We start from the raw sequence: 57,671 nt of genomic DNA on the forward strand, positions 1-57,671 counted from the left end.
TGGCGTTGATCAAGCGGGCGCGGGCGATCGGCGGCGGTCGCTGGTCCTATGTCGCGCTGCTGGCGCCGATCGTCGCGGCCGGGACCTTCGTCATCTTCGTGGTGTTCTCCAACCTCACGTTGCGTTCCTTCGTCGAGGCGTCGCAGATGAAGTCGGCGCTGGGCCCGTCGATGCATTGGTACAACGAGATCAATCGGTACTCGTCGTTGTTCGCGTTCTCCGCCGACGGCTCGATCCCCCGCCGGTTCGCGGTACTCACGATGATCCTGTCGCTGGTGGTGTCCGCGGCGATGCTGATCCGTCGGTCCCGCATCCCGGGCACGGCGTTGGGTCCGTCGCGGCGCATCGTCGGCATCACCTTCGCGTCGCTGGTGTTCCTCATGTTCACACCCACCAAGTGGACGCATCACTTCGGTGTGTTCGCCGGTCTGGCTGCCGCGCTGGCCGCGCTCGCCGCGATTGCTGCCGGTCATCAGGCGATGCATTCACGGCGCAATCGAACTCTCTTCGCCTCGCTGGTGCTGTTCGTCGCGGCGATGGCCTTCACGGCGCCGAACTCCTTCTATTACTCCTCGGCGTGGGGCATGCCGTGGGGGGTGACCCAGGTGAGTTTCGGCGTCAACCTCGCCAGCGTGCTCCTGTACTCGGCCCTGCTGTTGCTGCTGCTCGCCCTGTGGTTCCACTTCCGTGAACCGTTCACCGGTGCGGATCCGGCCGACGACGACCGCTCCGACGGTCGAGCACCGTGGTACCGGCGCGCATGGTCGGTGCTCGCGTCGGCGCCGTTGGCGTTCGTGTCCGCCGCGGTGGTCGTGTTCGCTCTGGTCACCGCCGCGTTCGCGGGTATCCAGCAGAGTTCGTCGTATTCGGTTCCGCGGTCGAACCTGGAGGCTCTCGCCGGCCACGAATGCGGCATGGCGGACAAGGTGTGGGTCGAATCGGATCCCAGTCGCTTCCTCCTCGAACCGGTCGACGGGTCGATCACCGATCCGCTGGCGGGTCCGGCGACCGCGCCAGAGGGCGCCACCCGCCCGACCACCTCCGGCTTCACCGCCAACGGGGTGCCGGTGGAGTTGGAGAGCACTGCCAGCGAGGGGTCCCTCGGTGTGCTGGCCCGCAGCGCCGCCGACTCCCCGGATGTGCTGACCGCCAACACCGGCGGCACCGGCGGTGGCGTGGCGTCGCAGGCGGGAGTGAACGGCAGCTTCGCCGAACTGCCGTTCTTCCTGGACGCGGCGCGCACACCGGTGATGGGCAGCTACTCGAGTTCGGATCAGATGCCGGCCCGCCTGACCTCGGCGTGGTACGCACTGCCCACCGATTTCGCGGACCGCCCGCTGGTGACGTTCTCCGTCGCCGGTCTCTACGACAACCCGAATCTGCTGTTGGAGTACACGACCGACCCGATCGATCCCGGCACCGCCGACGACGAGCTGGAGGCCGCGGGCGAGACCGAACTGATCGACCCGGGACCGCGTCCGTCTTGGCGCAACGTCCGCGTCACCACCGACTCGCTACCGGCGGACACCACCGCGGTACGGATCGTCGCCACAGACGACAACCTGTCGTCGGACCGCTTCATCGTCGTCACGCCGCCGCGGCTGCCCGAGATGCAGACGCTGCAAGAGGTCGTCGGCCGTGAGGACCCGGTGCACGTGGACTGGACGTCCGGCCTCGTCTTCCCCTGCCAGCGGCCGTTCACCCATGCCAACGGGGTGGCGGAGATCCCGCAGTGGCGGATCAAGCCGGGCGCCGACCTGGCCGCAGCGGTGTCGGCGTGGCAGAACTCCTACGGCGGTGGACCATTGGGCTGGCTCGAGGTGTCGCAGGAACCCCAGGCGGTCGCCACCTACCTGCAGGGAGACATCGGACGTGACTGGGGTTCGCTCGAGCGGTACACCCCGTACGGCGATGTCACCACCCTCGCCGACGTCGACACCGCCACCGCCACCCGGGGCGGCCTCTGGAGTCCGGCACCGATCCGGTACTGATGTCGCCCGGTGGCCACCCTCCGGTGGTCGAGTAGCCGACGAGCCACCCCACCACCCGTTGGTCGAGTAGCCGACGAGCCACCCCACCGTTGGTCGAGTAGCCGACGAGCCACCCCACCGTTGGTCGAGTAGCCGACGAGCCGCCCCTCCGGTGGTCGAGTAGCCGACGAGCCGCTAGGCGAGGAGGCGTATCGAGACCTCTTGTGCCGCAGCGTGAGACGGATCTCGATACGGTTCTCGCCTAGCGGCTCGAACCTACTCGATCAGCGGTTGGGGAACCCGATCAGCGGTGGGGGCGTCGCGGCTCAGTTCCGGATCGCCCGCATCGGACCCGGCGTCCACATCCCGCCGTGAACCTCCTCGCTGATGACGAGTTCGGCATCGACCTGGGGCTGCAGCGGGGTGAGGCGTTGCAGGCTGCCCCAGTCCTTGGCCCAGCTGTTGCGCAGGTAGGACGGCAACACCGTGGGCCGCAACTCGTTCTCGACGATGCCGAGCGGGCCGCCGTAGTCACCGGCCATCCAGCGTCGTGAGTTCACTCGTTCGCCCTCGGCGTCCGGGGTGACGCGCCATTGCGGCGTCTCGAACACCCCGTTCACGACGGTCGCCGGCCGCTGGCACGGGAAGGCGAGGGCCACCTCCCAGTCGAGCAGCACCGGATCGTCGCTGCCCACCAGGGAATTCAGGGTCACCAGCGGCGTCACGCGCGGTGGCGTCACGGCCAGCCATTGCGCCGGGTTGCCGGAGGTGTCGTCGGCGACGATCCGAACCACCGACGCGCGCGGCGGTGCCTGATCGATCGGGAAGCGGAGGTTGCGCCACTCGGGGTCGTTGCCGATGTCGAGCGGCACCATCGATGCCACGGTGGTGACCGCGCCGTCGGGCTCGACGCGCCCGAACTCGAGGCGAAGTCGCTGTCCCGGGTGGGTGACGGCGAGTTCGTCGACGTACTCGATGGTTCCCGCGACCGACATGGTGACCAGCGGGGCATCCTCGGACCGCTCCGGCATCTGATACCAGTCGGACGTGAGATGTCCACGCCCACTAGGTGTTCCGTAGGTGCCGAGCACCGGGACCTGCTGCTGGTCGAGGCCGAAGGGCAGACGCACCGAGGACCCGTTCACGCCGCGGGTGTCGGTGGTGCCGCCGCCGGTGTCGGCCGACCCGGCCGTTCCGCTCGGCTCCTCCTGCGGCTCCGACGGATCGGTCTGCGTGCGGTCGATGCCGGTCGATTCGGGGTCGGCGTCGGCCTGGCTCTCCAGGTTGTTCGAGACGCCGTTCGGGTCGAAGCCCTCCATGTCGGAGCCGGCCAGCGCGTCGCCCGGCGACGGATTGCTCTGTCCGGCAACCTGTGCGGGCGCCAGCAGTCCGTCATTCGGGTTCGCCTCGACCAGGACCGCGTCGGCGAGCGCGCACGGTTCACCGCGCATCGCGTTCAGGTTGGAACTCGTCCATGACCACGAATCACGCTGCGTCTGAAATGCTTTCGCGAACGAGACGACATTGAAGAGCAGGACGATCGCGCAGATGATCGCCAGCGAATACGTCGGCATCCGCTGGATGAGGCCCGGCGCACCGGGTGTACCCGGCAGTGCACCGCGTTCGGCGAGCCGGTCGTCGCGGTAGTACTGCCAGGCACCGATCGCGGTGAGCACCACCGCGATCAGGAGGATGGGGGTGAACAGCTCGATGCCTGCGACGTTGGGGGTGTCGTCGGACCAGGGAATCCCGTAGCTGCCCACGTACCACCAACTATTGCGTCCGGCGAACGCGACCGCGAGCGCATAGGCCGCGGCCGCGGCGACGAATGTCCGGTTGCACCGGCGTCGCATGACCTCGGGACGGAGGAACACGGTGGCCGCGGCGGCGAGAACTCCGGTGAGGCAGGCGAACGCACCCATCTGATGGGTTGCCTTGGTGGGCACGAAGGCCAGCACGGCGACCGCGCCTCCGGCGACCGCGAGCAGACGCCACAGCGGTGCCGACGCGACGCCGGGCACGCGGCGCTTGCTCAGCAGGGTGAGCGCGATGATGGCTGCGGCAAGGAAGGTGACGAAGATCCCGACCCGTCGCGCGATCGAGCCGTCCGGGGTGGGGTTGAGCAGGATGTAGTAGCGCATCGCCTCGGTCCACCATTCGTTGGTGGGTCCGACGATGCCCTGCACCTCGATGCCCTCCATGATCGTCGCCAGCGTCTGGTCGACGAAGATCAGGAACATCACGGCCAGCCCGGCGGCGAGCACCGGGATCAGCAGGGGCAGCAGACCGTCCCGGCGGCGGCGTTGACGCAGACGCCGCAGCAGTGGCCGTAACGCAGCCAGCAGCGGCAGGATGGCGATGGCGCCGGCAGGGTGGATCGTCAGGGTCAACCAAGCCGACACCACGGCGAGGGTCAGCGGGAAGAATCGTCCGGTGGCGATGGACCGCTCGACGAGCACCCAGGTGATCAGGATGCCCACGCTCAGTGCCGGTTCCACGCGTAGCCCGTTGTTGAACGGGAGCCACACCGCCAGGAAACCCAGCCCGGCCGCCCAGTACGCGGCGCGCGAGGTGCGTACGGCGGGCCCGAGTCGCGGCAGCGCGAACCGGCTGATCAGGAACCATCCGGCGAGGGCGAACAGCAACGGCAGCAACCGAAGCCACGGTGTTGCGGTGCTGACTTCCATCCACAGCGCCAGATAGCGGTAGTGCCACCCGAACGGGTCCTGCGGCGCGCCGAAGTAGCGGTAGTAGTTGTCGAGGTACCCGGCGTCGGGTGCGACCCGGCCGACGGTGACCTGGTAGCCGTCGTCGGCGGTGTTACCGCCCACGAACAGCCACACCAGCAGAGCCCCGGTGACCACCGCGTCCAACGGCTTGGGCCGCCACCACCGTTTCGGCAACCCGAGGCCGAAGCGGCGGCCGTCGCGCGAATCCAGCACGGCGAGTGCGACGATCGATGCGATCGTCATCAGCACACCGACGATCAGAACCAGCGCCTTCAGCAGCGTCGGGCTGGTGCTGAAGCGGGTGTCGACGGTCGAGGTGTACGACAGACCCTCGGTCGGCACGTCCGGGGGCAGATCGGTGTAGACGCCGATGATCTGCGGACGCATGTTCGGGTCGGCGATGTCGAAGGTGGCCGGTTCACCGCCGGCGGGGACGAATCCCTCGACGGCACCGCGGGTTCCGCTGGTATCGGCCGCGATGACGATCCGGCAGTCCGCGGCCTGCTGCGCGTCATCACGGGACACGTTGAGCAGCACGGCATTGCGCTGGGTCACCAGCAGCCGGTCGGCGGTGGCCCGGACGAACAGGCCGACCGTGCTGGCCTCGGCACCGTTCTCCGGCACGGTCGAGAGCAGCACACCGCCGTCGGCAGGCAGTTCGGCGGCCAGCGAACACGGCACCGAGATGTCCATCGACACCGGCACATACGCGACGTTGGGCGCCGCGATGTTCTCCACCGCGCCGGTCGTGGGCTGCGGCCACTGCAGTTCGGCCTTGGTGTAGCTCACCGGCAGGAACGGTGCGACGACGGCCAGCAGCACACCGATCGCGCCGGCGACGATCGCGACGATCTTCGCGACGCGCACCGTGCGGTCCGTCGCCGGACCCGAGACATCCTTGCGGTCAGTCATCCTGTGGTACCACCCTGATCGGTCCGGGGCGGGTCCATCCCCATGTGGTCGACGTGTCCGTGGTGATCGGCGCCGGCCTCGCCTCCGTGGCGATCGGCGTCAACCGTCGCAGCCCTCCCCAGTCGCGGTACCAGTCCCCGTCGAGGTAGGTGGCCATCGTGTCCTCACGGGTCAGCGCCTCGGGCGTGGTGAGGATGCCACCGTTGATCGCGGCCTGCCACGTCTTCGATTTCGAGTTGGTGGTCGTCTGGTCCGGCACGATTCGCCATTCGGGGATCTCCGCCACGCCGTGGCGGGTGCCCATCGAATGTTGGCACGGGAACTGGCTGCCCACCGAGAGGTCCAGCAGCACCGGCGTCTCGGTGCCGACCACCTCCTGCAAGGTCTGCAGCTCCGGCGCACGAGGCGGGGTGATCGCCAGCCACTGGTCGGGGCTCACGTTGTTGTCGACGGCGACGATCCGCATGGCCGTGGCGTTCTCCGGGACCGCGGACATCGGCACACGCAGGTTGCGCCACGGCCGGTTCTGCCGTTCGGGCCCCGGATCGATCGGCACGTAGGGTTCCCCGATCTGCCGGAAATCGTCGGGGCCATCGCCCGCGACGCCGAACTGCACTCGCAGCGACCGACCCGGGCGGCCCACGCCGTCCTCGTCGATCGAGAACACCGGACCGGCGGCGGTGATCACCAACAGTGGTGACGCCGACCGATCCGGCAACCGGTAGGGCATCGACGTCAGTTCGGCGATCCCGTTGTCGTGCCCGTAGGTGCCGAGAACGGGTGTCGTGTCCGGTTCCAGACCGAAAGGCAGCGCGGCGGTGCTGCCGTTGACACCTTCCGGGCCACGTCCACCGGTGGTGCCGGGCGGTCCGCCGCTGACGATGAACGGCCGCGACAGATCGCCCGAGGTGTTGATGGTGCCCGCCCCCAGCGCGGTGGGGTCGGGCATCAGGTCGTCGGCCACCCCGTCAGGGGCGAACCCGGTGGACTCACCGGCGAGCGCGCGGGAGATGTCGGTGGTTCCGATGGGTTGCAGCGCACCGCGATTCGGGTCGTCCTCGACGAGGACGTCGTCGGCCATGCCGCAGGTGTCGCCGGTCAGCGCCCGCATGTTGGCACTGAACGTCGTGTACGTGTCCGACCGCGCGACCGCGGCCTTCGCGAACAGCAGTAGTTCGACGATCACGACCAGGGTGGCGATCACCAGCATCGGCGCCGACGACACCGCGACCTGGGTGCGCGAGACCGCCCGGCGGTCGTCGCGGATCACGCCCTTGTCGGCGTCGATGTCGATACGCAGGTGGAACCAGATGGCCACCGCGAGCGCGAGTCCGGTCAGCACCAGGAAGATCGTCGACAACGGGGTGCCCGCGATGGACGGCGCCTTGTCGAACCAGGAGATGCCGAAGTCGTACGCCCACCCCCACGCGTTCTCACCGGCTGCGGCGAGGGCGCAGGCGAACAACAGGACCGCGATGTACATGCACAGATTGCGCGGTGAGCGTCGCGCGGACTGCGCCACGGCAACCGTGGCGACCGCGGCCATCGCAGCGCCCACGCCGGCGTAGATGCCGAACTGCACCGTCCACTTCGTCGGGGTGAACGACAACAGCAGCACGGTCAGCAGGATCGCGCCGATCACCCGCCACACCGGGGCCGGGTCGACGCCACGGATGTGCTTGCGCCGCAACATGACCGCGAGCGTCACGAACACCGCGGCGAGCAGCAACAGCATCGGCACCCGTCGCACCAGGGAGCCGTCCTGGGTGGTCAGCGTCAGGTAGTAGAACCGCAGGAACTCCTGGTACCAGACGAGCGTGGGTCCGACGGTGTAGCGGACGCGTACCGCCTCGGCGACCGTGGCCAGCGTCTGGTCGCGGAACACCACGATCACGACGAACGCGGCCGCCGCCGCGACCGGCGCCAGCAGTGGTAGCAGGCCGTTCTCGGTGCGGCGGCGACGCACGGTCCGCAGCATCGGTCGGGACCCCGCGATCAGCAAGGCGACGGCGATCAGGCCGTGCGGGGCGACGGCGAGCGTCAGGCCTGCCGCGAGGGCCGCGCCCGCAGCGGGCAGCATCCGGCGCGTCGCGACGGCCTGCTCCACCCCCCACCAGGTGAGCAGTGATCCGAGGACGATGATGCCTTCGCTGCGCAACCCGCTGGCCAGGGGCATCCAGAACGCCACGAAAACCGCGGCGGCGGTGAACATCGCCCACTGCGAGCGCCGCACCGCACCGCCCAGCCGCGGCAACAGAATCCGGCTCAGGATGAACCAGCTCGCGAGGCCGGCGAAGAGAGCCGGCAGGCGCATCCACACCCCGGCCGACGAGACGGTCTCCCAGTGGGACAGGAACGCGTAGTACCAGTCGAACGGCGCCTCGGGGATGCCGAAGAACCGGTAATAGTTGGCGAGGTATCCCGCGTCGGAGGCGTTGCGGCCCATCGACAGGATGTAGCCGTCGTCGGAGGAGCCGGCCCCGAGGAAGTGCCAGACGACCAGCGTGGCGGTGACCGCGAGGTCGGTGATGCGCGGCCGGAACAGTCGGCGCAGGTCCGGGCGGCCGACGCGACGGTGATAGCCGCCCGCGACGTCGAGCGCGGCGATCGCGACGAACGTGACGATCACCGCGAGCACACCCAGGATCATCACGAGGAGTTTGATCAGCGACGGAGACGACTCGAACCGGTTGTCGACGTCGATGCGGACCGCGAGGTCGCCGGCGTCGGCGGCGCGCGCGGCTTCCTCGGGGCCGAGGTCGGTGAAGATGCCGGACACCTGGGGGCGCTGGCCCGGGTCGGCGGTGGCCGACTGGCCGGCACCCACCAGCCGCGCCTCGACGCCGTCGAACGAGGCCCGGATGCGGAGCCGCTCGCATCCGTTCAGCTCCGACCTCGGGACGCGCAACAGGTCCTGGCCGCGCAGCATGACGTCCATTCCGGCGGCGTTCGCGGTCACGAACAGCGCCTTGGTGGACGCATCGGTACCCGCCGGCGGCATCGTCGACAACACGAGGGTGGACCTATCGGCATCGGCCGCGTCGGCGAGGACGGGGCAGCCGATGGTGAGGTCGAGGCCTGCGGGGGTCTGCGCCACGAGCGGCGCGGTCACCGAGGCACTCGACGCGGTCGCGATGTCCCGATCGGGCCAGTCGATCGACGCCGAGCGCTGATCCACCGGCAGCAGCGGCGTCAGGATCGCGGCGACGATCGCCACGAGTCCGGCCACGGTGGCGACCACAGCCCACGTCCGAGCCGACACCTGTCGGGATTTGTCACTCATCAGACGGTGACCCTAATCGAAAGAACTGAGTGCGCCGTGAGCCGCACCAACTAGGTCATCACCGCGAAGTCGCTTAGCATCAGACATCGTGCCTGTGACAGCCCCGAACGCTGCGCCCGATGCCGCGCGGCCGACCGCCAGGGTGTCCGCGGGCACCGCGCGCATGGTCGCCATCGTGGCCGGCGTCATCGGGGCCGTCCTCTGCGCGATCACCCCGTTCCTGCCCGTCGACGCCACCGACGCGTCGTTCGACTGGCCGCAGGGTCAGCAGTTGTCCGCCGACTCGTCGTCGGTCGTCGCCCCGCTGATCGCCCAGACGCCGCAGACCCTCGACGCACGTATTCCGTGCAGCCTGCTCGACGCGCTGCCAGCCGACGGCGCGACCGTGCTGACCACGATGCCCACCGACGCGCCGCAGAGCAGGTCGTCGGCGCTTTATGTCACTGCGAACCGCGATGCCGTGTCGGTGACGTTCCGCAACGCGCTCGCGGCCAGCGCGCCGCGCGATCAGCTGGCGCGATGCGACGAACTGCACATCTGGTCGCAGCCCGCGGGGCCGGGCGCCCAGTTCGTCGGGATCGGCGAGCGCACGGTCCTGCCCCCCGACCGACGGCCACAGGTAGACGGCATCTTCTCCGAACTGCCGACCGCCGACGTCACCGCCGCCGCGCAGGACGGGCTGCGGGTACAGGTCGAGATCGACAACCGGTACGTCAGCTCCCCGACCCTGCTGAAGCTGATCGTCATGGTGCTCGCCGTGATCGCGGTCGTGGTGGCGCTGTTCGCGCTCGCCCAGCTCGACCGCGTGCACGGCTATCACCGGCGGATCGGTGTCCGCGCCCGATCGATGTGGCGGACGGCCATCCCGGGTCCGACCGACATCGTCGTCACCGGCGTCCTGCTGGTCTGGACGGTGCTCGGTGCGGGCACCGCCGACGACGGCTACATCCTGAACATGGGTCGCACCGCCGACGCGTCGGGCTACCTCGCCAACTACTACCGGTGGTACGGAATTCCGGAGGCGCCGTTCGACTGGTATTACAGCCTCCTCGCCCAGTGGTCGTCGGTCTCCACGTCGCTGCTGTGGATGCACATCCCGCCGCTGCTCGCCGGCCTTGCCTCGTGGTTCGTGCTGAGCCGTGTGCTGTTGCCGCGACTCGGCGCCGCGGTGCGCCGCAGCGGCTGGGCCGTGTGGGCGGCCGCCACCGTCTTCCTGGCGTTCTGGCTGCCGTTCAACAGCGGGTTGCGCAGCGAGACGATGATCGTGCTCGGGTCCGTGCTGACCTGGTGGGCGGCCGAGCAGGCGATCGCGACGCGCCGCCTGTTCCCCGCGGCACTCGCCGCCATCGCCGCCGGCTTCACCCTGGCCCTGGCCCCGCAAGGCGTGATCGCTGTGGCGATCCTCCTGGTGTCCGCGCGACCACTACTGCGGATTCTGCTCGAACGGCGGCGCGAGTCGGGCACCCTGGCGCTGCTCGCGCCGATGACCGCGGCCGGGCTGCTGGTGCTGGTGGTGGTGTTCCGGGACCAGACACTCGCCACGGTGCTCGAGGCGATGAAGATCCGCTACCAGGTCGGACCGGTGATCAGCTGGCACCAGGAGTACCTGCGGTACTACTTCATCTCGGTCACCACCGACGACGGCTCGCTCACCCGCCGGGTGCCGGTACTGCTGCTGCTCGCCGGACTGATCGTCACCGTGGCCGTGATGTTGCGACGCACCCGCATCCGCGGTGTCGACCCGGGACCGACCTGGCGACTCATCGGGGCGATCGGCGTGACGTTGCTGCTGCTGGCGTTCACCCCGACGAAGTGGACCATCCAGTTCGGCATCTTCGCCGGCCTGGCCGCGGCGATCGCGGCGACCGCGACCCTGGCCGTGGCGCAATCGGCCGCGCGGTCCACCCGCAACCTGACGGTGTTCATCTCCGGTCTGTTCTTCGCCCTCGCCGCCGCCACCGCCGGATACAACGCGTGGCCGTTCGCCTACGAATACGACATCTCGTGGTTCGACCGGGCGCCGGTGTTGGCCGGCCGGCCGATCTCGACGATGCTGCTGGTCCTGGCGGTGATCACGGCCGGCATCGCGGTGTGGCAGCACCTGCGGCTCGACTACGTGGAGAACAAGGGCCTGGCCCACGCCGGCGAGGGACGCGACGAGACCCGCGCCGACCGTCGCCGGCTGTTCCTGGCATCGTCACCGATCGCCGTCGTCGCCGGATTGATGGTGATCGCCGAGGTCCTGGTGTTCGCCAAGGCAGCCGTCGCCCGGTACCCGGCGACCACGGTGCTGGCCGAAAACCTCGACACCCTGCGCGGCAATGCGTGCGGTATGGCCTCCGAGGTCCTGGTGGAACCGGACGCGAACGCCGGGATGCTGACGCCGGCGGGCGGCCAGTCGGTGTCCGCGACCCTGTCCGGCACCGATCCGGTGGGCTTCACCCCCGACGGCATCCCGAACGACCTCTCACCTGAACCGGGCAACCAACGCCCAGGGCAGATGAACGTGTCTGCCAGCTTCTCGCGGCCGTTCGCGATCACCGGCGGTCTCGGGGCCGGCACCACCGGCGGTCAGGGGCCCCGCACCGTGAACGGGTCGACGGCGGCGCTGCCGTATGGGCTCGACCCGGCCACCACCCCGGTGCTGGGCAGCTATGCGTATCCGGGCGAGGCTCGGCTCACCACCGGCTGGTACGACCTCCCGGCGGTGCGCGCCGTCTCGCCGCTGCTCGTGTTCAGCGTCGCCGGCGCGGTGTCCACCATCGACACCTTCGGTGTCCGGACCTTCGGACAGAAACTCGTCGTGCAGTTCGGCCGCCCGGGTCCGGACGGAACGTTCACCCAGATCGGCCGCGACGTACTACCCATCGACCCGGGGCCGGTCATCACCAACCGGCCATGGCGCAATCTCCGCATCCCGATGAGTGCCGCACCGCGCGCGGCGACGGTCATGCGACTGCAGTTGGCCGACAACAATCTCGGGCCCGACCAGTTCATCGCGGTCACCCCGCCACGCGCACCGCGCCTGCAGACACTGCAGGAAATCGTCGGGACCCAGGCGCCGACCGTCATCGATTTCGGTGTCGCCGCGCACTTCCCGTGTCAGCGGCCGCTCCGGGTCACCAACGGGGTGGCCGAGGTGCCGAGATGGCGCATCATGGGCGACTATCCGCTCACCAATTCGCAGTCCAAGACGTGGCAGTCGGGCGCCGACGGTGGCCTGCTGTCCATCTCGGAGTCGACGACGTCGGCGCAGGCGGTGCCGACGTACCTGCGCGACGACTGGACCCGTGAATGGGGTGCCCTCGAACGGTTGACGCCGCTGGAGCCGAATGCGGCCGACGTCCGGGTCGACACCTCACAGATGACGCGATGGGGCTGGTCACGTACCGGTTCGATCAGGGTGGAGCCGCAATCCGATGACTGAGACCTCTACCGAGCCGTCCTCTCCGGCCGGGCCGTCCTCCACCTCCGTGTCCTCGCGCGTCACCCCACGTACGGCGAAGATCGTGGCGGTGGTCGCCGGCCTGCTCGGCTTCCTGATGGCGATCGTCACCCCGCTGATGCCGGTGAATCAGTCGACGGCGGAGCTCGATTGGCCGCAGGGTGAGGGCGTGGGCAGCGTCGCTGCGCCACTCGTGTCGTATGTGCCGATCGACATGGACGTGGCGGTGCCCTGCACGCTGGCCGCCGAGTTGCCCGCCGACGGTGGGATGCTGCTGTCGACCGTCCCCGAGGGTGGCCAGCAGGCAGCGGCCCGCGCACTGATGATCCGGGCCACCGCCGACGCCCTGCTCGTCACCGACCGGGACGTCGTCATCCTCAACACGCCCCGCGCTCCCGCACAGGCGAATCCGGACTGCCGCATCATGTTCCACGCCGACGGCGAGGGTGTGCGGGCGAGCGTCGACAACGTGTCCGGCGACGGCCTGCACTCGTTCTCCGTCCCCGATCACGAGATGCGCCCGCAGATCATCGGTGTCTACACCGATCTGCCGGAAACCGCTCCGCGTGACGGTCTTTCCTTCCACGCCACCATCGACACCCGCTATGTCAGCACGCCGACCGCGTTGAAGCTCGCGGTGATCGTGGTCGGCATCCTGATGACGATCCTCTCGTTGCTCGCGCTCGGTGTGCTCGACCGGCGAGATGGCCGCAGCCACAAGCGTTTCCTGCCGTCGGGGTGGTGGACGATCCGCGGCCCGGACGTCGCGGTGTTCGCGATCCTGGCGTTCTGGTGGATCGGCGGCGCCAACACCTCCGACGACGGTTACAACTTCACCGTCGGTCGCATCGCCGGCGAAGCGGGCTACGCGGACAACTACTTCCGCTACTTCGGTGTGCCGCAGGATCCGTTCGGCTGGCACTTCCAGGTCATCTCCGCGATGACGCACGTGAGCCTGGGTGCGCCGTGGATGCGGCTTCCGGCATTCCTGCTGGGGCTGCTGGGGTGGTGGCTGATCAGCCGGGAGGTGATCCCCCGCCTCGGCCGGGCGGTGCGCAACAGCACCCCGGCCGTGTGGTCGGCGGCATTCGTGTTCCTGGCGATCTGGTTGCCGTACAACAACGGTCTGCGCCCCGAACCCGCGGAGGCCGTCGGCGCCCTGCTGACGTGGTGCTGCGTGGAACGTGCCATCGCCACCCGCCGGTTGCTGCCGTACGCGGTCGCGGTCGTCACCGCGGCGTTCACCCTCGCGCTGGCACCCGGCGGCCTGATGGCGGTCGCGGCGTTGCTCGCCGGTATCCGTCCGGTGATCAAGACCCTCGTCACCCGCCGCAGCCGCGACGGTCTGCTGCCGATGCTCGCACCGATCCTGGCGGCCGGAACCGCGGTGCTGTACCAGATCTTCTACGACCAGCCGTTGATGCCGCTGATCGAGGGCAACCGGGTCGCCACCGACGTCGGGCCGACATTGGAGTGGTGGTCGGAGCCGGTGCGCTACTACTACCTGATCCTGCCGACCGCCGACGGCACCCTCGCGCGCAGGTTCGGCGTGCTCATCATGATCCTGTGCCTCGTGGTGGTGCTGTTGCGGTTGCTGCGCCGCGAACATCCCAACGGGGTGTCCCGCGCCCCGATCTGGCGCCTCATCGCGGTCACCCTCGGCACCATGTTCTTCATCTCGTTCACCCCCACCAAGTGGACCCACCACTTCGGTGTTTACGCAGGCATCGCGGCCGGCCTCGCCGCTGCGGCGGGCGCGATGATGGCGCCGGCGATCCTGCGGTCGAGACGGAACCGGACGTTCTTCGCCGCAGCGGTTCTGGCCGTCACCGCGATCTCGTTCACCGGAACCAACGGCTGGTGGTTCGTGGGCAGCTTCGGCGTGCCCTGGTGGGATCGCCCACCGTCCATCGCCGGGATCAAGGTGGGATGGGCGATTCTCGCGGTCGCGGTGATCACCGCCCTGGTCGGCCTCTGGTTCCACTTCCGCGACGACTACGTCGACGAGCAGACCCGCACCCGCGGCGGGAGCGGGTGGCTCTCGCGGCTGAAGTTCTCGCCGCTGCCGGTGATCTCCGGTCTGATAGTGATCTTCATGGTCGCCTCCTTCGTGAAGGGTGCCTACGAGCAGCGCGACAGCTGGTCGTGGCTGAAGTCCAACGCCCGCGCCCTGACCGGCAACGAGTGCGCGCTGGCCAACGACGTGCTCGTGGAGGCCGACCCGAACCTGGGACTGCTCGCCCCTGCCGCGGTCGACGGCCGGCCGGCACCCGACATCTCCGATGCGCTGGCCGGCTCGACAAACCCGGCCGGTTTCACCCCGAACGGCGTGCCGAACCGACTGTCGATCGACTCCACCGAGGAGCAGGACTCCGCGACGACGTCGGCCCAGAACACCGCCCAGACGGGCGCGGGCGCCGACGAGTCCACCGAGACAAGCGAATCCGCACAAGGCGGCACCGCGGGCGGTCAGGGCGAGCGCGGCGTGAACGGTTCCACGGTGCGATTGCCGTTCGGGCTGAACCCGGCGAACACCCCGGTGCTCGGCAGTTACGGATCACCGTCCGGCACAGGGTCGTTGACCACTGACTGGTATCAGTTGCCCGACCGCAATCCCGACGCACCGCTGCTCACCATCGCGGTGGCCGGTTCGGTCGAGGCCGTCGACGGACTGGGCGTGCGACAGGCCGGCCAGCAGGTGACCGCTCAGTTCGGACGGACCGAGGCCGACGGATCGGTGACCCCGGTCGGGATGATGTCGCCCATCGACATCGGCGAGGTACCGATCTGGCGCAATCTGCGTTTCCCGATGGCGGATGCCCCACCGCGCGCCGACGTCGTACGCGTGGAGGTCCGTGACACGGCCGCAGCGCCGTCGGAATGGGTGGCGATCACCCCGCCGCGGGTCACCGAGTTGCGCACCCTCAATGACGTCGTCGGTACCACCGACCCGGTGTTCATCGACTGGTTGCCCGGGCTCGTCTTCCCCTGCCAGCAACCGATGAAGGTGTCCGACGGGGTGCTCGAGGTGCCGCAGTGGCGGATCATGCCCGATGCCGAGGCCACCCGGAAGAACAGCCAGACCTGGATGTCCGGTCGGGCGGGCGGTCCGCTCGGCATCACCGAGGCGATGCTGACACCCACCCTGCTGCCGACCTATCTGCGCAACAACTGGGGTCGCGACTGGGGCGGCCTGCAACGCTTCACCGAGATCGACCCGGCCCCGGCGGCTGAGCTCGATCTGGGTGAGGAGCGGCGATCCGCGCTGTACAACCCGGCCCCGATGCGGTCGAGCGGGTACTGACCGGTCCGACGGACGATCACAATTTCGTTGTGGTCGTGTTGCGGTTCGTGCCGCCTTCCGGCACAAAATTTCATACGCGGGCCCATGATGGGGATATGACCGTCGTTGATCACTATCAGCACGAGCACGTCGCCGACGTCGCGCCCGCGCGGCACCGTCGTCCGATCCGCCGGACCGGCGACCTGGTCACAGGGTTCGGACCGTCCATCGCCGGCGCCAATGTCATCATGCAACTGGCGCACCCGAAAGTCGGGCACGGCGTCGTCGAGAGCCGGGTCGACTCGGGTAGCGCGGTGAAGCATCCGATCAAGCGCAGCCGCACCACGGGCACGTTCCTCGCCGTCGCATTGTTCGGCACCGACGAGGACAAGAAGTTCGTCCACGACGAGCTGCAGCGCATCCACGCGCTGGTCTACTCCACCGAACAGAGCCCGGTCAGATACAGCGGCAACGACTCCCGGCTGCAGCTGTGGGTCGCGGTCTGTCTGACGAAGTACTTCATCGACCAGTACGAGCTGCTGTACGGGCCGCTGAGTCCTGCGGAGAAGGAACGTGTGGTCGCCGACTCGCGCTGGCTCGGAACCACATTGAACGTGACCGCCGACCAGTGGCCGGCCAGTTACGCGGCGTTGCAGACGTACTGGGATGACCAGATCCACGACATGTCGATCGATCCACCGGTACGCGAACTGTTGCAACAACTCTCGGATCTGTCGTTTCTGGAGCAGCGCATGGGGGCGGCAGGCGCCCTGGTCCACCGCTACCTCGGCCGGCAGACGAAATACCTGATCAAAGCGGGACTTCCACCGGAGTTCCGCGACATGATGCACTGGAAGTGGAGCGCCCGCGACGACCGGCGCCTCGACCGCGCCCTCAACCTGGCCCGCACGCTGGACCCGGCGACCGGACGCCTGATGCGTGCCATCATGTCGGTCTACATCCTCGACCTGCGCCTGCGGCGTCGGCTCGGGGTGAAAGTGTTCTGACGATCACCCGATGAGTGGCTGCCCACCGAGAACCTCGATCGGGCACCGCGGTCCGGGCGCTCGTGCCAGACGGGCGTCCATCGTGACGAGAGTGGCGTCCATGGCCTCGGCCAGGGTGACATAGAAGGCGTCCCAACCGCGGACCGTATCGCGCAGGTCCCACACTCTGTCGAGCATCCATCGATGTGAGTGTCGCTCGCCCGGCCAGTCACGGAGATCGTCGACGGCCAGTGCCGCCGCCGTGGCATCCAGCGTTCCCCGGAGATATTGCGCGCGAATGACTCCGAGAACTTCGACATCGATCACCTCGGGAGCGACATGGTCGGTGTCTGATGCGAGGCGCGCGCGGATATCCTCGGCCCGCGGGGTGTCGGCGACCACCTCGAAGAGGCACGAAGCGTCAACGACGAGCATCAGGCCACTGCCCCCGCCAGTCATCGAGCGCATCCAATGCCTCGGCGGTCGAGATCTGCGACGGGCGCCGTCCGGTGCGGCGCAACCATTCTGCGACCGACGGACGTGCCGCCAACCGGGTGGCCTCCCGGCGCAGCAACTCCGGCACGCTGATCCCTTCCTCCGCGGCGCGACGGGACAACGCGGCGTACACATCGTCGTCGAGGTCACGGATCTGCACGTTCTTGGGCATGTGTGCATGTTAGCATGCACTTATGCATCAGTGCAGGTAGGGCGGCCCTTCGCCCCCCTAGCGATCCCTGAGGAGCACGCGAACGAAGTGAGTGTGCGTCACGAAGGGTCCCCTTCGTGACGCTCGCAAGCTCGCTCCTCAGGGCGGCGCGCTCGCAAGCTCGCTCCTCAGGGAACGGGGGACGCGCGCAAGCTCGCTCCTCAGGGAACAGGGTGACGCCGCACTGAGGCAACGTTTGCCTTGCTTGCGCGAATCGTGCTGTGCCAGTTGAGTTGACCCATGTCCGTCGACCACGAGCATCAGCACCGCAACGAGCCACACCGTGGTTCGCTGGCGAACAAGCTCAATTGGCTGCGCGCAGGAGTACTCGGCGCCAACGACGGCATCGTGTCGACCGCGGGCATCGTGGTGGGTGTCGCCGCCGCCACCGCGGATCGTGGCGCCATCTTCACGGCTGGTGTCGCCGGACTTGCCGCGGGCGCGGTGTCGATGGCACTCGGCGAGTACGTCTCGGTGAGTACGCAGCGCGACAGCGAGGAGACCCTGCTGGCCAAGGAGCGTCGTGAGCTCGCCGAGCAACCCGACGAGGAGTTCGACGAGCTCGTCGGCCTCTACGAGGCGAAGGGCCTCAGCCACGAGACCGCGTGCCGGGTCGCCTCCGAACTCACCGAGAACGACGCCTTCGAAGCCCACGCCGAGGTCGAGCTGGGCATCGATCCCCACGAGCTGACCAGCCCGTGGCAGGCGGCACTGTCATCGGCGATCGCGTTCACCGTCGGCGCCTTGCTGCCGCTGATCGCGATCCTCCTGCCGACCCCGTCCTGGCGCATCCCGGTGGCCTTCGTCGCCGTGCTGGTGGCCTTGGCGTTGACCGGCGCGACGGGCGCGACGCTCGGCGGCTCGCGCCCGTGGCGCCCGATGGTGCGGGTGGTGATCGGTGGCGCACTCGCCATGATCGTGACCTTCGCGATCGGGCGACTGGTCGGCACCACCGTCGCCTGACGTGCATCGTCCACCCGACGCCGTTACCTGTCCGTGACCATCGGTCTCGGTTGGGTTGCCGAACCGGTTCGGTGGCTGACGAAGCCCGTCGAACCCTCCTACCGTCGCGGACATGACCACTTTCACCGCTCCCGGATTGTCCGTCGACTCGGCCACCACCGTCGCCGAGTCCCTGCAGGAACGCCTCAGCGCGCTCAACGACCTTCACCTCACGCTCAAGCACATCCATTGGAATGTCGTGGGTGCCAACTTCATCGGCGTGCACGAGATGATCGATCCGCAGGTGGACCTAGTGCGTGGCTACGCCGACACCATCGCCGAACGGGTCGCGACCCTCGGTTTCTCGCCGCGCGGCACCGCCAAGGCCATCGAGGACGACCGCTCGTGGGGCGACTACTCCATCGGCCGCGACACCGCCCAGGCACACCTCGGCGCGCTCGATCTCGTTTATGACGGCTTCATCACCTCCCACCGGGCCGCGATCGAGAAGGTCGGCGAGCTGGATCCCATCACCGAGGACATCCTCATCGGCCAGACCGCCGAGCTCGAGAAGTTCCAGTGGTTCGTCCGCGCACATCTGGAGAGCTACACCGGCGAGCTCGCGAACGCCGGCCGGACCAGTGAGACCGACGCCGCGGAAGCCGCACGCTCGGCCGGCTGACGCCGGGGCGCCGTCGCTCGCCCCGGGCCCTGTCCCCCACCTTTGTTATCCTGGCCGCAGGCAGCACGTTTGCCCTGCACAGGATGTGAAGACCCCGCATCCTCCCACTTCATCTCGGAGCCCACTTCGGCTCTGACGGGAGGCGCCCGATGATCGCTGTTTCCGCATGACACCCGAGGTCCGGCAGGCATCGGCAACCGAGGGCGGGTTCACCCTGTTCGAGGATCTGGAGCTCCACATGCAGTTCGCGCCGGTCTGCCGGCTCAGCGACGGCGCGCTCGCCGCCGTCGAGCTGCAGCTGCGCGGACCCTCCGGGACTCGTATGGGCACCGCCGATGCGCTGCGCCGGGCCGCGCGGCTGATGGAACAGCATCACATCGTGGACCGTCGGCGCCAGGAGTTCGCCCGGTCCGCCCGCGCCCAGTCGGTCGCCAAGATCCTCCCCCTGCTCGTCGGCATGGACCTCGAACTGTTCGACGACCTCGGCGACGACACCGTCGAAGCTCTCGAACGGCATGTGATGGTCGTTCTGCCGAGCGCGGTCGAGCGCAGCCCGCAGCGCACTCTGGCCCGGGTGGCCCGGGCGCGGGCGGCCGGCAAGGTGATCTGCGTCGACGGGCTCAGCAGCAGCGACCACGCGGCAACGCTGCTGACACTGATCGAGCCCGACATCGTGGTCACCTCTGCCGATCTGCTGAGCCAGAACTCCAATCCCGAGTCGGCTCAACTCGCGCACACACTCGCCGCGCACACCGAACGTAGCCGGGCCGTCGTGGTGGCCGAAGGCGTGGACGACGAGTCGCGCCGCGTGATCGCGATGACCATGGGCGCGTCGTTCGGGATCGGCGCCCTCTACCCGTCGGTGGAGAATCCGTCGGTGTTGCCGACGTCGACCATCGTTCCGCTCCCGGATATGCCGGTCTGGTCGACGCCCGCACCGGACCAGCAGACGCCGTATGCGATCGCGTCGGCCTCGCTCACCCCGCGGCTCGGCGACAAACGATTGCTCATCGAGATGAGCAAAGCACTCGAACATCAGGCGGCCATCGGCGGCGCCTCGATCGTGCTCGGCACCTTCCAGCACGCCGACCACTTCACCCCGCGAACCACCGAGCGCTGGCGTGCGATGTCGGAGAAGACCGGTCTCGCCGGCGTGTACGGCGTGGGCCTACCCGATGTCCGCGACGGCAACGTGCACCGCGCCCCGCTCGACCCTGCCGACGATCTCGTGAACGAGTGGAACGTCGCCGTCCTCGGACCGCACTTCGCGGCCCTGTTGTCGGCTCGCGATCTCCACAGCGGCGCAAGCGATCTCGACCGCACCTTCGACTTCGTGCAGAGTTACGACCGGCTCACCGTCACGCAGGCGGTGCACTCGATCCTGCGGCGTTTCGACTGACGCAGTAGCGCCCGGACTAGATCGGCATCAGGTAGTGCTTGCGCGGCGTCCGGTACTCGGTCTTGTCGCGCAACTGCGCCAACGCCTTTCGCAGTTGTAGCCGGGTTTCCGCGGGCTCGATGACGGCGTCGATGTAGCCGCGCTCGGCGGCGAGGTACGGCGTGGCCATCATCGTGTTGTAGAAGTCGATGAAGTCGCGACGCACCTTGTCGGCCTCGGCGGCGGACATGCCATCGGTCTGGCGCCGCGTCAGCACCGCCGCAGCGGATTCGGCACCCATCACCGCGATCTTGGCGCTCGGCCAAGCCAGGTTGATGTCGGCTCCGAGCTGCTTGCAGCCCATCACCGCGTACGCACCGCCGTAGGCCTTGCGCAGGACCACCGTCACCTTCGGGACGTCGGCCTCGACGTAGGCGTAGAGGAACTTGCCCGAACGCCGGATGGTGCCCTTCTGCTCCTCGGCCAGCCCCGGCAGGATGCCCGGGGTGTCCACCAGGAAGATCAGCGGGATGCGGAAGGCGTTGCAGATCCGCACGAACCGGGTCGCCTTCTCCGACGAATCGGTGTCCAGCACACCGGACATCACGTTCGGCTGGTTGGCGACCACACCCACCGACCGGCCGTCGACGCGCGCGTAGCCGGTGAGGATGTTCGGCGCGAACAACTCGCCGACCTCGTGGAACGCGCCGTCGTCGAACAGCTTGATGATGATGTCGTGCATGTCGTAGCCGGCATTGTCGTTGTCCGGCATGAACGCGTTCAACGACAGGTCGGAGTCGGTGATCTCCGGCTCGAGGCCCGGATTGATCACCGGCGGTTGCTCATACGCACTGGACGGCATGTACTGCAGATACTCACGCACCCAGTCGAACGCCGACTTCTCGTCCTGCGCGACATGATGGATGTTGCCCCACCGTGCCTGGTTGTGCGCACTGCCGAGGTCCTCGGCCGAGATGTCCTCACCGTTGACCTGCTTGAGCACATCCGGACCGGTCACGAACATGTAGCTCTTGTCCTCGACGGCAACCAGGATGTCGGTGTTGGCCGGCGTGTAGACCGCGCCGCCGGCGCACTTGCCCAGAATCACCGACACCTGCGGAGCCAGTCCGGACAGCAGCAGGTTGCGGCGTCCCATCTCCGCATACCAGGCCAGCGACGTCACGGCGTCCTGGATGCGGGCGCCGGCGGAGTCGTTGATGCCCACCATCGGGCAGCCGATCTTGCCGGCCCATTCCATCAGCGCGGACACCTTGCGGCCGAACATCTCTCCGACGGTGCCGCCGAACACGGTCTGATCGTGGGAGAACGCGGCGACGGGGCGTCCGTGCACCAGTCCGTGTCCGGTGACGACGCCGTCGCCGTAGCCGGAATGGGCGGCGCCCGGCATCTTGGCGAGCGCACCGATCTCGACGAAAGTGCCCGGGTCGAACAGCATCATCAGCCGTTCGCGCGGCGAGCAGATACCCTTCGCCTCACGCTTGGCGATCGCCTTCTCGCCGCCGGGTTCCTTTGCCGATTCCAGCTTTTCACGCAGATCCGCCAGTTTCTCGGCGGTGGTCCCGGTCGCGGGCGCCTGTGTCCCAGCCGTTTCCGACACAGTCGATTCCGTCACGATGCTGCCTACTTCCTCTCCGCCGACCTCGCCGAATCACCCACGGTCCGTAGGCGTTGCGTGAGATCCGCACCGATCCGTCCGATGTACGGCTCGTCGACGATCGACAGGTGATCACCACCGATGTGGATGATCTCCAGATCATTCACCACCTCGCCCCAGCGGCCGTCCTCGTCGATGTTCGCCCACTGCGGCTCCAACTCGATGGCGCCGTCGTGCATCTTGTCGGCACGGTAGAGGATCACCTTGCCGTCGTAGCTGGTGGGTTCGATGTTGGTGAGCGCCCGGTTGTCCAGGAACGACGTCCGCTGGTGCTCGATGATGCCGCCGGGGATCTTGGTGCCCGACATCGACATCATCTCCATGATGATGGCGAACTGTTCTTCGTCGTCCGCCTCGACGAGGCGGTCCATCGGGATCGGGATGTCGTCGTCCAGGTCGTAGGTGCGGATCGCGAAGTCGCGCCACCGTTCGAGGCGGGCCCGCTTGGTGTCCGGGGTCTCCACCACCGGTTCGGACGGACGCACCACGTCGATCAGGCCGACGAAGGACACCTCTTCCCCCGCCTCCCGCAGCACCTGTGCACATCCGTAGGCGAGCGCGCCGCCGAGGGACCATCCGATCAGCACGTACGGACCGTGCGGAGCGATCTCTCGCAGGCGCGGCATGTACTGCAGCACACGCTCTTCGATCGAACCCTCGACCCGATCGAAGCCGATGACCGGCTGATCGTCCGGAAGTCGCTTCAGCAGCGCCTCATAGGCGGAGGTGTTGCCGCCTGCCGGGTGGAACAGGAGTGCCGGAACCGGATCCCCGGCGGTGGGGTCGTAGCTCTTCTTGCCGTCGACGAGCCGCAGGTAGCGGATGAATCCGTCGGTGTCGGCGCCGGCGTCGAGGTACTCGCGGACGTAGTTCGACATCACCTCGATGGTCTCGGAGTCGAGGATGTCCTCGACGTCGATGTCGCCGCCGGTGCGCTCGTTCAGACGATCCGTGAGCTGTTGCGCCACATCCTCTTCGAGGACGGGCAGCTTGTTGAACACGCCGCCCGCCGACGTCTTGGTCACAACGGCGTACACACCGAAGGTCAGACGTTCGGCGGCGTCGCGCGGCGGGACGTCGGAGCCGGTGGCGTCGGCGACGGCGGCTGCGTCGGAGAGGTCGGTCTCCTTGGTCTCGATACGCTCCTCGCTAGCGCTCGTCGCTACTCGACCAACGGGGGGATCGCTCGTCGCTACTCGACCAGCGGGGGAATCGTCCTCCGAAACATCCTTCGAATTCTGCTCATCGATGTAAGCATTGAGCGCCGCGGTGTCGAGTTCGCCACCACCGGCGGCATTCTGGGCGAGATCGTCGAGCTGGTCGCGGTGGGTGACCGCGAACTCGACGAACTTCACCACGTCGCCCAGGTTGGCCTGCCGCATGGCCTGCAGTTGCAGCTGCGGGATGTCGAACTCGAACTCGACGCGGTTCTTGATCCGCACCGCCATCAGCGAGTCCAGGCCCAGCTCGATCAGCGGGATTTCGCGCGGCAGGTCCTCGGGGTCGTACCCCATGGACTCGCCGACGATGATCGCGAGCCGCTGCTCCACCGTCTCACCGGACTCCGGCGACCACTTGTTGTCGATGTCGTCGACGACCTCGTCCTCGGTCACGACACGGTCGTCGGCGAAGACGGCGGCGGGGGATGTGGACTCCACAGCCGGCGCAGGCGATTCCGGGGGAACGTCACCGCCCGTCACAACGGCCTCGAAGAGCAGCCGGAAGTTCTTGTCTTCCTTGCTGTGCACGGTCACCGACGCGCCACCCGGGTGCGGGCTGAGGGTCGTCGTGAGGGTGCCGTCGCCGGGAACCGACGCGTGGGTCAGCGACGCACCGACTGCCGCATCACTCAGCACCTGCGCGGCCGCGGCGCGGACGAGTTCGCGCGGATCGGTGACCGCCGACGCGCTCACCTCCCAGGCATGCCGGCCGTCCGGTAGCGCGACATGCGAACCCGGCACCGACCCGGCCGAGCCGCCGCCGCTGATCGTCGCCTTCAGCCAGAACTCGCGGCGTTCGAAGCGGGTGCGCGGGACATCGCCGAAGTCTCCTGTCCCGAACAGCGATCCGACGTTCACCGGGTGTCCGTGGACGTACAGCTTCATCAGCGCGTTGACGAGGCCGTAGCTCTCGTCCTCCTTGCGCTTGAGCGTCTCCACCAGTTCCGCGTCATGCAGACCGGCCGAGAAGGTCACGGCGGCAACGGAGATCAGCACCGCTGGGTTCGGCGAGAGCTCCAGGAACGTGCGGTGACCGTTCTCCACCGACTTGGAGATCGCCTGACTGAACCAGACGCTGTGCCGCAGGCCCTTGGTGAAGTAGTCGATGGTGTGCACCGGCTCGTGTCCGGGGCGGTAGAAGGTTTCGCGATCGACCGAGCTGTAGAAGCCGACCGTCGGCCGCAGCGGTTCGATACCGGTCAGCTCGTAGGCGAGCTCGCCGAGCAGCGGGTCCATCTGCGACGTGTGGCTGGCGCCCTTGGTCTGCAGCTTGCGACCGAGCTTGCCCTCCTCCTCGGCGCGGGCGACGATCGCGTCGACCTGCGACTCGGGTCCACCGATCACGGTGTGCGTCGGCGCGGCGTAGACACAGATCTCGAGGTCCGGGTAGTCGACGAGCACGTCGCTGATGTCCTCGGCGCTGTACTCGACGAGCGCCATCAGGCGGATGTCGTCGCCTTGCAGCATCGACTCGCCCTCACCCATGAGGCGCGAGCGCTGACAGATGACGCGGGTCGCATCCTCCAGCGAAAGCCCACCGCTGATGTAGGAAGCCGACGCCTCACCCATCGAATGCGGCACCAGCACACCGGGTTCGGCGCCGAAGTGCCGCAAGGTGTCGGCGAGTGCGACCTGGATGGTGTAGATGCCGACCTGACTGGTCTCGATGCCGTAGGTCTGCTCGTCGTCGAGGAACATCTCGGCGATGGAGTAGCCGAGTTCGTTCTGCACGTACTCGTCGACGCGGTCGACGTACTTGGCGAACACCGGGTTCTCGGTATAGAGCTGCTTGGCCATCTTGCGGTGCTGGGAGCCGAAGCCCGACAGCAACCACACGGCGGTCGCGGCGTCCGGTGAATCCGCCGAGTACACAAGGGGATTGCTCTTGCCCTCGGCGATGGCCCGGACACCGGTGATGGCGTCGTCATGGGTGCGTGCCATCACCACGGCGCGCGAGCGGCCATGGTTGCGGTGGGCCAGCGTGCGTCCGATGTCGGCGAGCGGGGTCGCCTGTCCCGCTTCGGATTCCAGCCATTCCAGCAGATCCTCGGCAGCCTTGCGGCGGCGCGAGGGAAGGAAGCCCGAAAGAACCAGTGGCACAACCGATCCGTCGGTGGCGCAGGGCGCGAAGCCGTCGGCGGGGTCTTTCTCGGTGTCTTCGGCGGGAGCGGTGTCCGAGGTGGCCTGCGCGGCCAGGACGGCGCGTTCGGCTTCGGTGAGGTACTCGTCGTCGTCATCGGCTGGGGTTTCTGCGGCCGCTGCGGGCAGATCGCCCTTCGTGACGCTCGCAAGCTCGCTCCTCAGGGAACGATCTGGGTCGACGCTCGCGGTGGGGGTGTCTCGACCAGCGGTGGGGGCGGCCGGGTCCAGGTCTGTCGGCAGCACCTCACGCACGATGACGTGGGCGTTGGTGCCGCCGAAGCCGAATCCGGAGACGCCGGCGATGGCGTGGCCGGAGTAGCGCGGCCAGGTGCCGGCTTCCTGGTTGACCTTGAGCCCGTTGGCGTCGAACTGGATGTACGGGTTGGGACCCGAATAGTTGAGCGACGCGGGAATCGTGTTGTGCTGCAACGCCAGAATCACCTTGGCGAGGGCGCCGGCACCCGCGGCGGACTCCATGTGACCGAAGTTGGTCTTCGCCGACCCGAGTAGCGCGGGTGCGCCGACCACGCGGCCGCGGCCGACCACACGGCCGAGCGCGTCGGCCTCGATCGGGTCGCCCAGGATGGTGCCGGTGCCGTGCGCCTCCACGTAGTCGACGGTCCGCGGGTCGAGTGCGGCGTCGCGGTACGCGTCGCGCAGCACCTCGACCTGCGCTTCCGGGTTCGGCGCGAACAGGCCGTTGGAGCGGCCGTCGGAGTTGACCGCGGACCCGGAGATCACCGCGAGCACCCGGTCCCCGTCGCGGCGGGCGTCGGACATGCGTTTGAGGACGACCAGACCGCCGCCCTCCGCCCGGATCATGCCGTCGGCGTCGGCGGAGAACGCCTTGATGTGACCGTCCTTGGCCTGTGCACCGACCTGGTCGAAACCGAGGGTGACCGCGGGCGTGATGATCATGTTGACGCCACCGGCGAGCGCGACCGAACTCTCACCGGATCGCAGGCTGCGCACGGCCTGATGCACCGCGACCAGCGACGACGAACAGGCGGTGTCCACCGCGATCGACGGTCCGTGGAAGTCGAAGAAGTAGGAGACCCGGTTGGCCACGATGGAGGTGGCGGTTCCGGTCAGTGCGTATGCCGCGGTCTCCTCGGCGCCCTCACCGAGTCCCAGCGTCGCGAGCATCTGGTAGTCGTTGGTCGAGGTGCCGATGAACACACCGACCGGGCCGCCCTTGAGGTCGGAGGCCGGGATGTGGGCGTGTTCGAGCGCCTCCCAGGTGAGTTCGAGGGCGAGCCGCTGCTGTGGGTCCACCATCTCGACCTCGCGGGGGCTCATCTGGAAGAAGTCCGCGTCGAAACTCTTCACGTCGTCGAGGTAGCCGCCCTTCACGTTCGCCGACGCGATGGCGTCGGCGATCCGGGCGTCGCCCTTGAACTCGGTCCAGCGGTCCTCGGGCAGATCGCTGATGCCGTCGACACCGTTGATCAGCGCATCCCACGTCGACTCCGGGGTGTGACCGGCCTTCGGGAATCGGGTGGACAGCCCCACGATCGCGATGTCGTCGTCGGCGCTGCGTTCCCGCTGCCAGAAGGTGTCCGCGCCGTCGTCGAGACCCTCGTCGGGGTCGCCCTCGATGATCCGCTTGGCCAGCATCGCGATGGTCGGATGGTTGTAGGCCGCGGTCGCGGTCAGGATCACGCCCGTCTTGTCCTCGACGTCGGCGGCGAGTGCCACCGCGTCGCGGGAGGACAGTCCGAACTCCTCCATGGGCCGGTCGTCGGAGATCTGGTCGGCGGGGATACCGGTGGCCTCGGAAACCCAGGAACGCAGCCAGTCCCGCAGTTCGGCGACGGTGAGATCACCGGCCGTCTCGCCGGCGGTTCCGGTCGACTTCGACTCGTCCACGCCCGACTCGTCGTCCATGGTGGTGCTGGACTCGTCGGTATTCAGTTCAGACATCGCTTCCAGACTACTGATGGGGGTTTACTCGGCGTCCGGGAACGCCGTCTGCTTGTAGCCGCCGCGCAGACTGCCGTCGATGTAGGCGGTGCGGGTGGCTCGACGCGCGATCTTGCCGCTCGACGTGCGCGGGATCGACCCGGCCGGGACCATCAGGATGTCGCGCGCCATCACTCCGTGGCGCTGCGCGATGGCGGCGCGGACGGTGTCGGCGATCTCCTGCGGGTCCTGCTTCTTGCCGGGACCGCGTTCGGCGACGATGACCAACTGTTCCGACGCGTCGTCGGCGTCGAAGGTGAGACCACTGGTGGACTGTTCGAACACCACGGGCGGCAGCTGATTCGACGGCACCGAGAAGGCGGCCACGAAGCCCGGGCGCAGCGCCTCGCTGGCCTCCTGGGCGCTGTACTCGAGGTCTTGCGGATAGTGGTTGCGGCCGTCGACGATCACCAGGTCCTTGACCCGGCCGGTGATGTAGAGCTCGCCGTCGAGCCACACGCCGTAGTCGCCGGTCCGCATCCAGATGGCGTCGGCGGGCGCGCCCTCGGTGTGGCTGCCGTCAGCGAGCGGATGAGCGATGGTGTTGCGGAAGGTCTCCTCGGACTCCTCCGGCTTGTTCCAGTAGCCGGCGCCGATGTTGATGCCGTGCAACCAGATCTCGCCGACGTTCCCGTCGGCCTGCTCTGTCGAGGATTCCGGATCGACGATGGCGGCCCACTGGCTCAGCGCGACCTGCCCGCACGACACCTGGGCGACGGCGTTCTCCGCATGCTGATCGACCACCTTGAACCGGCCGGCGTTGAGTTCGTCGCGGTCGACGTAGATGACCTTGGCTTCGTTCTCGCGCTGCGTCGCCGAAACGAAGAGGGTGGCCTCGGCCATGCCGTAGCAGGGCTTGATCGCCGTCTTCGGCAGACCGTACGGCGCGAAGGCGTCGTTGAACTTCTTCATCGAACTGACGGTGACCGGCTCGGAGCCGTTGATCAGGCCGATGACGTTGGACAGATCGAGGTGTTCGCCGTCCTTCGGCAGACCACGCACCGCGGCGTGCTCGTAGGCGAAGTTGGGGGCGGCCGCGTAGGTGGGGGCGTTGTCGGCCTCGGCGGCGAGTTCCTTGATCCAGCGGCCCGGGCGACGGACGAACGCCTGCGGACTCATGATGGTGATGTACTTGCCGCCCAGTGCGGGAAGGATCACCGTGAGCAGGCCCATGTCGTGGAACATCGGCAGCCACGTCACGCCGCGGGCGTTGCGGTCGATCTCGATGCAGTCGTACATCTGCAGGACGTTCGCGGCCACCGCCTGATAGGTGATCTCGACACCGGCGGGCACACGGGTCGAGCCGGACGTGTACTGCAGGTACGCGACGGTGTCCTTGTTGTGGTCCTTGCCGGCCACCGGCGGGACCCAGCTGGAACCGACCGAGTCCGGGACTGCGTCGACGGCGATCACGCGGGGCCGTTCCTTGGCCGGCAGCGGCTTGAAGAAGTCGCGGACCGCTTCGGCGGACTTGGTGGAGGTGAGGATGGCGGTGGGCGCACAGTCGGCGAGCACCGCGTGCAGACGGTCGGTGTGGCCCGGCTCGTCCGGCGAGAACAACGGAACGGCGACGTTGCTGGCGTAGAGCGCGGAGAAGAACCCGATCACGTATTCCAGCGACTGCGGCGCGAGGATCGCGACACGGTCGCCGGGCTTGGTGACCTGCTGCAGTCGAGCAGCCACCGCACGCAGACGCTTGCCGAACTGAGCCCACGTCAGATCCTGGGCCTCGCCGTCGCGCTCGCGGCTGTAGTCGATGAAGCGGTACGCGAGGGTGTCGGCCTCGTCGCGTACGTTGCGCTCGACATAGTCGACGAGCGTGGCGTCCTCGGTGAAGTGGAGTTGCCCGTTCTCGTCGAGGAACTGCTCAAATTCTGTGTTCAACATCCGTTACTCCTGTGGCCCCCCGTGGACCGCGCGTCTTCCTTCCCCGGCCGGTGACATGTCCCCCGTCATGTCATCGACCCACGCTTTCCACGCCCGTCGTTGCTACCGCGGTCACGGTAGTCCAAATTGTTATCCGTTCGAAATGCTCATGATCGCCAATCCGACCTTCGCCCTCGCGCAATTCGGTCACGAGCACTGAGTGGCCAGTGTCGATGCTCGTCCCCCGAGCCGGACGCGATCAGATCGTCGCAATCCTACTCTCCCTTGAGAAGCTGGATGACCGGCGCGAACGCGTCCATCTGGGTCGGGAATACCCCCACGTAGGACATCGACGTCCGCCGCCGGACCTCGCGGATCTGATCGGCGATCTCCTCGAAGGTCCCAATCGCGATGTATGGCGATTGCAACACGTCCTCGACGGTGAAATCGGTGTCACGTTCGATGTTGGGCGGGTAGCCCTGATCGAGGGCCTTGAGGGCCATCTCGGCCGTGGCGTGCCGGTCGTCGGTGATCACGATGACGGCAATGGTCCAGTTCAGTTCGATGTCGTCGAACCGGTCGCCGGCGACGTCGCGGATGCGGGCGACCCGTTCCGCGGTCTTCTCGATGGTCATGTCCGACAGCCGCATCTTGCCGTCGCGCGTCGTCGACGGCGCGACGGAGATGATGTCGGCGTGTTTGGCGGCCAGCGCGAGCATCTTCGGACCACCGCCGCCGACCGCGATCGGCGGCCGGGGGCCCTGCCGTGGCCGGGGCGAGCCCTCGAGCCCGCTGATCTGATAGAACTCGCCGGCGAAGTCGACGGTCTGCCCGCGCATGAGGCCGTCCAGGATGGTCAGCGCCTCGTCGAGCCGACGGATGCGGGTGCCGGGCGACTCGAACTCGATCCCCGCCTTGTCGAACTCCTCTTTCATCCAGCCGGCGCCGATGCCCAGCTCGAGCCGCCCCTTCGACAACACGTCGATCGTGGTGGCTTCCTTCGCCAGCAGCGCGGGATGCCGCCAACCGTTGGCGAGTACCGAGGTGCCGAGGCGGATGGTCGAGGTGGCCTGGGTGAGGGCACCGAGCGCGGCGATCGGCCCGACCTGGTTGCCGAGGTGATCGGGGATGGCGAACGTGTCGTAGCCGTACTCCTCGGCGGTCTGCGCGAGCTTGACGAACTTGCGCGCGCCGCCCTCGTCCTTGTTGCCCTCACCACCAGCGCCGAAACGGAACGCACGCAGGTTCCCGGTCTCGCTCACTCCGGTCTGGCTCATTCACCGTCTCCTCATGCGCATGGTGCGCGTTTCTGGTGCGCATGCTGCGCGTCGCGTGCATCGGTAGCCCAATCACGGTAATGCAGCGCCAACACACCACCAAACGAAACGGGTCGGGTGGTGTTTGCCCCGGACTGCTGCGGGTACGGACATACCGGACGCGAAACCGCCACAACAGGAAGTGGACATGACGGAACCTGTCGATCCCGCCCGGCCTGCCGACCACGCAGGGGGTGCCGTACACATCGTCATCGTCGGCGCAGGCTTCGCCGGCTTCGAGACCGCCCGGCGCCTGCTGCGTCATCAGCGCTCGGACTCCGACCACCCCGTTGAGGTGACCGTGATCTCCCCGGACGACTTCATGCTGTACACACCGTTGCTACCCGATGTCGCCGGTGGACTGCTCGACCCACGCTTCGTGGCCGTCCCACTCGCGCAGGCCCTGCCCGGCGCACATCTGGTGGCCGGCCGCGTGGAGGAGGTGGATCTCGACGGCCGCACGCTGGAGGTACGCAACCGCGAGGGAGCCGGCGAAACCGTCGAATGGGATCGCCTCGTGCTGACACCCGGATCGGTCACCCGGCTGTTCGACATCCCCGGACTCACCGAGCACGCGCGCGGCCTCAAGACGACGACCGAGGCGCTGTATCTGCGCGATCAGCTCCTGGAGCAACTCGAACTCGCCTGCCGGGAAACGGATCCGGAGATCGCGAGAGCCCGGCGTACCGTCGTCGTGGTCGGCGCCTCGTATGCCGGAGCCGAACTCACCGCGCAGCTGCGCGCCCTCGCCGACGAGGTCGCCCGGCAACGCGACTTCGACCCGCAGGACGTGCGATTCGTGTTGCTGGACATGGCCGATCGGGTCATGCCCGAGGTCGGCGAGAAGCTGGGCGACAAGGTCCTCGAGGTGCTGCGTTCCCGCGGGATCGACGTGCGGCTCGGCACCACCATCGACCGACTGACCGCCGAACACGCCGAGCTGAGCGACGGCACCACCGTCGCGACCCGGACGGTCGCGTGGGCGGCGGGTGTGGCGGCCAGCCCGCTGATCGATTCGCTCGGTCTACCCGCCGAGAAGGGGCGGCTGAAGGTGCGGACCGACCTGTCGGTGCCCGACCATCCGCATGTGTTCGCCGCCGGCGACGCGGCAGCCGTGCCCGATGTCACCAAGGACGACGCGATCACCCCGCCGACCGCGCAGCACGCCGTCCGGCAGGGCAAGGTCGTCGCACGCAATGTCCTCGCCGGCATCGGCGTCGGTTCGGCCACCGAGTACCGCCACAACGATCTGGGGCTCGTCGTCGACCTCGGTCCCCGGTTCGCGGTCGCCAACCCGGTCGGCATTCACCTCTCCGGATATGCGGCCAAGGCGGTCACGCGGGCGTATCACCTGTTCTCGCTGCCACGCGGCGCCAACCGGATGGCCGTCGCAGCCGCCTATCTGGGGGACGCGGTATATCCGCGGCCACTGGTGTCCTTCGGGCTCGTCAGCGACGACGAGGCGTCGTTGGCGCGTAGTCAGGGGATACCGACGTCATCCGAGTCCTGAGGAGGGAGCTTCACGAAGGGCGGCCCTTCGTGACGGCCCTCCGCAAGCTCCGGACCTCCTCAGGGACCAGGTGGGCAACTAGTAGTGCGCGGGCCGAGGCGCGTCGGCGATCACCTGATCGGCCCAGCCGTACATCCACTGCGTCGCCGATGCGCCGTCGAGGGACCAGTAGTCGGTGGTCGCGTACATGGCGTGCACCGGGTTGTTGATCGCCCCGGCCAGCTGGCTGACCGCTCGGATCGGGTTGGTGACGGTGGGCGAGTCGCAGATCAGATCGCCTGCGGCGCAAATGGATTGGACACGGTCCCGGAGCTCACCGAAGCCGCCGTCGCGGGGACCGGTCATGGTGATGCCGGGGACGAGCCGCCCCATCCCGGCGAGTGCGACCTCGGCGCCCACACCGCTCGGCGACGGCCCGATGTCGTTCTGTTCGCCCGGCTGTCGGCGTCCGTCGGCGATGAGCCCGACCCCGAGGACGAGGTCCTGATCGGCCGGGTCGAGCACGCCGCGGCCGTTGCCGATGTTGCTGGCGAGGTCGCCGGCGATCACCGCGCCCTGCGAGAAGCCCATGATGACGTAGCGGGTCAGCGGGCAGTCGCGGTTGGTCTGGATCATCTTGCCGGCGGCCCGCTTGTAGCCCTGCGAGCGGGAGAAGTCGTAGTCGCGCTGGCGGTCACCGAGGTTCGTCGGATTCCGGAACTGCGCAACGTAGGGCACGGTGTAGACGCTGGTGCGCGACTGCGGGTATTGGTCGGCGATCGCGCCCGAGACGCGCAGCATCAGCGATTGCGGGTTCGCGGTCGGCGTGTACGGGTCGTCATCGGCGGCCGACTCCCAGGTGCCCGGGATGACGAGGGTCAGGACGTCGGGACAGTCGGCGGACTGCGCGTCGGGTCGTTGCCGCGGCTCGCTGGTCGTATCGTCGGGTCCGATCGGAAGGCGTGGCGGACCGGGCTGCAGCAGTACCACCACCAGCACCACGATCAGGATGATCGCGACGACGGCGAGCAGGGCGAGGAACAGCAGAATCTTCGGCAGTCGCCGCTTGCGGCGCTGCGCACTCCGTGCGTTCACGGGTCAGCAGTAGTGCTGGTCGGCGGCCTTGATGACCTTGTCGGCCTTGGCGTTGGCCTCGGCGACGGTCTCGGTACCCGGGCCGACAGAGGCGGTGACGAACGCCTTCACGGTGACGGGGTCGGTGCCCTTCTTCCGCTCGTTGCACACGTACTCGGCCATCGTGAGCGCGACCGAGTTGTCGGTGTCACCCATGAACTCGACCTTCTCGGCCTTCAGCTGCGCGAGATACGCCTGCCCCTTGGGGCCGACCTCCTGCCCTTCGGGGCCAGGGAAGTTCTGCGGTACGTCGGTCTCGGGATTCGGCGCGGTCGCGGGCAGGGCGCCGGAGTCCGACTCCTGCTCCCGGGTGGTCTCCTCGGTCCGATCGTCGTCGGAATCCGCGGTCGCGCTGGGCGACGCCGAGGCCGACTCGTCGGCCGATGTGGGTGACGTCGAGTACATCGACGTGGTCGTGACCGGATTGCTCGTGATCGGCGCGGTGGCCGTCGAATCGTCGGCGCACGCCGACACCGAACCCACTGTCAGCGCGAGTCCCGCCGCGATCATCGCGAGTTGCAGAAACTTTCGGGTCATCGTCACTTTCCTCGTCACGCCCGACCGGCGACGTCGTCGTCACCGACCCGGTTCTCACACCTGCCGCGGCTCGCTCATTGACGATCCGCCCTTGGTCAGGCTACAGCCTCCACGGTCCGACTTCGGCGGCGCGACCCGCCCGACCAGCAGAAACGTTCCGATTCCTCAGCGAAGTCTCAGCACCGGCGACGGCTCCCGCTCAGATTGCGCCGCCGCCGGTGCGTGAGATCAGCGGGTGACCTTGGCGCCGTCCGCGGCCGTCCAGACGATCCGGCCCTTCTGGAAGGTGTTCACCCGGCCCTTGCCGTCGCGGGTGGGCATCTCGTCGCTGGTCGGCAGACCCAGCTTGCCACCCGGGCCGCCGGCCGCGACGTACTCGCCGCCGATGCCGCCACCGACCATCTTGGGTCCCTTCGGTCCGGTGATGAGTCGGCCACCGCGGAAGTCCTGCGCCTTGCCGCCCGGCACTCCGTACACCGGTGTCAGGCATTCGCCCAGCGTCTCCTTGTGCACGTTGTAGGCCTTCGGGAATCCGACCTTGCACATCGGCCGATCGTTCATCAGCCCCAGCGCGCCGGCGGCCTGCGGCCACGACTGCTGCAGCTCGAACTCCCAATACGGCCACGTGTGGGTACCGGACGGCCGGTAGACCGCCTGCCCGGGGATGCCGAGCTGGTTGAGCTTGATCGCGAACTGCTGCGAGGTGACCCGGCTCAGGATCTCGAGCCCGACGCCGGAGTAGTTGGTGGCCAGCAGCGGGATGTCCGACGGGCTGTCGTGCGGCCCGACGAGGCCGTTGCCCGACGACACGTACAGGCTGGTGCCGCGCAGCTTCTCGGCGTGCAGATACGGGTCGTGCTCCTTCCATGCCGGGTCGCTCGGCGGCCCGAACATCTTCATGGAGTCGTAGCCGCCACCGTCGCGCAGCGCGAACTGGATGGCCTGCGGCATGCCGTAGGAGGTCATCTGCAAGATGCCCGAGAACGACGCGGCGTACTTGTAGAAGCCCGGGTTGCGGCTGGCCAGCATCATCGCGGCCGAACCGCCCATCGACAGTCCCTGGATACCGCGGACGTCGGTGGAGCGCCAGTCACCTTCCAGGATCGGCGGGAGCTCCCGGATCAGGAAGGTCTCCCACTGGTAGTTCTTGCCCTTGTCCGGTTCCTTCCAGTCGGTGTAGAAGCTGGATTCACCACCGATCGGCAGGACGACGTTGACGTTCTTGTCGCGGTAGAAGTTCTCGATGTCGGTGTTGATGATCCAGCCGCTCTGGTCTTCCTGCGCCCGCAGGCCGTCGAGGGTGACCAGTTGCGGGAACTTGTCCTTCGGCTTGGACCACCAGTCACGGGCCAGCAGGATCTGCACCTGGATGTTGGTCTTCATCGCCGGCGAGTAGACCCACAGCGCGACGCGACGGTCGGTGTACCAGAACGTGTTGGTCACCCGGGCGGGTTCGGTGGCAGCCGCAGGCACCGGCGCGGGTGGCGGCGCGGCGGACTCCGGGGCGGCGGGGGGCAGTTGGACCGCCGGCGCGCCGGGCGGGTCGTCCGGCGCCGCACCGGCCGGGACCACCGGCGCCGTGAGCACCAGGACCGTCGCCGCGGCTCCCGCGAGCCCGGTCAGCCATCGTCGGGCGGTCCCGGTGTTCCGCCCCCGTCCACTACACGTCGTGTCCCACGTCCTGCGCGTCACGACGTGCCGAAACCCATGCCAGTTCACCCTCTGACTCCTTCACACCACCTGAGTTTGACGACGTTCGACCAGGTGAGTGTGTAACTCTTTCCCCAGAAGTCACAACAACCTCACAGACAACAGAACGCCCTACGTGTTTCTTACACGTAGGGCGTTCTGTTTTGCGTGCGCCACGCTGTTACGCGTGGGATTTCTGTGACTGAAGTGGCTCGGTCCCGACGATGTCGTGGACCGCGTCCGTCAGACGGTCAGCGGAAGAAGCCTCGGTTCTTGGCGTTCCACAGCATGTCCTGCCAGTAGCCCCAGGCGTGGGTGCCGTTCGAGTAGTAGGTCATCAACGGCAGACCCTGGACGAATGCGGCCGCCTCGAACGCCTTGGCCTGGGTGAACGCCAGAACCTCCAGCGTCGAACCCTTGAACAGGTCGTCGAAGACGTTCGGCAGCGAGTTGTACTGACCGAACAAGCCGTTGCCGGAACCGATGAACACCTTCATGCCGTGCATGCGGTTGATGTTCATGAACGGATCGTTGGAGATCCAACGCGGGCTCCACGGCGGGCCCCACATGCTGTCGATGTTCCACGGCTTCGGGTCGACGTCGAACATGGCCAGACGCAGCGCGGTGCGCATGCCCGGCGCGTTGAGGAAGTTGTATCCGGACAGCGACGCCACGCGGTCGAAGTTGTGGCGGTTCTGCGCGCCGATGACGAGGGCGGCGTTACCACCGGAGGAGAGTCCGGCGATGGCGTACTTGCCGCTCGGTCCGCGGAAGCCGCGTGAGTCCAGCGCCCGCACGAGCGAGCGGGTGATGACGCAGTTCCACATGTAGCGGTACGGCTGATTGTTGAAGTTGCTGGGCGCATCCCAGTCGGAGTAGAAGCTCGCGGGGCCGCCGATCGGCTCGACGACGTTGACGCCGGAGCGCACCATCTCCTGGACGTTGGTGTTGATCTCCCAGCCGCTGTAGTCGTACTGGGCGCGCATACCGTCGAGCAGGATGGCGGTCTTGTAGTTGCCGGGGCGCTTCCAGGCACGCACCTTGACGTTCGGCATACCGCAACCGTTGACCCAGAACTCCTGTTTGCCGAACTGGGTGCCACCGATCCGGGCGCTCGCCTCGCCGGCACCGCCGATGACCCCGGCCAGGCCGATCACGGTCGCCATCGCGATGAAAGCGGCGACGAATCGGTTTCGTGCCCAACCGGCCCTTGGCGGCCTGGCAGCAGCTTCACGCATCGACTGATATCTCCCTCTGTCATCCGACGACCGGGGACGTCTTCCCCCATCGCCGAATCCTGCTACGACACCCGGCCGCTGGTCCTCCCCCGAAGCACCTCGGCGCAGTGGGTGATTCTCTGCGAATCACTCGCCGATCAGCCGAAATTCGGCCGTTGGCACCGTTTCGGGAGCCTATTGCATAGCCAATTCGCTGACAAACGCTGTGACTGCTCTCACATCGGTCCGTCGGCGAGCCGTTATACGACAAGCGGCGTGGGTGTCCTGGTCACGTTGATCTATCGACCAAGTCCGCGCGAACGTTACCGATTCGAGATGTGTCCGGGCAAACCGAGCCCTTCGAGACGCTCGCAAGCTCGCTCCTCAGGAACCGGAACATCATTTCGGGTGAATCCGCGGCGGCATCTGCAGACCGCACCGCAGGATCTCGTACTCGGGCTCCCGCTCGATCCGGTAGTCGGTCCAGACGAAGGACTCCTTGAGGTTGCGCTTGAACCGCTCCCACGTCCACGTCGCCTCGTACGAATCGAACCGGTCCCGGGTCTCCGGGCACCGCAGAGCGACCTCCGCCTGACGCACCAGGTCCTCGTCGAGGTAGCCCGGCAGGACCGGCTTGCGCGGATAGGCGCCGGCCTCGGCGACCACCCACTCCGACGGCAGCACCTTGTCGTGGCCGATGCGACCGTCCTCGAGCCGTTCGGTGTGCGCCGCCAGCGGGTACGCCAGGCCCATCTGGTCGATGACCCGCACGTCGAGCGGGGCGTTCATGCTGGTCATCCCCAGATTGAGGAAGTAGACCGTCAGAATGCGGTCCTCGGGCGCGATGTCGCCGGGCAGCTTCGCGATGTACCACTCGTCGTAGTTGAACGATGGCAGGACGACGCCGCCTTCCTCGTGGTAGCGCTCGATCCACTCCGCCATCGCGCCCATCCGCGGATAGTCGAGATAGTCCTCGGCGGTCACCGGGTTGGTGTTGCCCATGTTGGTGACGTAGAAGCGTCGTTCGTCGACGATGCCGCTGCGGCCGATGTCGATGCCGGCGTTGGGCAGCACGTTCTGACTGCACACCGCGGCCCACGCCACCGTGACCACCCAGAACGCGCCCATGACGGCAGAGCCGGCCAGCTGCAGCCGGACCCGACGACGGGGCCCGCCGTCACCGTCACCGTCCGCCGCGGTCGCGGGGCTTCGCCGGAACGCCTGGCCGACATGGGCCGGGATGGTCACCGGCAGGACCATCAGCGGCAGCAGCAGGGTGAACAGCGACGCGAGCAGGACCCGGCCGTGCATGAAGTCGCCGCCCTGGCGAATCCAGTAGACACCGCCGATCAGCCCGGCCACCAGGATCGTCACGACCACCGCGGTGGGGGTCTGCAACGCCGTCGACCATCGGCCCAGACGGCTGCGCCACGAGATCTGCTCAGGCTCGGGGGTGTCGGCTGCGGAAGTGTCGGCTGCAGCGGTGTCAGATGTGGGGTCCCCGCGCTCGGCGACCCGTCGTCCGACGACCAGCATGACCCCGGCGAGGATCACCAGCACGGCGGGCAGGACCAGCACATACGGCCCGAACAGATTGGCCACGTAGAGCAGACCCTGGTGCCACTTGGCGCCGCTGGCGTCCTTCGCGACGGCCGGGTTCGGCACCAGCAGGGCGTAGTAGCCCATCCGGAAGATCTGATACCCGACGGGCAGGACCGCGGCGACCACGACCATCCCGATCCGCATCCACCACGAGTTGGGGGCGAGCACGAGCAGCATCAGCACGAGCCCGCCGAGGACCGTCAGTTCGGGACGGATCAGCGGCGCCAGGCCGGCGGTGAACGCCAGCGCCAGGGTGGCGGCCTGCTGGCCCCGCGAGGCGGCGCGGCCGGGCCGTCGGCTCCACGCCACCAGCTGACACCACAGGACGGCGATCCAGAAGATGCAGAGTCCGTTCTCCAGGCCACTCGTGGCGAAGTCGCGCGCCGGCGGCAGGGCGATGTAGAGGATGACACCGAACGGCAGCAACAGGGTCCAGCCGTCGCCGGTGAGCCCGCCGAGGCGCGTGCGGTGGAGGCGGGCGCTGCCGTACATGGCGATCGGGATCGCCGAGACCGACAGCACCAGCGCGACCCACAGCGCTACGTATTCGAGCTGCCCGTCGGTGACCTCGGCCCAGAACCAGAGCAGATACGTCCACGCCGTCGAGGTGTTGGCCTCCACGCGTTCGCCGATGTTGAACACCGGGCCGTTGCCGGCGAAGAGGTTGCGCAGTGTGCGCAGGACGATCAGCCCGTCGTCGGCGATCCAGCGGCGCTGCCAGACACCGATCGTGAAGAACGTGGTGACGGTGATTGTCCCGACGAGAAAACTGATGACGGGCACCCACTGGCGGGGTCCCCAGGCACGCACGCCACGCCGCTCGGTGTCGTCGGGCTCCGCGATGCTGTCGGCCGGCTCCGCGGTGGTGTCGTCCGGTTCGACGTTGTCGGCCCGTTCAGTTCTGTGGGGCTCGGGGGTTCGCACCTCAGGAGACTGCATAGACCGCGACACCCACGCACACCAGCCAGGCGACCGCCAGCAACTGCAGGACGCGGTCGCCGAGCGCGATCTCCTCCGGTTCCCCGGCCTGACCGCCGTCGATGTCGACGGCGTAGCGCAGGATCGCGATGGTGAACGGGACCATCGACACGGAGTAGGCGACATTCGTGTCGGCGTTGTCGAACGCCCAGAGGCCGTAGAAGACGACGACCGCGGTCGCCGACAGCGTCCACACGAATCGCAGGTAGGTCGTGGTGTAGTACTGCAGCGCCTTGCGGATCTTGGCGCCGGTCCGCTCGGCGAGCTGCAGCTCGGCGTAGCGCTTGCCGGCGGCCATGAACAGCGAGCCGAACGCCATCACCAACAGGAACCACTGCGACAGTTCGATGTCGGCGGCGACACCGCCGGCGATGGCGCGCAGCAGGAAGCCCGAGGAGACGATGCAGATGTCGATGACGGGCTGGTTCTTCCAGCCGAAGCAGTAGCCGAGCTGGATGCCGAGGTAGATCGCGATGACGACCGCGGTCTCCCAGTTGGCGATCAGCGAGATCCCGAGCGACGCGATGGCCAGTGCGGCCGCGAGGCCGTAGGCGAGCGGCACGGGCACCACACCGGCGGCGATCGGACGGAATCGCTTGGTCGGATGGTTGCGGTCGGACTCGACGTCGCGGGCATCGTTGATCAGGTAGATGCTCGACGCCACCAGACAGAACGCGACAAATGCGATCGCGACCGGGCCCAGCACGTCCCCGTCGCCGACGCTGCCTGCGGCCAGCGGCGCGGCCAGAACGAGTACGTTCTTCACCCACTGCCGCGGGCGCACCGCCTTGATCAGTCCGGTCGCCAGATTCTTCGGCGGTGCCAACACCGTGTCGTGCTCGATCGGCTCTTCGCTCATGTCCTCGGGCTCATCTCGTAGCGACGTTCGTCGCGAACAGTCTGTCACCCGCCACCACGGCCGCCGCGCTCGCGGCACCGATGGCCGCCCCGGCGAGGACATCGGTCGGGTAGTGCACGCCGAGGACCAGCCGGGACAGCAGCATCGGCGGTACCAGGACAGCGGGCAGCGCCGCGGGCGGCAGTCCGGCAGCGCGCCCGATGAGAATGGCCGCAGCCGTCGTCGACGTGGCGTGCGACGACGGGAAGCTCAGTTTGCTGGGCGTCGACACCCCGACCGCGATGCGTTCGTCGTGGGGTCGCTTGCGTCGCACGACCCGCTTGATGATCACCGAGGCGGCGTGCGCGCCGAATGCCCCGACCCCCGCCTCCGCCCAGTGACGCACCGCGGTGCTGTCCCCACGACGACGCGCCACGAGCGCACCCGCGCCAGCGACGGCCAGCCAGCCGAGGGAGTGTTCACCGAAGTGCGACATACCGCGGGCGGCAGACACGACACCCGGTCGGTCCGCGACGACCCGTTGCACCGCGAGCAACGCCGCGACCTCGCCGGTGGCCGGTGGTATGACGACCGGCGTCTGCACCGACTCAGTCGATTCCGAAGACACGCGCCCAACTCTCCTGACTCGTCAGATCCTGATGTGCGGCCCGATAGGTGTCGCGCATGTCCGGGAAACGGTCCTTCAGCTCCCGGACCAGACCCGCCGACTCCTTGGCGAGGGCGATCATCTTGTCGCGGTCACGCTTGCGGTACACCACGCCGCGGCCGTCCGCGGTGGTCACCGTGACCCCGTCGACCCGGCCCAGGCTGAACCAGCGCGCCTCGATCGGCGGGAAGTTCGCCTGCGGCACCTCGTGGTGGCGTGGGTCGGCGGGCTTGGCGTTGCGGACCAGCGCCGCGGTCAGCGACTTGAGCTTGGCGACCCTGCCCTCGGGGATGTTGGTGCCCAGGTGGGTGGCCTGACCGCTGGTGCGGGGCAGTTCGGTCGCGGACGGCAACACCACCGCGTCCGGATACTGCTTGCGCATCGCGGCGACCTTCGGCAACGCGGTCGGCAGCAGGCTCCGGATGTGGTCGGGTCCGGCGAGGAAGTCGCGGATCGCCTCGTTCTGGATCGCCACCGTCGAATACTCCAGGCACAGCAGGTGTTTCGCGGTCGCCTTGACCATCGACTTCAGGATGCCGTCGATGGGGCCGTCCTTGGTGATCGACGCCACGACGAGCCGGTTGCGCAGGTGGAAGTACGCCTGCCAGTCGATGGCGTCGTCCTTGTCGCTCCAGGCCATGTGCCAGATGGCGATACCCGGGACGGTGGCGGTCGGGTAGCCGGCCTTGGCCGCGCGCAACGCGAACTCCCAGTCGTCCCACTTGATGAACAGCGGCATCGGCAGGCCGATTTCCTCGGCGCACTGCCGCGGGATCATGCACATCCACCAGCCGTTGCCCTCGACGTCGATGCGCCGATGCAGGTTCTTGGAGTTCTCCCGGTCGCGCAGTGGGTATTTCGCGAAGTTGTGGTCGTAGGAGACGAACGGCGCCGCGGTCCACATGAACTTCTCGCGGTTGATGACCTCACCCATGCAGTGCAGGTGGCTGCGATCCTGCAGGTTGAGCATCTGACCGCCGACGAGCATGGGGGACTTGGCGAATCGCGACATGGCCAGGGCCCGCAGGATCGAGTCGGGCTCGATCATGATGTCGTCGTCCATGTACAGGATGTACGGAGAGTCGGTGCGCCGCAACGCTTCGTACATGATGCGCGCGTAACCGCCGGAGCCGCCGAGGTTCGGCTGGTCGAAGATGTTCAGCCGGTCGCCCAGTGCGGCGGCGGCCTCGTCGTAACCGGGCTCGTCGACCACCTTGCGGGTGCCCTGGTCGGGCATCATGACCGCGTCGATCACCTCGTCCACCAACGGATCCGACGTGAGGGCCGCGAGTGCGTTGACCGCATCGGTCGGTCGATTGAACGTGGGGATGCCGACCGTGACGCGTTTGGTGTCGTCGCCGGAAGCGGCCTCGATCGGTGAATACCAACCGGCCGCGACGATCTCGGTGTCGGTGTCGGTGGTGATGTCGAACCAGATCCAGCCGCCGTCTTCGAACGGTCCGAGGTCCAGTTCGAATTCCGCGACGCCGCGACCGTTCTCGTCGGTGTCGATGAGGTCGCCGCCGATCGCGATGCGCGACCCGTCGATCTTCGAGCGGTAGAGGTCGACCCGGCACGTGCCGAGGACCTCCACGCGCAGCACCACCGACTCCAGAACGCTCCAGCGACGCCAGTAGGCGGCGGCGAACGCGTTGAAGTAGGTCTCGAAGCTCACCTCGGACTCGGCACCGAGCAGCACCGATGTCCGACTCGGCGCGTGCGCCCGGCGCGGATTGTTCTGCGACTCCACCACATAGAGGGACCGGACGTCGATCGGCTCGCCCGCTCGGGGGAAGATGACCCGCTGCAGCAACGCGGCGGCCTTCGACGGGCCGGACCCCGCGGCGGGGATGTCGGACTGGTTCACGGGTGTCACGGTCATCTGTTCCGCCTCATGAGTTCGGTCATCGGTCCCCCGACGCCGCGTCGAGCGGCGCGCCGTCGGCGAGATGCGGTGCCAGGGTGTTGTCGAACATGGTGAGCGCACTCGCGATCGCCATGTGCATGTCGAGGTACTGATAGGTGCCGAGCCGGCCGCCGAACAACACCTTCTGTTGCGCGGTCTCGGCTTTGGCGAGTTCGCGGTAGGCCGACACCATCTCGCGGTCCTCCGGCGTGTTGATCGGGTAGTACGGCTCGTCGTCGGCCTCGGCGAACCGGCTGTACTCGCGCATGATGACGGTCCGGTCCGTCGGGTAGGAGTTGCGCTCCGGGTGGAAATGCCGGAACTCGTGGATGCGCGTGTAGGGCACGTCGGCGTCGTTGTAGTTCATCACCGGGGTGCCCTGGAAGTCGCCGGTGTCGAGCACCTCGGTCTCGAAATCGAGTGTGCGCCAGCCGAGTCGGCCGGCGGAGTAGTCGAAGTAGCGGTCCAGCGGTCCGGTGTAGACGACCGGTGCGTCCGGGGACTGCGCCCGCAACTCGTCGCGGACCGTGAACCAGTCGGTGTCGAGCCGCACCTCGATGCGATCGTCGTCGGCCATCTTCTCCAGCCACGCCGTGTACCCGTCGACCGGCAGACCCTCGTAGGTGTCGTTGAAGTAGCGGTTGTCGAACGTGTAGCGCACGGGCAACCGGGCGATGTTGCCTGCGGGCAGTTCCTTCGGATCGGTCTGCCACTGCTTGGCGGTGTAGTGCTTGACGAAGGCCTCGTAGAGCGGACGGCCGATCAGGCTGATCGCCTTCTCCTCGAGGTTCTTGGCGTCGGCGGTGTCGATCTCGGCGGCCTGCTCGGCGATCAGCGCGCGCGCCTCGTCGGGGCTGAAGTAACGGCCGAAGAACTGCGACACGAGGCCGAGGCCCATCGGGAACTGGTAGGCCTGGCCCTGGTACATCGCGAAGACACGATGCTGGTAGCCGGTGAAGTCGGTGAACTGGTTCACGTAGTCCCACACCCGTTTGTTGGAGGTGTGGAACAGGTGAGCACCGTACTTGTGGATCTCGATACCCGTGGTGGGTTCGGGTTCGGAGTACGCGTTGCCGCCGATGTGTGGGCGCCGGTCGAGGACCAACACCTTCTTGTCGAGCTGGGTCGCGGCTCGCTCGGCGATCGTCAATCCGTAGAAGCCGGAGCCGACGACGATGAGGTCGACGGCGGCGCCGTCCGCCCGGTTGCTCGGGTCCTGACCATTTCCTGCCACGGGAGTTCAGGGTAACGGACCGAACCTGAGGAATCGCCGTGCACACGGCCTCGCGGGGCCCTGACCGCAGGACTGTGGTCTCCCGCCCGCCCGTGTGGGAAGGCCGTCGGCTGGGTAACCTTCTCACCTATCGGCCTGCAGACACCCGGGCGCACCCTCCATCGACCGTCGTCAGGGGCCGCCCGGTGTCCAATTCTCTGTCCGATTCGCGCGTTCGTCGCGACCGCTCACCGATCACCCGTGCTGTGGTGGTCGTCCCCGTCCACAACGAGGAACGCCTCCTTCCGTCCTGCCTGGCCGCCCTCGATGTCGCGTCCCGGGTCGTCGCGGACAGCACCCCGGCCGTCGACGTCGAGACGATCGTGGTGCTCGACGCCTGCACCGACGCGTCCTGGCGGGTCGTGTCACCGCACGTCACCACCCTGACCTGCAGCGCACGGTCGGTCGGTGTTGCGCGTCGGGAAGGGTTCGCCCATGCGGCACGGCGAGAGCGGGACGCCGGCTGGGAGGAAGCGACCTGGTTCGCGACCACCGACGCCGACTCCGAGGTGCCTGCGGACTGGTTGGTGACCCATCTCGCGGCCGCCGCGGACGGCGCGGACGCGTTCGTGGGAACCGTCGTCCCGAACGGCTGGGACAGCTGGCCGACGACCGTCGCCGACATGTTCGCCGACCGGTATGTCGCCGACGAGGGCCACCATCACGTCCACGGCGCCAACCTGGGCATGCGTGCCGACGTCTACCGGCGGGTGGGTGGCTTCTCCGCACGTACCGGCGACGAGGACGTCGACATCGTCCGTCGCCTGCTGTCGTCCGGTGCGCGCGTGTGCCGCAGCCCGCGCTCCCCCGTGGCGACCTCGACCCGCCGCGACGGCCGCACCGACGCCGGATTCGCGCACTACCTGCGGCGGCTGGAGATCCTGGCCCGCACGCCCGCGGACCCGCGGGCCATCCCGGAGAACTCGGAGGTGTCCCGATGATGTGCAACGCTCCCGCGCTGGCACAGCGCATCGTGGCCGAGAAGGCCCTCGACACGCCCCTGCCGGGCCGCGGAGAGACGTCACGCCGGCTGCACACCCTCGCCGAGCAGTGCCGCGACGGCATCGCGGTCGGCCGACTCGTCGAGGCCCACCTCGACGCCGACGCCATCCTCGCCGAGATCCTCGGCGAGCGCGTGGCCCCCGGGGACTTCTGGGGAGTGTGGGCCGCCGAGCCACCCGAGCCGACGGTGACTGCGGAGCGTCAGGGCGGCCGGTGGGAGCTCACCGGGGCCAAACCGTGGTGTTCCGGCGTCGCGGCCTGCACGCATGCACTGGTTACCGCCCGCGATGGAGAGCTTCGTCGGCTGTTCGCCGTGGACCTGACCCAGCCGGGCGTGTGGCCGGAGAGGGGCGGCTGGGCCGCCACCGGGATGCGGTCGACCGAGACCGGGACGGCACGTTTCGACCACGCCCCGGCCCGCCCGGTCGGTGCTCCCGGCGACTATCTGAACCGTCCCGGCTTCTGGCACGGCGGGGTCGGGGTGGCCGCCTGCTGGTTCGGCGGGGCCCAGAAGGTGGCGGACACCTTGTACGCGGCTGCCGCGGACCGGTCCGACGACATCACGCTCATGCACGTCGGCGCCGTCGACGCCCTGCTGGCCCAGGGGCAGGCGCTGCTCGACCACGCCGCCGCCGAGATCGACGCCGCCCCGAAAGACGAGGTGATGGCGCGGCGTCTCGCCCATCAGGTGCGGTGGTCGATCGAGCAGGTCGCCACCGGCGTCATCGACCGGGTGAACCGTGCCCTCGGTCCGTCACCGCTGGTGCACGACCGCGAGCACGCGCAGGCGGTTGCCGATCTCGGCATCTACATCCGGCAGTCACATGCCGACCGGGATCTCGTGACGCTCGGGCGGCTCGCCGCACAGGAATGCGCCGCCCGACGAGACGGGTCCGACGGGGCGGGAGAGCAATCATGTCGGTGATCGATCCCGCTGAGCAACCGACCGCTGGGGAGCCGACGAGGGGGCTGCTCGGCACACCGGTGTCGGCGACAGGCACCGGCGAGGACGCCTGGCAGGCCTGGCTCAACGTGTCGAGCCCGTGGCCGGAGCTGACCCTCGACGTCGAGCGGCTGATCGTGTTGGGCGCCCACCCCGACGACGAGGTCCTCGGCGCCGGCGGAATCATGGCCGCCGCCGCGCAGGCCGGCGTCGAGGTGGTCATCGTGTGCATGTCGGATGGCCGGGCGTCGCATCCCGGCTCTCCCACGATGACGCCCGAGCAGCTCGCGGAGCGCCGGCACGTCGAACTCGACACCGCCACCGACCTGCTCGGTGTGGCGCGACCGCGGTGGTGTGGCCTGACCGACGGCGCACTCGCCGAGCAGCACCACACGATGGCCGGGCTCGTCGATGCCGTGATCGATGAGGAACCCGATGCGCGCACCGGCCTGCTGTCGGTGTGGTCACACGACGGTCACCCCGACCACGACGCGGTCGGCCGTAGCGTCGAGGAGGTCGCCCGGCGGCGCGGGCTGCCGCTGTGGATGTACCCCATCTGGATGTGGCACTGGGCGGTTCCCGGCGACTCGACCATCCCGTGGGATCGCTTGCGCGCCCACATGATCGACCCGACGATCCTGGCGATCAAGCACGCCGCGATCGGCGCCTTCGACACGCAGGTCCGGCCCCTGTCCGACGACCCCGCCGACGCGGCGATCCTCCCGCCGCATGTCCTCGCCCACCTCACCCGCACCAGGGAGTTCGTCTTCGCATGACCCAGCCGTCCGGTACCCCGACCCCACAGCCGGCCCCGACCCCGTCGCGCTCCATGCCCGACGGCTACTTCCACACCATGTACGCCCACAGCGACGATCCATGGGGCTTCACGCAGCGGTTCTACGAACGGCGGAAGTACGCGCTGACCCTCGCGGCCCTGTCTGCCGAGCGATATCACCGCGTCTTCGAACCCGGCTGTTCCATCGGGGTGCTCAGTGCCGAGCTCGCCCTGCGCAGCGACCAGCTGGAGTGCCTGGACCTCAGTCCGCGGGCGACGGCGCTGGCCGCCGACCGTCTCGCGGTCTACGGCGACCGGGTCAGCGTGCGGACCGGCGATCTGGTGGCCGACTGGCCCGACGGGCGCTTCGACCTGATCGTCCTCAGTGAGCTGCTGTACTACCTCGACCCGCACGAGGTCGACGGCGTCGTCGAGCGCCTGTCCGATGCCCTGACACCCGACGGCGAGGTGATCGCCGTGCACTGGCGACGCAAGGTGCCCGACTATCCCCAATCCGGCGACGACGTCCACGATCGGCTGATCGCGTCGCCGCTGCATCACGTGGCCGGCTATTCCGACGCCGACCTGCGGCTCGACGTCTTCACCGTCGGTCCCCGACCGTCGGTCGCGCAGCGTGAGAATCTCGTAGGCTGATCTGGTCAGTGGTGCACCCGCCGCAAGGTTGGCGGTGGGCGGAGTTCGGGGCGGAGGAGCAGAGATGAATCAGGAACAGACGACGAGAATGGCGGAGATCGTCCGCGAACTCCGCATCGAGGGCGACGACTCCGACGCCATCCTGCGCCGCATCTCCAAAGCCGCGGTCGCGTCCGTACCGGGCAGCGAGTACGCCAGCGTCACCCTGGTGACGGGCGGCCAGATCGAGACCCCGGTCGTCGTCGGCGACCTGGCAGGCAAATCGGATGCCCTGCAGCGCGAGTTCAGCGAGGGGCCGTGCGTACGGTCGGCCGTCGACGACACCACGATCATCATCGACGACATGCGCCACGAGAGCCGCTGGCCGCGGTACGCCGCGGCGGCGACCGAACTCGGCATCGCGTCGATGGCCTGTTTCTGCCTCTATATCGACGGCCACGACTTCGGCGCACTGAACCTACTGAGCACCACCACTCACGCGTTCGACCCGGATGCGCTGGCGGTGGGGCAGTTGTTCGCCGCGCACTGCGCGAGCGCGTTCTCCGCCGTCCGGGAGAAGGACCAGTTGCTCACCGCGTTGAGTTCGCGCGACATCATCGGGCAGGCCAAGGGCATGATCATGGAGCGCTATCGGGTCGACGCGGACGAGGCGTTCCGACTGTTGGCGCGTCTGTCCCAGGAGAGCAACACCAAGCTGGCGACGGTCGCGCGGCAGATCATCGAGGCGGGGCCGGCGTAACTTCTTTCAGCGCAACCGGTCCCGATCCGGGAAGCCCTTCACCGGCTGACCACCGGCGGCCAAGTAGTCGGCGAGACCTCCGCCGACGAGCGCGTGCGCCCCGGTGGCCGGACTGAAGAACATCATGCCGCGCTGGAAGAGCGCGATGACACCGTTGCCGTCGGGGGTCAGGTTCGGCACCCCGATCGCCTGACCGAGCGGGCCGGTGATGCCGCCGAGTTCGTCGAATCTGCCGTTGATGGCGTCGGTGCCGATCGACAACAACTGTGACGACCCGGGCAGCAGCCGCTCGGGCAGCGCCATCAGGCTCCCGAGATCCAGTGCGCCGCCGGGACTGTCCGGTCCGGTCGGCGGTGTGACGATCCGCGGCTTGAACGCCTGACCCCGCACCGAGAAGAACGACGACTTCAGTTGCAGCCGGGTGCGCGCTTCCTCACCGCTGACCTCGACGGTCCCGCCGGAGCCGACCGCACGCACCTTGATCGCGCGGCCGTTCTCGGCGCCGAGTCCGTTCGCCTCGACGACCTCGAGGGCCCGCAGCGCTCCGACGCCGAAGGCCGATCCGACACTGCCGGCGCTGATCGTCGCGGTCCAGTTGTGGTTCGGCGAAACGGTGTCGCCGTCGTCGCGCACCGCCGGGAAGCGTCCACCCGCGGAGTAGCCGCCGGTGGACGCGGAGAACTCGGTGAACGCGGGTTTGCCGCCCTGCAACAGGATTTGGCCGGCCGTCTCGTCGGCGGCACGGTTGGTCCGAGGGTCCTCACCGGCGACTCCGCCGTAGACCTGGGAGTTCTGGGTGTCGTCGATCCGCTTGCCGCCCGCGATCGCCGCCAGCGCATAGGTGCGGGCCGCCACCGCCTGCGCCTTGAGGGCCTCGAGGCCACCGGAATCGGCCCACCCGGGAACGCTTTCCTTCGGGATCACGCCTTTGACGTAGTCGTCGATGTGGATGCGGTTGGCCGCGCGTCCGCCGTCGAAGCCGAGGGCGCCGCGGTAGGCCTGGTTCGACCCGCAGTACTTCAGGAACTCGGCGGGCGGCCGGCTCGGGCCCATGTTGATCGGTTCGACGAACTGGGCCGGGACCGATCGCACGACACCGCCGCCACATCCGTTGCGGATGGTGGCGGTACCCCCGGACAGGCTGACCGCCTGTCCGGGAGCCACCATTTGGCCACCGACTCGCATCCCGGCGTCCGCGTGCACATTCACCGAGTTCTTCCCGGTCAGGATGACCGAGATCTCGGGCCTGTCCACCTTCCCCGCGGTGGTGCCGCCGTAATAGTGGCGCAAAATCTGTGTCGCCGACCAACCCTTCTGGGCGTAGCCGTACGCGCCCCACTGCCCCATCCCACGACCGTGTCCGTGTCCGTGCCCGATGAGCGTGACCTCGGAACCCGCCGACAACACCACGTCGTCGTGCAGCACCCGCGGAGCCGTCAGCAGACCGCCGACCAGCAGCGCAGGCAGCAGCCCGATCGCGGCGAGCGACAGCGATCGGGTCCTGGCGTGCCGAGGGCGTGCGTTCACCAACGTTCTCGGTACCTTCCGTGGGCGCAGCAGGTGTTACTCGTGTGACTGTTGTGACAGTAGTTAACGATTGTCCGTGGCGTCCAGTCAGGGAGGTAACAACCGCGCATCGAGTTGTGGGACGGCTCGCGGCGGCGGGTAATCACAGAAACCCCATCAGTCGCCAAAGACCTTTCGCCTGCGGAAGGTCTTTGGCGACCGATGGGGTTTCTCGGGGGACGGCAGCGGATCGGACGACCTGCGGGGACGGAGCGCTACGCCGGCATCCGATCGCGCATGATCTCGGCGAGTTGGGTGCGCGCCCGGTTCAGCCGCGACTTCACGGTCTGCACGCCGACACCCTGGTGCACCGCGATGTCGGCGTAGGTCATGTCGCCGAACTCGCGCAGCACGATGGCCTCGCGGAAGTCCTCGGGCAGTTGGGACAGCGCGTCGCGCAACGCATCTCGCAGGGCGAGGCGTTCGTCGAACCGGGGGCCCTCGTCGTCGTCGGAGAGCTGGATCGGCTGCTCGGGATCGGTGAAATCGGTGATCTGCGTGTTGGTCTTGCGGCGCCGGACCACCGACAGCGCGTTGTTGGCGGCGATGCGATGCAGCCAGGTGGAGAAGCGGGCCTCGCCACGGAACTTGTGCAGGTTCTGCCAGGCCGCGACGAGCGTGTTCTGCAGGGCGTCCTCGGCGTCGTGCGGGTTGCCGCAGATGTTGAGGCACACGGCCCACACGTGATTTCGGTGCGCACCGACGATCTCGGCGAAGGCGTGCTGATCGCCTTCGCGCGCCTGCATCAGCAGCGCCGCCTCGTCGGTCACGTCCACCAGCCCATCACATCCCCCAACCCACGTCAGAGATCGTAGTGGTCGTCGTCGGGTTGGTCGCCCGCATCGGGGATGTGCTCACCGGCGCCATCCGAACTGCCTTCGATATCCAGGTCGGCATCGCGGTACTCGGTGTCACCAGTGTCGTCGTCGAGCGCGGGTGACGCGTGTGTGTCCCCCTGCTCGTTGTCCACCGCGGGCTCGACGACGATCTCGTCGTCGTCACCTTCCGCCGGCGGCGTGTCGTCCATGTCGGGAACGGTGTCGGGGTCGGCGGTCGCCGACGGATCGAATGCGGCCTGCATCGCGCCGTTCCAGACGTCGTCGGGCGGCGGGGGTGCGGTGGCGGGGTCGATGCCGAGCGTAGCCAGGATGGACGGCTCCTCCTCGTGCATGTGCTGCCCTCCGATCGGATGAATCCGGTGTCGCCACCTCGTGGTGGCCGGTCCCTTATGTGATGCTACGGCCCGACCAGTTTGTTCCTCCGCACAACCGCCGGTCATCTCCGTGATTCGCCGTCGCCGAGATCCGCGGTCTGAACCTCCGGGAACATTTCCACCACCCGGGTACATCAGACGAACGACAGGCTCGACCACACCGACCAGAAAGGCCATTCCGATGCGCTCCATGAACCAGAACCCCACCGGCCAGAACCCGACCGCTCAGCAGGACCCGACCTCGTCCAACCCGACCGCTCAGCAGGACCCGACCTCACAGCAGGATTCCGTCCGCTACACCACCGACGCCGAGGGCAACGACATCGCGGTGCACTACGACGCCGCCGGCAACGTCTCGCTGGTCCAGGCCGACACCGACGGCGACGGCCGGTACGACACCGCGGCCGCGACCGCCGCCGACGGCACCACGATCGTGGCCCACGACGAGGACGGCGACGGCCGCGCCGACACCATCGCCCACGTGGACCAGAGCGGCGATCTGACCCGCGTCGACACCGTCGAGGACGGCCAGATCGTGGCGACCACCCTCGACCAGAGTGGCGACGGCCGGCCGGACACCGTTCTCGAGGACACCGACCGCGACGGCGTCTACGACCGGATCTCCTACGACCGGGACGGGGACGGTCGCGTCGACTACGTCGCCGTCGACTCCGACAGCGACGGCGAGCTCGACACCTTCGCCGCCGACAACGACGGCGACGGTCAGGCCGACGCCTACTCGGGCCCGGACGGTTCCTACGGCGGCGACCAGGGCGGCTACGGCTCCGACGACAGCGTCCTCTGACACGCCCCACTCCCCTTCCACACCCCGCTCGTCCCCCGGGTACCTTCCCCGGGGGACGAACTTTGTTGTGCGCCTGCGGAAATCCGTCAGCGGCGGCGGTCGAGCTGCAGGCGTGAGGCGGTATAGACGACGAGGATCGTCGCGATCAGCAGCAGTGCGCTGTAGGCGAGCACCACGTTGGAGCCGGTGGGCTCCCAGAGTGCGGCGCCGTCGGTCTGTGGTGCCAGCGGCGAAATCCTGTTGAGGTCGACCGCACTCGCCGCGCCCGCATAGCCCCAGTACGACGGAAACAGCCACGACAACTGGGCGAGGACCGGGGCGGACAGCCGGAACAGCCCGCCGCAGAACACCAGTTGCGCGAGCACCAACACCACCAGCGGCGGCATCGTCTGTTCGACCGAGGAGACCGTCGCCGAGACGGCAAGCCCCACAATGGCGCTCACGCAGGCGAGTGCGGCCACCGCACAGAACAACCCCAGCGGCGCCGCACCCGGCACCCCGGAGGACGGAATTCCCTTGCCGGCGAACGTGATGGCCATCATGACGGCGGTCTGCGCGACGGCGACACCGGAGAAGACGGTGATCTTCGCGGCCAGATAGGCACCCGGCCGCAGACCGACCGCACGTTCCCGCTCGAAGATGTCGCGCTCACCGACGAGGTCCCGGATGGTCAGCGCGGTTCCCATGAACGTCGCTCCCACCACGAGGATCACCAGGATCTGCAGCGCCTCGCCGGCGGTCTCGGTCGTCTCGTTGACGCCGAAACCACTCGAGCCGGGGATGATCAGCGTCAGCAGGCCCAGCACCACCGGTAGCAGCCCGAGGAACGCCAGGTACCCGGGATCGGCGACGATAAGTCGTAGCTGACGGCGGATCACGGTGCTGCACTGCTCGATTGCGGTTGCCTGCGGCGCGCACACCACCGCCCCGGTACGCCGGCGGACCGGGACCGACGGGGCGCGGTGCGTGCGATCGAGGTGCTGTTGGTGAGCGAGGCCGGGATGTGCGGCGACGAACGCGAAGATCTCCGCCCAGTCCGCGCTGCCCATCGCGGCGGGCACCTCGTCGGGCCGTCCGACGAACGCGGTGCGGCCGCCGGGGGCCAGCAGCAGCACCTGGTCGCACATCGCGAGATGGGTCAGGGAGTGCGTCACCACCAGCACCACGCGTCCGGCGTCGGCGAGACGTCGCAGCGCACCCATCACCTGCCGGTCCAGCGCCGGATCGAGGCCCGAGGTCGGTTCGTCGAGGATGAGCAACGACGGCCCCGTGAGCAGTTCCATCGCCATCGACGCACGCTTACGCTGACCGCCGGACAGGTTGTCGACGCGGGTGTCGAGATGCTCGGTGAGGTGCAGTTCGGCGAGGACACCGGCGATCACCCGATCGCGGTCGCCGTCCGACAGGTCGGGCGGCAGCCGCAGTTCGGCGGCGTACCCGAGCGCCTCCCGCAAGGTCAGCCGGCGATGCAGGACATCGTTCTGGGGGACCATCCCGATCCGGGTGTGCAGGGCGTCGTACTCGCCGTGCACGTCGCGGCCCTCGAACGTGACGAGACCCGCCGATGGGGTGGACAGGCCCGCGACGACCCGGGACACCGTCGACTTGCCGGCGCCGGACGGACCGATCACCGCGGTCAGTGTCCCTGGGCGCGCGGTGAATTCGATGTCGCGTAGCAGTGTGGTGCCGCCGTCGACGGTCAGGCCGATGCCGTGCACGTGCAGTCCGTCGGAGGCGGCGGTCGGCATCTGCCCGCGCACCAGGACATCGCCGCGGACCACGAAATCGCTGTTGCCGATGGTGATCACCGAATCGTCGGCCAGCCAGGCCCGCGCGGTGCGGTGGCCGTCGACGTAGGTTCCGTTGCTGCTCGCGAGGTCTTCGATCAGCAGTTGCCCGTCGGGCTGCGCGACGATCCGGGCGTGCCGTCGGGAGGCGAGCATGTCGTCGACGACGACGTCGTTGTCGGGGGTGCGGCCGATCGTGAGAATGCCGTGCAGGGTGATCGCGGTGCCGTGGTCGTCGTGGCGCATCGGCATCAGATGCGGGGCGCCGTGCAGCCGCCGCGGCTCCGGATCGTCATCGGTGAGGGTGATGCACAGGGTCGGCCCGTCGTCGGGGTCGCCGAGCCGGATCTGCGTGGACGCGGTCACGAGGATCTCGGTGACCGCGACGCCGGCCGCGAAGGCCGGCGTCGCCGGATCGTCGGCGGTGACCCACCAACTGTTCGTGCGCCATTCGATGCTCAGATGTTGGTCGGCGACCAGCGGGTGGTCGACGACGACATCGTTGTCCGGTGCCGCCCCGACCGTCAGCGCAGGTTCGTCACCCAGCCCGTGGACGGCGTCCCCCACGGTGACGGTTCCGCGGATCATAGTGGTCATCACGTGGGTGATCCGCGGCGGTTCAGAATGCGTCGGGGGCGTCGAGCGTGGCGTCGTCGCGCCCGGTGTCGTAGGCGGTGGCGTCGTAGGCAGTGCTGTCGTCGTCGGCGGCGGCGCCTGCGTCCGCGGTGGCGTCTGCGTCCGCGGTGGCGGAGTCCATGTCCTCGGGCGCGGTGTCGCCGGCCGATCCGGTGTAGCTGACGCTGTCGGCCTGTCCGTCGCCGTCGGTGTCGGTCACCACGGTGTCCGGCGATCCGTCGTTGTCGGCGTCCATCACGATGGTCTCGTACCCGCCGTCGCGGTCGGTGTCGACGAGCTGCACGTCGAGGTTGCCGTCGCCGTCGACGTCGATCGCCGACGACACGATCTGTCCGTCCTCGATGTGATTGATCTGCATGACGTCGCCGGTCTCCGACAGCTGCGCCACCACGTCGGCGGAACCGTCGTCGTCGGAGTCGGATTCGACGATGGTGGTGCCGTCCGGGCCGCCGTAGACGAGGGTGTCGAAGGTGCCGTTGTCGTCGGTGTCGGCTTCGACCAGCACGACGTTGCCGTTGTCGTCGAGGTAGGTGTTGATCGGGGTGCCCTCGGCGGTGGTGCCGTGCACCACGTCGGCGTTACCGTCGCGGTCGATGTCGACGGCGCTGTGCGTGGTGCCCTGTGCGGCGTTGTCGGGTGCCGTGCTCTCGGTGGTGGGGGTGCTGGTGCCGGGGGTACTGGTGCTGTCGGACATCGCTGCTGCCTTTCGTCGTCCCCCGCTCGGCGAGGGCGTCTGCTGTTGTCGGGGATCAGACGCAGGCAGCAGCCGCAGATGTTCCCGCCGGGACGGAACGCCCAGTCAGGACATGAGGCAGTCAGGACATGAGACCCGAGCGGGTCAGGAAGGTCCGACCGTCTTCCACCGAGGCGACGCCGAATACCTTGAGGTTCAGGCCGGACGACGTGTTGGCGTAGTCGATCTTGTAGTCCGAGGTGGCCGGTCGGGGCGCGATGTCGGCTGCCGACACCCGGTTGGCATCCTCCACCAGCTCGCCGTCGCCGTTCGAGAAGATGCCGTTGCGGATGTCGACGATCATGCTGTCTGCCTCGTTGTCGTCGACGTGGAACATGATGAAGTAGCTGAGCGCATCGGGACTCCCGAGTTCGGCCAGCGAACCGTCGTCGGCGATGTCGCACATCATCTCGACCGCGTCGTTCTGGTTGAACCCCGTCTTGCGGCAGTTGTCGACGGATGCCTGCAGCGGGCCCGGCAGGGCCGCCATCAGATCGGCGTCGTCGGTGAGGATGCGGCCTCCGTCCTTGCCGGTCTCCCCTGCCGCGGTCTCCCCTGCCCCGGTCCCCTCGGCACCCGTCCCGCCCGCGGGGCTCGACTCCGCGGCGATGTCGGGATTCGGGTCCTCGTCGCCGGACGTCATCAGCGCGACGGCCCCGGCACCGATGCCGACCACCGCGACCACACCGACGGCGACTGCGGCGACCCGTCCCCACCGTCGTCCGCTCTTCTTCGGCCCGGACGAGGGGCCGGTCTGCTGCGGGCGAGGTGGTTGGGGCCCCGGCGGGCGGGGGCCCGAGGGGGGTGGGCTCGATGCCGGGGGCGGCATGAGGTCGGCGGCTCCGGGAACCGGGGTCGGCCGCTCATTCGTCCGTGGCGTCGCCTCGGCGATCGCGGTGACCAGAGCGCCTTGTGCGACAACGGTCTTCGGGTCGTCGAGAGTGGCCACCGGGCCGAGTTCGTTGAGGCGTTGCTGGATCAGCGGGATACGTGAGGAGCCACCCGTGAGGTACAGCGCGGTCAGTTGCGTGGGGTGGGTGATGCCCGCGTCGTACAGGGCGGCGCGGGTCAGTTGGATGGCCTGTCCGACCGCGGGGCCGATGAGTTCGTCGAACTCGTCGCGGGTGATCTGCAGGGTGGTCCGGCCGGTCGGGGTGGGCACCGTGATGGTGGCCGACGGCGCCTCCGACAGCAGTTCTTTCGCGTGCCGGATCGAATCCTGCAGACTCTGGACGACGTCGACGGGAGCCTCGCGGTTCAGCCAGTTCGCGAGATCCGGGTCGCGGTCGGCGACCCGGTCGGACACCCAACGGCCGATCACCGCGTCCAGATTCTTGCCGCCGAGGCCGTTGTCGCCGCGGGCCGCGATCACCTCGAACGAGTTGTGGGCCGTCACCGTGAGCACCGCGATGTCCAGTGTGCCGCCGCCGAAGTCGAACACGGCGATCCGCGCGCCCGGCTGCATCGCGTGTGACCGCGAGTAGTGGGCGGCCGCGGCGCGCGGTTCGGAGATGGTGGTGATCCGCGACGGGTGGATTCCGGCTGCGGCCGCGGCGTCGATGAGTACGCGGATCTGCTGATGGGCCCACGCTTCCGGATGGGTGAGCACCACCTGGGCCGGGGGCGCACCCGCGTGGGCTGCCTTGCCGCGGGCCAGGATCGCCCCGATCACGGCCGACACCAACGCATAGGTCGGCATCGTCTGCCCGTTGACGGTGCTGGTCGGGTCGGCCCCGATCAGCCGTTTGGGGGATGCCACGAACCCCGCCGGATTCTGTTGTGCGGCATTGATGGCCGCGTCACCCACGGTGATCCCACCGGGCCCGGCGACGTACACCGCCGACGGCATGAGGTTGCTGGTGTGCGACAACGACAAGGTCTCGATCCCGCCGCTGGTGGCGCCGGAATGCGCTGCGGCAGAGTTGGACGTACCGAAATCGATGGCCAGTGTCCAGGCGGCGAATGTCATGGGTGCGGGTCCTCGTTCACGTGGGGATCAGCGAGGTGCAGCGGTCAGGGAGGTGTAGGTCCGGATCAGCGTGACGATGGCGGCGTCCTCCGCGGCGGAACCGGTGGCCAGGGACCGTTGCTGGGCGGCGGCGAGCCGGCGCGCCGCCTCCGCCGAAACAGCGTGTGCGGGTGCGTTGTCGGGCAGTCCGAGACGTCCGGCGGGCGTGGTGGCGGTGAGCACGGTGCGCAGTTCGTCGGTGACCGCGGCCCGCGGGTCGGTGCGCAACATCCGCTGGTAGTCCTCGAGGACGGTCACCATGTGCAGGGCCGGCGCCGAGCGTAGCTGCGCCGCCAAGGACCGGATGCGGTCGCGGGCCGGGTGGGTGAACGCCAATTGGTCGAGCCGGGCGAGGATCCGGTGGGCACGGTGCAGGATCGCGAAACGCGTGGTGGAGGCGTCCAGCGCGCGCATCAGCCCGCCGATGCCGGACCGATCGGTGAGCCAGGCGTTGAGTGCGGCCGCTCCGCCGGCGGCGATCTCGCGTCCGTTGAGCACGCCGTATTCGCCGAGCAGCGCCAGCAGTTGGATGCGGGTCGCCAGCGGCAGGACCTCGTCGGCGTCGTCGGCGTCGAAGGTGCGGATCACCTCCAGCGTGGGCATGCCCCGCAGCCGGGCGAGTGCGGCCGCGTGCTGCTCGGTCAGCATGCCGGTGTGGCTGGTCTGCGCCATCAGACCAGAGATCGGAACCACCGCATTGACCGTCTCCGTCAGCTGCTGCGCCATGCGGGCCGCGTGTTCCGTGGCGTGCCCGAGCGGGTCGCGCCGACCCAGGGCCCCTTCGCCGAACGAATCCGCGCGGGAGAGCACCCCGAGCATGTTCAACGGTGTGAACGGCAGCTGCGAGAGAAACTCGATCTCGTCGGTGCGGGGTGCGGCGTCGAACAGGAACACCGCGGCGTCGGCGTCGATCGAGGCGGTGCGGGTCTGTTCGAAACCGTCGATCATCGCGCGGCGGGTGGCGGCGTCGTTGGCGACGGTCA

Annotated in this window: 38 protein-coding genes (2 of these 38 cut by a window edge); 14 read left to right on the forward strand and 24 right to left on the reverse strand. The window is 68.3% G+C overall.

The window, feature by feature from the left end; all coding sequences use genetic code 11:
• Window positions 1-1,991, forward strand: partial view of an arabinosyltransferase domain-containing protein gene (locus VZC37_RS17895; RefSeq protein ID WP_330434193.1) — the 3' portion only. It extends 1,336 nt beyond the left edge of the window; the window shows 1,991 of its 3,327 coding nt (coding positions 1,337-3,327); the start codon falls outside the window, past its left edge; the stop codon is at window positions 1,989-1,991.
• A 305-nt stretch (window positions 1,992-2,296) separates the two neighbouring features.
• Here the strand turns inward: VZC37_RS17895 and VZC37_RS17900 are convergent, their stop codons facing one another.
• Both VZC37_RS17900 and VZC37_RS17905 read right to left on the reverse strand, forming a co-directional pair.
• Entirely contained in the window at window positions 2,297-5,611 is a 3,315-nt protein-coding gene (locus VZC37_RS17900; RefSeq protein ID WP_330434195.1) for an arabinosyltransferase domain-containing protein, read from the reverse strand.
• Entirely contained in the window at window positions 5,604-8,894 is a 3,291-nt protein-coding gene (locus VZC37_RS17905) for an arabinosyltransferase domain-containing protein (protein WP_330434197.1), read from the reverse strand. The genes VZC37_RS17900 and VZC37_RS17905 overlap by 8 nt, the downstream gene beginning before the upstream one ends.
• A gap of 88 nt (window positions 8,895-8,982) precedes the next feature.
• Here VZC37_RS17905 and VZC37_RS17910 point away from each other — a divergent pair, with 88 nt between their 5' ends.
• The 3 genes from VZC37_RS17910 (at window position 8,983) to VZC37_RS17920 (ending at window position 16,629) form a co-directional block, all read left to right on the forward strand.
• Window positions 8,983-12,321, forward strand: a complete 3,339-nt coding sequence (locus VZC37_RS17910; protein WP_330434199.1) for an arabinosyltransferase domain-containing protein — start codon at window positions 8,983-8,985, stop codon at window positions 12,319-12,321.
• Complete coding sequence (locus tag VZC37_RS17915) at window positions 12,314-15,643, forward strand: arabinosyltransferase domain-containing protein (RefSeq protein ID WP_431309436.1); 3,330 nt, start codon at window positions 12,314-12,316, stop codon at window positions 15,641-15,643. The genes VZC37_RS17910 and VZC37_RS17915 overlap by 8 nt, the downstream gene beginning before the upstream one ends.
• A gap of 95 nt (window positions 15,644-15,738) precedes the next feature.
• On the forward strand, window positions 15,739-16,629 hold the full coding sequence (locus VZC37_RS17920) for an oxygenase MpaB family protein (RefSeq protein ID WP_330434201.1): 891 nt from the start codon (window positions 15,739-15,741) through the stop codon (window positions 16,627-16,629).
• 3 nt (window positions 16,630-16,632) lie between these two features.
• Here the strand turns inward: VZC37_RS17920 and VZC37_RS17925 are convergent, their stop codons facing one another.
• A complete protein-coding gene (locus tag VZC37_RS17925; RefSeq protein WP_330434203.1) occupies window positions 16,633-17,043 on the reverse strand; it encodes a type II toxin-antitoxin system VapC family toxin in 411 nt (136 codons plus the stop codon).
• Window positions 17,030-17,275 carry a FitA-like ribbon-helix-helix domain-containing protein gene (locus tag VZC37_RS17930; RefSeq protein WP_330434205.1) on the reverse strand — a complete coding sequence of 82 codons (246 nt, stop codon included), beginning with the start codon at window positions 17,273-17,275 and terminating at the stop codon, window positions 17,030-17,032. The genes VZC37_RS17925 and VZC37_RS17930 overlap by 14 nt, the downstream gene beginning before the upstream one ends.
• A 279-nt stretch (window positions 17,276-17,554) precedes the next feature.
• On the opposite strand from VZC37_RS17930, the gene VZC37_RS17935 reads away from it, so the two are divergent.
• The 3 genes from VZC37_RS17935 (at window position 17,555) to VZC37_RS17945 (ending at window position 20,337) form a co-directional block, all read left to right on the forward strand.
• Window positions 17,555-18,277 carry a VIT1/CCC1 transporter family protein gene (locus tag VZC37_RS17935; RefSeq protein ID WP_330434206.1) on the forward strand — a complete coding sequence of 241 codons (723 nt, stop codon included), beginning with the start codon at window positions 17,555-17,557 and terminating at the stop codon, window positions 18,275-18,277.
• A 112-nt stretch (window positions 18,278-18,389) separates the two neighbouring features.
• On the forward strand, window positions 18,390-18,938 hold the full coding sequence (locus tag VZC37_RS17940) for a Dps family protein (protein WP_330434208.1): 549 nt from the start codon (window positions 18,390-18,392) through the stop codon (window positions 18,936-18,938).
• A 166-nt stretch (window positions 18,939-19,104) separates the two neighbouring features.
• Complete coding sequence (locus VZC37_RS17945; RefSeq protein ID WP_330434210.1) at window positions 19,105-20,337, forward strand: DICT sensory domain-containing protein; 1,233 nt, start codon at window positions 19,105-19,107, stop codon at window positions 20,335-20,337.
• A gap of 16 nt (window positions 20,338-20,353) precedes the next feature.
• Here the strand turns inward: VZC37_RS17945 and VZC37_RS17950 are convergent, their stop codons facing one another.
• The 4 genes from VZC37_RS17950 to VZC37_RS17965 form a co-directional block, all read right to left on the reverse strand.
• Window positions 20,354-21,949 carry an acyl-CoA carboxylase subunit beta gene (locus VZC37_RS17950; RefSeq protein WP_330434212.1) on the reverse strand — a complete coding sequence of 532 codons (1,596 nt, stop codon included), beginning with the start codon at window positions 21,947-21,949 and terminating at the stop codon, window positions 20,354-20,356.
• An 8-nt stretch (window positions 21,950-21,957) separates the two neighbouring features.
• Entirely contained in the window at window positions 21,958-27,276 is a 5,319-nt protein-coding gene (gene pks13 / locus VZC37_RS17955; RefSeq protein WP_330434214.1) for a polyketide synthase Pks13, read from the reverse strand.
• Between the two features lie 24 nt (window positions 27,277-27,300).
• The gene (gene fadD32 / locus VZC37_RS17960) at window positions 27,301-29,202 is read right to left on the reverse strand and encodes a long-chain-fatty-acid--AMP ligase FadD32 (RefSeq protein WP_330434217.1); all 1,902 of its coding nucleotides are present in this window, start codon (window positions 29,200-29,202) and stop codon (window positions 27,301-27,303) included.
• Window positions 29,203-29,456: 254 nt separating this feature from the next.
• A complete protein-coding gene (locus tag VZC37_RS17965; protein ID WP_330434218.1) occupies window positions 29,457-30,458 on the reverse strand; it encodes an LLM class F420-dependent oxidoreductase in 1,002 nt (333 codons plus the stop codon).
• A gap of 187 nt (window positions 30,459-30,645) precedes the next feature.
• On the opposite strand from VZC37_RS17965, the gene VZC37_RS17970 reads away from it, so the two are divergent.
• Window positions 30,646-32,007: an NAD(P)/FAD-dependent oxidoreductase gene (locus VZC37_RS17970; RefSeq protein WP_330434221.1), complete on the forward strand. Its 1,362-nt coding sequence runs from the start codon at window positions 30,646-30,648 to the stop codon at window positions 32,005-32,007.
• A gap of 78 nt (window positions 32,008-32,085) precedes the next feature.
• Here VZC37_RS17970 and VZC37_RS17975 read toward each other — a convergent pair whose 3' ends face one another.
• The 9 genes from VZC37_RS17975 to glf all read right to left on the reverse strand — a co-directional run bounded on the left by VZC37_RS17975 (window position 32,086) and on the right by glf (window position 43,788).
• Window positions 32,086-33,081: a cutinase family protein gene (locus VZC37_RS17975; protein ID WP_330434223.1), complete on the reverse strand. Its 996-nt coding sequence runs from the start codon at window positions 33,079-33,081 to the stop codon at window positions 32,086-32,088.
• Between the two features lie 3 nt (window positions 33,082-33,084).
• Window positions 33,085-33,657, reverse strand: coding sequence for a DUF732 domain-containing protein (locus tag VZC37_RS17980; protein WP_330434225.1), 573 nt, complete (start codon window positions 33,655-33,657; stop codon window positions 33,085-33,087).
• A 228-nt stretch (window positions 33,658-33,885) separates the two neighbouring features.
• A complete protein-coding gene (locus VZC37_RS17985) occupies window positions 33,886-35,280 on the reverse strand; it encodes an alpha/beta hydrolase-fold protein (protein ID WP_431309443.1) in 1,395 nt (464 codons plus the stop codon).
• Window positions 35,281-35,597: 317 nt separating this feature from the next.
• Entirely contained in the window at window positions 35,598-36,584 is a 987-nt protein-coding gene (locus tag VZC37_RS17990; RefSeq protein ID WP_330434226.1) for an alpha/beta hydrolase, read from the reverse strand.
• 378 nt (window positions 36,585-36,962) lie between these two features.
• Window positions 36,963-39,104: an arabinofuranosyltransferase AftB family protein gene (locus VZC37_RS17995; RefSeq protein WP_431309437.1), complete on the reverse strand. Its 2,142-nt coding sequence runs from the start codon at window positions 39,102-39,104 to the stop codon at window positions 36,963-36,965.
• Window positions 39,091-40,002: a decaprenyl-phosphate phosphoribosyltransferase gene (locus VZC37_RS18000; RefSeq protein WP_330434228.1), complete on the reverse strand. Its 912-nt coding sequence runs from the start codon at window positions 40,000-40,002 to the stop codon at window positions 39,091-39,093. Before VZC37_RS18000 ends, VZC37_RS17995 begins: the two co-directional genes overlap by 14 nt.
• Window positions 40,003-40,012: 10 nt before the next feature.
• Window positions 40,013-40,609 (reverse strand): phosphatase PAP2 family protein, encoded by a 597-nt coding sequence (locus tag VZC37_RS18005; protein ID WP_330434230.1) that lies wholly within the window; start codon window positions 40,607-40,609, stop codon window positions 40,013-40,015.
• Complete coding sequence (locus tag VZC37_RS18010; protein WP_330434232.1) at window positions 40,590-42,530, reverse strand: glycosyltransferase; 1,941 nt, start codon at window positions 42,528-42,530, stop codon at window positions 40,590-40,592. The genes VZC37_RS18005 and VZC37_RS18010 overlap by 20 nt, the downstream gene beginning before the upstream one ends.
• Before the next feature lie 22 nt (window positions 42,531-42,552).
• Window positions 42,553-43,788: a UDP-galactopyranose mutase gene (gene glf / locus VZC37_RS18015; RefSeq protein ID WP_330434234.1), complete on the reverse strand. Its 1,236-nt coding sequence runs from the start codon at window positions 43,786-43,788 to the stop codon at window positions 42,553-42,555.
• A 185-nt stretch (window positions 43,789-43,973) separates the two neighbouring features.
• Here glf and VZC37_RS18020 point away from each other — a divergent pair, with 185 nt between their 5' ends.
• The 5 genes from VZC37_RS18020 (at window position 43,974) to VZC37_RS18040 (ending at window position 47,940) form a co-directional block, all read left to right on the forward strand.
• A complete protein-coding gene (locus VZC37_RS18020) occupies window positions 43,974-44,768 on the forward strand; it encodes a glycosyltransferase family 2 protein (RefSeq protein WP_330434236.1) in 795 nt (264 codons plus the stop codon).
• On the forward strand, window positions 44,765-45,754 hold the full coding sequence (locus VZC37_RS18025) for an acyl-CoA dehydrogenase family protein (RefSeq protein WP_330434239.1): 990 nt from the start codon (window positions 44,765-44,767) through the stop codon (window positions 45,752-45,754). The genes VZC37_RS18020 and VZC37_RS18025 overlap by 4 nt, the downstream gene beginning before the upstream one ends.
• Window positions 45,745-46,548: a PIG-L deacetylase family protein gene (locus VZC37_RS18030; protein ID WP_330434241.1), complete on the forward strand. Its 804-nt coding sequence runs from the start codon at window positions 45,745-45,747 to the stop codon at window positions 46,546-46,548. The genes VZC37_RS18025 and VZC37_RS18030 overlap by 10 nt, the downstream gene beginning before the upstream one ends.
• Window positions 46,545-47,201 carry a class I SAM-dependent DNA methyltransferase gene (locus VZC37_RS18035; protein WP_330434243.1) on the forward strand — a complete coding sequence of 219 codons (657 nt, stop codon included), beginning with the start codon at window positions 46,545-46,547 and terminating at the stop codon, window positions 47,199-47,201. Before VZC37_RS18030 ends, VZC37_RS18035 begins: the two co-directional genes overlap by 4 nt.
• 64 nt (window positions 47,202-47,265) lie before the next feature.
• A complete protein-coding gene (locus tag VZC37_RS18040) occupies window positions 47,266-47,940 on the forward strand; it encodes a GAF and ANTAR domain-containing protein (protein WP_330434245.1) in 675 nt (224 codons plus the stop codon).
• A gap of 6 nt (window positions 47,941-47,946) precedes the next feature.
• Here the strand turns inward: VZC37_RS18040 and VZC37_RS18045 are convergent, their stop codons facing one another.
• From VZC37_RS18045 to VZC37_RS18055, 3 genes are all read right to left on the reverse strand, one after another.
• Window positions 47,947-49,467: a SpoIID/LytB domain-containing protein gene (locus VZC37_RS18045; RefSeq protein WP_431309438.1), complete on the reverse strand. Its 1,521-nt coding sequence runs from the start codon at window positions 49,465-49,467 to the stop codon at window positions 47,947-47,949.
• 254 nt (window positions 49,468-49,721) lie between these two features.
• Window positions 49,722-50,252: an RNA polymerase sigma factor gene (locus VZC37_RS18050; protein WP_330434456.1), complete on the reverse strand. Its 531-nt coding sequence runs from the start codon at window positions 50,250-50,252 to the stop codon at window positions 49,722-49,724.
• Between the two features lie 56 nt (window positions 50,253-50,308).
• On the reverse strand, window positions 50,309-50,677 hold the full coding sequence (locus VZC37_RS18055) for a hypothetical protein (RefSeq protein WP_330434249.1): 369 nt from the start codon (window positions 50,675-50,677) through the stop codon (window positions 50,309-50,311).
• A 232-nt stretch (window positions 50,678-50,909) separates the two neighbouring features.
• Here VZC37_RS18055 and VZC37_RS18060 point away from each other — a divergent pair, with 232 nt between their 5' ends.
• Window positions 50,910-51,524, forward strand: a complete 615-nt coding sequence (locus VZC37_RS18060; RefSeq protein WP_330434250.1) for a hypothetical protein — start codon at window positions 50,910-50,912, stop codon at window positions 51,522-51,524.
• An 86-nt stretch (window positions 51,525-51,610) separates the two neighbouring features.
• On the opposite strand, the gene VZC37_RS18065 is transcribed toward VZC37_RS18060, so the two are convergent.
• From VZC37_RS18065 to VZC37_RS18080, 4 genes are all read right to left on the reverse strand, one after another.
• Complete coding sequence (locus tag VZC37_RS18065; protein WP_330434459.1) at window positions 51,611-53,899, reverse strand: ATP-binding cassette domain-containing protein; 2,289 nt, start codon at window positions 53,897-53,899, stop codon at window positions 51,611-51,613.
• 31 nt (window positions 53,900-53,930) lie between these two features.
• Entirely contained in the window at window positions 53,931-54,641 is a 711-nt protein-coding gene (locus tag VZC37_RS18070; protein WP_330434252.1) for a hypothetical protein, read from the reverse strand.
• Between the two features lie 121 nt (window positions 54,642-54,762).
• A complete protein-coding gene (locus VZC37_RS18075) occupies window positions 54,763-56,649 on the reverse strand; it encodes an Hsp70 family protein (protein WP_330434255.1) in 1,887 nt (628 codons plus the stop codon).
• A 27-nt stretch (window positions 56,650-56,676) separates the two neighbouring features.
• Window positions 56,677-57,671, reverse strand: partial view of a GTPase gene (locus tag VZC37_RS18080; protein ID WP_330434257.1) — the 3' portion only. 442 nt of this gene lie beyond the right edge of the window; the window shows 995 of its 1,437 coding nt (coding positions 443-1,437); its start codon lies beyond the right edge, outside the window — the gene reads right to left on this strand; it ends in the stop codon at window positions 56,677-56,679.

It is taken from the genome of Gordonia sesuvii, assembly GCF_036350415.1.
GTDB classification, from domain to species: Bacteria; Actinomycetota; Actinomycetes; order Mycobacteriales; family Mycobacteriaceae; genus Gordonia; species Gordonia sesuvii.

Coding starts and splice junctions, on each gene's coding strand:
- VZC37_RS17915 (WP_431309436.1), top strand. CDS start 12,314: ATGACTGAGACCTCTACCGAGCCGTCCTCTCCGGCCGGGCCGTCCTCC.
- fadD32 (WP_330434217.1), bottom strand. CDS start 29,202: ATGTTGAACACAGAATTTGAGCAGTTCCTCGACGAGAACGGGCAACTC.
- VZC37_RS17940 (WP_330434208.1), top strand. CDS start 18,390: ATGACCACTTTCACCGCTCCCGGATTGTCCGTCGACTCGGCCACCACC.
- VZC37_RS18000 (WP_330434228.1), bottom strand. CDS start 40,002: ATGAGCGAAGAGCCGATCGAGCACGACACGGTGTTGGCACCGCCGAAG.
- VZC37_RS17995 (WP_431309437.1), bottom strand. CDS start 39,104: ATGCAGTCTCCTGAGGTGCGAACCCCCGAGCCCCACAGAACTGAACGG.
- VZC37_RS18065 (WP_330434459.1), bottom strand. CDS start 53,899: ATGATCCGCGGAACCGTCACCGTGGGGGACGCCGTCCACGGGCTGGGT.
- VZC37_RS18030 (WP_330434241.1), top strand. CDS start 45,745: ATGTCGGTGATCGATCCCGCTGAGCAACCGACCGCTGGGGAGCCGACG.
- VZC37_RS17945 (WP_330434210.1), top strand. CDS start 19,105: ATGACACCCGAGGTCCGGCAGGCATCGGCAACCGAGGGCGGGTTCACC.
- VZC37_RS18040 (WP_330434245.1), top strand. CDS start 47,266: ATGAATCAGGAACAGACGACGAGAATGGCGGAGATCGTCCGCGAACTC.
- VZC37_RS18010 (WP_330434232.1), bottom strand. CDS start 42,530: ATGACCGTGACACCCGTGAACCAGTCCGACATCCCCGCCGCGGGGTCC.
- VZC37_RS17935 (WP_330434206.1), top strand. CDS start 17,555: ATGTCCGTCGACCACGAGCATCAGCACCGCAACGAGCCACACCGTGGT.
- VZC37_RS17965 (WP_330434218.1), bottom strand. CDS start 30,458: ATGAGCCAGACCGGAGTGAGCGAGACCGGGAACCTGCGTGCGTTCCGT.
- VZC37_RS17970 (WP_330434221.1), top strand. CDS start 30,646: ATGACGGAACCTGTCGATCCCGCCCGGCCTGCCGACCACGCAGGGGGT.
- VZC37_RS18075 (WP_330434255.1), bottom strand. CDS start 56,649: ATGACATTCGCCGCCTGGACACTGGCCATCGATTTCGGTACGTCCAAC.
- VZC37_RS18055 (WP_330434249.1), bottom strand. CDS start 50,677: ATGCACGAGGAGGAGCCGTCCATCCTGGCTACGCTCGGCATCGACCCC.
- VZC37_RS18050 (WP_330434456.1), bottom strand. CDS start 50,252: ATGCAGGCGCGCGAAGGCGATCAGCACGCCTTCGCCGAGATCGTCGGT.
- VZC37_RS17900 (WP_330434195.1), bottom strand. CDS start 5,611: ATGACTGACCGCAAGGATGTCTCGGGTCCGGCGACGGACCGCACGGTG.
- VZC37_RS17930 (WP_330434205.1), bottom strand. CDS start 17,275: ATGCCCAAGAACGTGCAGATCCGTGACCTCGACGACGATGTGTACGCC.
- pks13 (WP_330434214.1), bottom strand. CDS start 27,276: ATGTCTGAACTGAATACCGACGAGTCCAGCACCACCATGGACGACGAG.
- VZC37_RS17990 (WP_330434226.1), bottom strand. CDS start 36,584: ATGCGTGAAGCTGCTGCCAGGCCGCCAAGGGCCGGTTGGGCACGAAAC.
- VZC37_RS17925 (WP_330434203.1), bottom strand. CDS start 17,043: ATGCTCGTCGTTGACGCTTCGTGCCTCTTCGAGGTGGTCGCCGACACC.
- VZC37_RS17920 (WP_330434201.1), top strand. CDS start 15,739: ATGACCGTCGTTGATCACTATCAGCACGAGCACGTCGCCGACGTCGCG.
- VZC37_RS18060 (WP_330434250.1), top strand. CDS start 50,910: ATGAACCAGAACCCCACCGGCCAGAACCCGACCGCTCAGCAGGACCCG.
- VZC37_RS18025 (WP_330434239.1), top strand. CDS start 44,765: ATGATGTGCAACGCTCCCGCGCTGGCACAGCGCATCGTGGCCGAGAAG.
- VZC37_RS17980 (WP_330434225.1), bottom strand. CDS start 33,657: ATGACCCGAAAGTTTCTGCAACTCGCGATGATCGCGGCGGGACTCGCG.
- VZC37_RS18070 (WP_330434252.1), bottom strand. CDS start 54,641: ATGTCCGACAGCACCAGTACCCCCGGCACCAGCACCCCCACCACCGAG.
- VZC37_RS17905 (WP_330434197.1), bottom strand. CDS start 8,894: ATGAGTGACAAATCCCGACAGGTGTCGGCTCGGACGTGGGCTGTGGTC.
- VZC37_RS18035 (WP_330434243.1), top strand. CDS start 46,545: ATGACCCAGCCGTCCGGTACCCCGACCCCACAGCCGGCCCCGACCCCG.